The following is a 46443-nucleotide window of genomic DNA, read 5'->3' on the forward strand; positions in this document are numbered from 1 at the left end:
GATCGATCCGGGCGGGCAGCGCCGACCACACCGCGTCCGCGGCCACCACCATGTCCAGCGAGGCCGCGTACAGCTCGTTCATCCGGTCGACGAGGGTCACCAGCGAGTAGCGCTCGCTGAGCCTGCCGGGGAGGCCGCCGTGCGGGGTGGGCGCGTGCGCCGTCGCCGACGCGCCGCCGGCCACCGTCACCGACTCGCCGCGCAGCAGCTCCGTCAGCTCCACCAGGTCCTCCCGGCTGGACCAGCGGCGGCGGGAGCGGATGTCCCGCGCGGTGCGCAACGCGCCCGTGTACGCGTCGAAGTAGGTCCACAGCAGCGTGATCGACGCCTCCGTGGCCGCCCAGCGTTCGGCGGTCACGCCGGTGAGCTCCGCGCCCTCCAGGAGTCTTCGGCCCGCGTGGTCCTGCAGGGCGAGGAGCGAGGTCTCGATCGCCTCGTGCTCCGCGCCCAGCCGCGCCAGCGCACGGTCCACCTCGTCCCGGTCCAGTACCGGCCCGGTGGGATCCGTGTCGGCCATCGATCACCTTTCGCTGCGGGGGTGTTGAGTGTTGGGTGTTGGGTGGTTTGTGGTTTGTGGTTTGTCGGTTGTGGTCCGGGGGTGGGGCGGGTGGTCAGCTTGTGCGCAGGTACTGGGGGGCCGGGGGCTTCGAGGCGGTGGGGTCCTGGCCCAGTGTGGCCGAGAGCCAGTCCGCGTACGAGGACTCCCAGCCGCCGGCGGTGTCCTCACGGAAGTCCACGAGGATCTGGTTGACCCGGCGGACCAAATCGTCCGCGTCCTTCTTCATCGCCACGCCGTAGTACTCGGTCGTGAAGGCGCCGCCCTTGAGTTCCACCGTCGGATCCTGCGCGGCCTGGCTGGCCGCGAGCGCGCCGTCCGTGACCACCGCGTCCACCTCACCGAGCTGCAGCCGCACCAGGCAGTCCAGCTGGTTGGGGACCGTCGTGCGGATGTCGGCCGACTCCGGGAGCCGGCCCGCCTCCTTGTCCGCCTCCAGCGTCGAGTACGCCGTGGAGCCCGCCGCCGTGCATATCTCCTGGCCCGCCAGGGACTTGTCGTACCCCGTGATCGGCGAGGACTTCGGCGCCAGCACCTGCTGGCCCGTCTTGAAGTACGGCGCGGAGAACGCCACGTCCTGGATGCGCGCGCAGTTGATCGTCATCGTGCGGACGACCATGTCGACCCGGCCGGCCTGGATCGCCGGGATACGCTGGTCGGTGGGGATCGCCTTGAACTGGACCGCGTTCCGGTCACCGAGTATCTCCTCGGCGATGCGGTGCACCAAGTCGATGTCGAAACCCTCGAGTTTGCCGCTCACGCCGCTGTTGGGGTCCCGATAGCCCCAGCGGTAGCTGTTCTGGTCCACCCCGACGATCAGCTTGCGCTTCTCCCCCTGCCGGCTCTTGATCGCCTCGATCGTGGGACCGTCGGCGCCTGCGGGGGGCAAGGTCTGCTTCTCCGGAGCCGTGCACTCCTCGTCCGCCTCCGCCCGTTCGGCGTGCGAGACGGACTCGCCGGTGGTCTTCGCCGGGCCGCGCCCCTGCGATCCGGTGCAGGTCAGGACGAGGGCGAAGACCAGTGCCAGGGCGCATGCCGTCGCCATCGCGCCCACTCCGCCCCAGCCCCTCAGGCGGGCCCGCAGACGTGCTGCGGTCATCCTTGTCGCCTCCTTCGGGTCCGGCATGCGCGTCCTCATCGGTACTCCGACAGCCTGCGGCCGATGCCCAGCACCGCGCCGGCCGCGCCCAGCACCGCGAGGACCGCCGCGCCGAGCGGCAGGCCCGTCAGCGCGTCCCTGCCGTCGCCGGCCGCCTGCCTGAACTCCGTCTCCTCGTGCGCCAGCGCCGTGGCCAGGTTCTCGTCGACGCCGTCGAAGCACTCGCCCGTCGCGCCCTCGGCGCCGATCACCATGTCCAGCGCCTGCTGGTAGTTGCCGTTCTCGTCCTGCTCCCGCGCGGCCGCGTGACGCTTCTTCCACTCGGTCATGTTGCTCACCGCCGACGTGACCGGCTTCGTGCCGCTGTCGTCGTCCGCGAGCCGCTCGGCGCGGGCCAGTCCCTTCGCCAAGGTGTCCATGTCGCGGCCGAAGTCGTAGTCGTACGCGTCGAACGTCTCCTCGCCGACCTTCGTCGTCTCCGCGCCGCGCGCCACCAGGGTGAGGTTCTCGTTGCCCCTCGCCTTCAGCGAGGCGATGCGGGCGTCGTGCAGGACGTTGAGCGAGCGGACGCCGTGGTCGTAGGAGTCGTCGAGGTTCGAGCGGGCGAGGGTGTGGCCGGCCGTCAGCCACAGCAGGACGACGGCGGCCGTCGCCGTCGCCGCCACCAGGCCGTGGTTGAGTACGCGGTTGGTGCGCAGGTAGCTGCGGCGCTGGGCCCAGGCGAGCGCGGCGAGAGCGATGACGCCGAGGGCGATCGCGGGCCAGGGGTAGGGGGTCGCGTCCGCGTAGTCCGAGCGCAGGCGCCGGTTCTCCGAGGTGTAGAGCTCCTCCGCCGCCGGGAGCATCTCCTTCTGCATCTTCTCGTTCGCGTACCGCAGGTAGGCGCCGCCCACGGGGTAGCCCTGGCGGTTGTAGGTGCGGGCGCGCTCCACCAGGCCCTTGTACTCGGGGAGCAGGCGGTTGAGCTCGGCGATCGTCTCCGCCGAGGACGAACCGGGAGCCGAGTTGGCCGCGGCGTTGACGAGTTTGGCGGCGGCGGTGCGGATGTCGTTCTCGTAGCGGTCCCTCGACGCGGCGGTCTCCTGACCGCCCGCCAGGAAGCCGCTGGACGCGGCGGTGTTCGCGTCCGCGAGGGAGCGGTAGATGTCGGCGGCGTCCGAGGTGAGAGGCTGGCTGCGGGTGAGGACGTCGTCCGCGGCGGCGGCACGGTCGGTCATCTGCCAGGCCGTCACCGCGCCGAACGCGAGGACGAGGGCGGCCAGGAGCGCGCCGATGATGCGGAGCCGGCCGGGTTCGGTGGTGGCTGCCTTGCGGAGGCGGTCCACGCCCTCGGCGAAGGCGGTACGGCGTGGCTCCGGGGGTGGTGGTGCGGTGGTCGCGGGGGTGCGCTGCGGTGGGACCGCCGGCAGCGTGGGCACGGCCTTGCCCGGTGGTGCCGTGCTGTGCGGTGTGTGTGTCACCTGACCTCCCCCATGGTCATCCCTCCGCGGCAAGTATCGCCGCCGGGACTGACATATGCACCGGCCTTGGCACGATCTTGATCCGATTGCGGCCCGATTGCCGGAAATTCCGTGCTGGCGGGCCGATCCCTGCCCAGGAACACGCCCGGGAATTCTGTTCGGTTCCGGGGGTGTGTGCGGGTGCGGGTGGGTGGTCGTATGCCTGCGGCGCCGCTGTCCCTTCGGTGGGGGTGCGCGTAGCGCCTGCGGTGGGTGGGTGGGTCGGTGCCGGGTCGGGGGTGGCCGTCCTCGGACTGGCGCGGAATAGGCCGGCTGGATGGGGTTCGGGGCGCGGACGCGCCAGTCGCTGCGGGCGGCCACCCCCGCCCCGTCCCCTTCCCGCCGTACGCGCCTGCGGGCAGCCCGCCGCTCTCCGCGGGCAGTCGTGCCGCAGGGCGGCACGGGTGGGCGCGACGGCACCCCGCTCGCGCCGGGCTGCGCGGACACCCCCCGGCCCACACCCACGCCGGGCACCGTGCAAGTACCGGGTTGCGCAACCCGCGCCAACGCCGGGGCACCGTGCAAGTGCCGGGTTGCACAACCCGCCCCCGGCCCACCCGGGCGATCCCGAACAGTTAACCCTCGTAATGCGAGCGCAGGCGTTCGTGTGCCGGCGCCGGTGCTGCCAAAGCGTCCAGGCCCAACAGCCCCGCCCCCAGCACAGGACTCACCGCGACCACCCGAGGCACCGCCTTCGGCGCCCGCTCCGCGAGCAACGCGTGGATGCGGTCGTTCAGCAGGGCGTGCCCCGCCGCCAGCACCCCCCCACCCAGCACCACCGGTGTCTCCTCGTCCAGCAGGGACAGCCGCGTCAGCGCGACCACCGCCATCGTCACGATCTCCTCCGCCTGCCGGCCGACGATCGCCCGCGCGACCCCGTCACCTGCCGCCGCCGTGGCGAACAGGACCGGGGTCAACTCGTGCCGCCGGGCGGGCGGTACGTGTTCCAGGTGCAGCGCCTCGATCAGTTCGGGCATGCCGGACAGCCCGAAGTGCGCCGGCAGCGTGACGGTCAGCGTCGTCGGCTGCCCGCGCCCGTCCCACGCCCGGGCGGCATGCCACAGCGCCTCCTCCGCCAGCGCCCAACCCCCGCCCCAGTCCCCGGAGATGCGCCCGATCGCCGAGAAGCGCGCCGTGCGTCCGTCGGGGCGCATGCCCACGCAGTTGATGCCCGCGCCGCAGACGACGGCCACCCCCCGCGGCTCGTCCACTCCCGCGCGCAGGATCGCGAACGTGTCGTTGCGCACCTCGACGGTCCCGCCCCAGCCGCACGCGGTCAGTGCCGCCGCCAGCTGTTCCTCCTCCACCGGGAGGTCGGCGTTGGCCAGGCAGGCCGAGACGTGGGCGACGGTGGGTGTTCCGGCGGTGGTCAGGGCCTGCGCGACGGTCGTCCTGAGCGTGCTCATCGCCGTGTCCAGGCCCACCGCCGGCGGGCGGAAGCCCTCCCCTCGGGCCGCCGCCAGCACCGTTCCGTCGTGCGCGACCACCGCCACGTCCGTCTTGCTGTTGCCCGCGTCGATGGCGAGGACGCCTGCGGTCAGGCCCACGTGAGGTGCTCCCGGTTGTGTGCGACGAGGTCGTCGGTGAGGCGTTCGGCGTACTCGTACTGGCCGATGAGGGGATGGGCGAGCAGGGCGCGGAAGACCCGGTCCCGGGTGCCGTGCAGGGCCGCCTCCAGTGCCAGGTCCTCGTAGGCCGTGACGCCTGCCATGAGGCCCGCGAAGAGGGGGTCGACGGGGGGTACGGGGAGGGGTGCCGCGCCCTTGGGGCCCACCGCCGCCTGGACCTCGATGACCGCGTCGTCGGGGAGGAAGGGGAGCGTGCCGTGGTTGTACGTGTTGACCACCTGGTAGGGGGATCCGGCGCCCCGGAGCAGGGACGCCGCCAGGTCCACCGCCGCCTCGGAGTAGTAGGCGCCGCCGCGCTGGGACAGCAGGGCCGGCTTCTCGTCGAGGGCCGGGTCGGCGTACAGGGTCAGGAGGCGGCGTTCCATGTCGGCCACCTCGGCGGCCCGGGAGGGCTTGGTGCGCTGTTCCCGTACGACCTCGTCGTGCGCGTAGAAGTAGCGCAGGTAGTAGGACGGGATGACGCCCAGGCGGTCCAGGAGGGGGCGGGGGAGGCGGAGGTCGGCGGCGATCGTCTCCCCGTGGGCGGAGAGGAGGTGGGGGAGGACGTCCTCGCCCTCCGGGCCGCCGCCCCGGCGTACCGCCGTCTCCCAGGTGAGGTGGTTGAGCCCCACGTGGTCCAGGTGGACGTCGGCCGGGTCGGTGTCCAGCAGCGCCGCGAACTTGCGTTGGAGGCCGATGGCCACGTTGCACAGGCCCAGTGCCTTGTGGCCCGCCTGGAGCAGGGCCCGGGTGACGATGCCGACCGGGTTGGTGAAGTCGATGATCCAGGCGTCGGGGCTGGCCCGGCGGACGCGGTCGGCGATGTCCAGCACCACCGGCACCGTGCGCAGGGCCTTGGCGAGACCGCCGGCGCCGGTGGTCTCCTGGCCGACGCAGCCGCAGTCCAGGGGCCAGGTCTCGTCCTGTTGGCGGGCCGCCTGGCCGCCCACCCGCAGCTGGAGCAGGACCGCGTCCGCGCCGGCCACCGCCGCGTCGAGGTCGGTGGTGGTGGTGATGGTGCCGGGGTGGCCCTGGCGGGCGAAGATGCGGCGGGACAACGCGCCGATCAGGTCGAGGCGTTCGGTCGCCGGGTCGGTGAGGACCAGTTCGGTGAGGGGCAGGGTGTCCCTCAACCGGGCGAAGCCGTCGATGAGTTCGGGGGTGTAGGTCGAACCTCCGCCGACCACGGTGAGTTTCATAGTCATCCCTTTACTCCGGTGAGGGTGACGCCCTCGACGAACGCCTTCTGGGCGAAGAAGAACACGAGGATCACGGGTGCCATGACGAGCACCGTCGCCGCCATGGTCAGGTTCCAGTCGGTGTGGTGGGCGCCCTTGAAGGACTCCAGGCCGTAGGAGAGGGTCCATGCGCCCGGGTTCTCCGAAGCGTAGATCTGCGGGCCGAAGTAGTCGTTCCAGGCGTAGAAGAACTGGAAGAGGGCGACGGCCGCTATGCCGGGTCTGGCCATGGGGAGTACGACCCTGAGGAGGGTGCGGAGTTCGCCGCAGCCGTCGACGCGGGCCGCGTCCAGGTACTCGTCGGGGATGGTGAGGAGGAACTGGCGCAGCAGGAAGATGGAGAAGGCGTCGCCGAACGCCATCGGGATGATGAGGGGCCAGAGGGTGCCGGAGAGGTCCAGCTGCTTCGCCCAGAACAGGTACATCGGGATGATGACGACCTGCGGGGGCAGCATCATCATCGAGATCACCAGCATCACCGAGACGTTCCGGCCCCGGAAGCGGAACTTGGCGAGCGCGTAGGCGACGGGCAGTGAGGACACCACCGTGAGGACGGTGCCGAGTCCCGCGTACAGCAGAGTGTTGCGCCACCAGGTGAGGAAGCCGGGGGTGTCCCACACCCTGCGGTAGTTGTCCCACACCCAGGTGTCCGGGACCAGGTCGCGGGTGAGTGCCTGCTGGTCGCTCATGAGCGAGGTGAGCAGCACGAAGAGGAACGGCAGGGTGAAGAACAGCGCGGCCGCCACACCGAGGGCGTGGACGCCGATCCATTCCAGTACCGCCCTGCGGCGGGCCGTACGGTGTGCCGGTGGCGGTGCCGTCCGGGACGGTACGGGCTTGTCCAGAAGCCGGGTCATCGGTCACCTGCCTGGATCAGCCCGCCGCGACGGCGCATCAGCAGGGCTGTGAAGGCCATCGAGAGGGCGAACAGGACCAGGGCCACCACGCAGGCCGCGCCGTAGTCGAAGCGCTGGAAGCCGAGGTTGTAGACGAGTTGGGGGAGGGTGAGGGTCGACTTGTCCGGGTAGCCCGGTTCGAACTGCTGGCCGGAGCCGCCGATGACTCCTGAGGCGACCTTTCCGGCCACCAGGGGCTGGGTGTAGTACTGCATCGTCTGGATCACGCCCGTGACCACGGCGAACAGCACGATGGGGGAGATGTTGGGGAGGGTGACGAAGCGGAAGCGCTGCCAGGGGGACGCCCCGTCCAGTGCGGCCGCCTCGTACTGCTCCTTCGGCACGTCCAGCAGGGCCGCCATGAAGATGACCATCAGGTCGCCGACGCCCCAGAGGGCGAGCGCCGTCAGGGCCGGCTTGGACCAGGTGGCGTCGGTGAACCAGCCGGGGGCCGGCAGGCCCAGTCCCTCCAGTACGGAGTTGACCGGGCCCGTGCCGGGGTTGAGGAGGAAGACGAAGGCCAGGGTCGCGGCCACCGGTGGGGCCAGGTAGGGGAGGTAGAAGAGGGTGCGGAAGGCGCCCGTGGCCGTTCTGATCCTGGTGATGAGGAGGCCGACGCCGAGGCCGAACACGACCCGGCAGGTCACCATCACCAGGACCAGCCAGAGGGTGTTGCGCAGGGCCGGCCAGAACATCGGGTAGTCCTGGAAGACGTACGTCCAGTTGCCGGGTCCCCGGAACTCCGGGACGCCGAAACCGTCGTACTTCATGAAGGAGAAGTACACGGTGGAGATCAGCGGGTAGGCGAAGAAGACGCCGAAGCCGATGAGCCACGGGGAGAGGAAGGCGAGCGTCCGGAGCGCCGAGGCGCGGTGCTTCGTACGGAGCGTGGCCGTGGACATGGACCGCTACTTCGCCTGCTCGATGTCCCGGTCGATCTGCTCGGCGGTCTTCTCCAGGCCCGCCTTCAGGTCCTTCGCCTTCCCCGACTCGTACTGGTAGCCGAAGTCCTGGAGCGTCAGCTGGTACGTCGAGCCGTTGACGGAGGCCGGCGGGGTGTTGGACCCGGGGTGCTGGGCGATGTCCAGGAACGTCTTGAAGGCCGGGTCCGTCTTCAGGTCGGGTGACTTCAGGGCCGCGAAGGTGGAGGGCACGTTGCGGATGCCGTTGGCGAAGGAGACGACGGCCTCGGTGTCGGTCGTCATGTACTTCACCAGTTCCCACGCGGCGTTCTGCTTCTCGCTCTGCGGGGCGATGCCCATGATCGTGCCGGAGAGGAAGCCCTTGCCGTACTCGTCGGCCTCGTCGTCGGCGACCGGCAGGGGCGCGGTGCCGATCTCGAAGTCCACGCCGGCGTCCTTCGCCATGCCCAGGCGCCACTCGCCGTCGAGCTGCATGGCCACCTGACCGGTGTGGAAGGGGTGCTTGGCGCCCCACTCGTCGCCGAAGGTGTTGCGGTACTTCTCCAGCTTGGCGAAGCCGCCGAGGTCGTCGACGAGCTTCTTCTGGTACGTGAACATCTCGGCGAACGCGGGGTCCTTGGCGATGTTCGACTTGCCGTCGGCGTCGAAGTAGGCGTGGTCCCACTGGGACATGTAGTGGCCGACGACCGTCTCGTAGCCGTGGTAGTTCGGCATGAAGCCGAGCTGGTCGTAGGTGTCGCCCTTCGGCTTGGTGAGCTTCTTGGCCGTCTCGGCGAACTCCGTCCAGGTCTTGGGGGGTTGTGTGATGCCCGCCGCCTCGAAGGCGTCCTTGTTGTAGTAGAGGCCGTAGGCGTCGCCGAGCAGGGGGAGGGCGCAGCGGGTGCCCTCGAACTGGGTGTAGTCCAGCATCGGTTTCGGGATCATCGCCTCCAGGTCGAGCTTCGACTTCTCGATGAAGGGCTTCAGGTCGAGGAAGGCGCCCGAGGAGCAGAACTTGCCGATGTTGGACGTGGTGAAGGAGGAGACCACGTCGGGGCCCTTCGAACCGCCCGCGCGCAGGGCCTGGTTGAGCTTGTCGTCGTTGATGTTGCCGACGACCTCGACCTTGATGTTGGGGTGGGCCTTCTCGAAGCGGTCCACGTTCTCCTGGACCGCCTTCACCTCGGCCGGCGCGCTCCAGCCGTGCCAGAAGGTGATGGTCGTCCGGGCGTTCGGGTCGTCCGTGGCACCGGATCCGGACTGGCCGGTGCAGGCCGTGGTGAGCAGGGCGAGGGAGGCGGTGGTGGCCAGCGCGAGCGTCGCTTTTCTGGATATTCCGGGCATGACGGTGCTCCCTGGGGCAAGGGGGTGGGAGGGGAAGGGGGAACGGAAGGGTCAGCGGGAGGTGTCGAAGACCTCGTCGCGGGTGGTCGCCAGCGCGCTCTCCAGCGCGCCGCGCAGCACCGGGTGTTCACGGACGTCGCCCACGACGAGCCGGGGGCGGGGGGCGGCCAGTTCTTCCAGTTCGGCCTGGATCAGGGCGCGCAGCACCTCGCCGCCGGAGGTGAGGCCGGTGCCGCTGAGGACGACGAGTTCGGGGTCGAGGACGGAGACGAGGGAGGCCAGACCGGTGGCCAGCCGGGTGGCGTAGGTCTTCAGGAGGCGGTGGTGGGGGCCGTCGTCGGCCGGGGACGCCGCCGCGCGTGCGAGGAGGGCGGCCGCCTGTTCGGTGTACGGGACCTGCGGGATGTCCTCGATGCCCAGCTCCCGGGCGAGTCCCGGGACGGCCTGGGAGCCGGCCAGTTCCTGGAAGCCGCCGCTGTTGGCCCGGGTGACCTGGCGGACCAGGGGGGTGCCCGGCACCGGGAGGAAGCCGACCTCGCCCGCGCCGCCGGTCCAGCCCCGGTGCAGCCGCCCGCCGAGCACCAGGGCGGCGCCCAGACCCTCCTGGTTCCACAGCAGCACGAAGTCGGTGTGGTCGCGGGCCGCGCCGAGCCGCTGCTCGGCCAGGGCGACCAGGTTGACGTCGTTCTCGTACTCGAACGGCATCGGCAGCGCGGCGGCCAGTTCGTCGAGCAGGGCCGGGGAGTGCCAGCCGGGGAGGTGGGAGGCGTAGCGCAGCCGGCCGGTGTTCGGGTCGAAGGCGCCCGGTGTCCCTATGACCAGGCGGTGGATGTCGGAGCGGGACAGTCCCGCCGCCTTCACCGCGCCGTCCAGGGCGTCGGTGACCTGCTGGACGACGGGGACCGCGGGGCGGCGGCCGGGGGTGGGCAGTTCGTACCGGCCGACCGTGCGGCCGGTGATGTCGGCGACGGCGGCGCGGATCCGTTCGGGAGTGACGTCGAGCCCGGCCGCGTGCGCGGCGGCCGGGTTGACCTCGTACAGCTGGGCGTTGGGGCCGGGGCGGCCCTCGGTGGTGCCGGTGGCGAGGACCAGTCCGGCCGCTTCCAGACGGGCCAGGAGCTGGGAGGCGGTCGGCTTGGACAGGCCGGTGAGCTTGCCGATCCGGGTGCGGGACAGCGGGCCGTGCGCCAGCAGGAGGTCCAGGGCGGTGCGGTCGTTCATGGCGCGCAGCACACGCGGGGTGCCCGGCGTACCGGCGGTTCCTGCCATGACGTGCGACACCTGCCCTTCTTCGGCTGCCCAGCTTCTCAGCGGCCGGCGGGAGACGTCCATCCGGGCCGCCTCGCCGATCACTGTTAGGAAAGTTTCCTGTCGGACGCTGGGAACGTAAGCCCGGTGCGGAGGGGGCGTCAAGGGGAGGCACGGAAAAGGGCGGCACCCGGGGAGTTCCGGGTACCGCCCTGGGGGGCCGGTGAGGAGGGCCTACTTCGTGATGGTCGGCGGGGGCAGCGGGGACGCGGCGATCGACTGCGGGGAGACCGTGCTCGCGTAGGCGGACGGGGCCGCCATACCGGCCGTCGGATCGGCGGCCGGCGCGTCCTCCAGGGCCGTGGCACCGCCGACGATACGGATCCCCGTCGCGTCGAAGGCGCGCTTGATCCGCCAGCGCAGCTCCCGCTCCACGGTCAGGGACTTGCCCGGCATGGTCTTCGCCGAGACCCGGACCACCATCGAGTCCAGCAGCACCGAGTCCAGGCCGAGCACCTCGATCGGGCTCCACAGGAGCTCGTTCCAGGGCTCCTCCTTGCCCATCTTCTCGGCGACCTCGCTCAGCGTGGCCTTCACCCGGTCCAGGTCCTCGTCGGACCGGACCGAGACGTCCACACCCGCGGTCGCCCAGCCCTGGGACAGGTTGCCTATGCGCTTGACCTCGCCGTTGCGGACGTACCAGATCTCCCCGTTCTCACCGCGCAGCTTCGTCACCCGCAGCCCGACCTCGATCACCTCACCGGACGCCACGCCCGCGTCGACCGTGTCGCCGACGCCGTACTGGTCCTCCAGGATCATGAAGACGCCGGAGAGGAAGTCCGTCACCAGGTTGCGCGCGCCGAAGCCGATCGCCACGCCCGCGACACCCGCCGAGGCCAGCAGCGGGGCGAGGTTGATCTGGAAGGTGCCGAGGACCATCAGCGCCGCCGTGCCCAGGATCACGAAGGACGCCACCGACCGCAGCACCGAGCCGATCGCCTGCGAGCGCTGCCGGCGCCGCTCGGCGTTGACCAGCAGACCGCCGAGCGCCGTGCCGTCCACCGCCTGGCCGGTGCGGGACATACGGTCCACCAGCTTGGTGATCGCCCGCCGCACCACCACTCTCAGTACGACCGCGATCACCACGATCAGCAGGACCCTGAGCCCGATCGCCAGCCACGTCGACCAGTTCTCCTCGACCCAGCCGGCGGCGTTGGTGGCGCTCTCCTGGGCGTCCTGGAGCGTGGGAACCCTCGGTGTCCCGGACTCCGAGGGCGTCGGCGACGGATCGGCCGACAGGACGGCGGACAAGGACACGGCAGGTACCTCCAGGTGCACGATCTGCCCCCGGTGCGGCGGTCAAGTCCGGCAAGGTCACGATCGGATCACCGCACGGGCGGAACCACCACACTAACGGGGCATTGTGCGGGGATCGGGCCGATGTGTGAAGAAGAGACCGTGCTCACCCGTGCTTGAACAGGCCGTGAAACCGGGGATGCATCGGAGTGTGGTCGAAAACACTCCCAGCCCGTTACCGGGACATGGTGGCGCTCGCGCCAGGCATGAGGAGAAACTGACTACGGATCGTCCCGGCGCGAGCCACGCGCCGCCGGCGTACAAGGAGGCCGTCCGTGCCGCATGTCCTGGTCCTCAACGCGTCGTACGAGCCGCTCGGCGTCGTACCGCTCCGCCGCGCGCTCGTGCTCGTCCTCGAGAACAAGGCAGTCTGCCTCGAGGAGACCGGCGCCTATCTGCACAGCGCGACCGTCACAGTCCCCGCACCCAGCGTGGTCCGGCTCAAGCGTTTCGTACGGGTTCCCTACCGGGGGCCCGTTCCGCTCACCCGCCGGGCGCTGTTCGCCCGCGACGGGGGCCGGTGCATGTACTGCGGTGGCGTCGCAACCAGCGTCGACCACGTCATCCCGCGCAGCCGAGGGGGCAAGCACGTCTGGGACAACGTCGTGGCCTCCTGTCGCCGCTGCAACCACGTGAAGGCCGACCGCCACCTGATCGAGCTGGGCTGGCGCCTGCGCCACAAACCCGCCCCGCCCACCGGTCTGGCCTGGCGCATCATCGGCACCGGCCACCGCGACCCGCGCTGGCTGCCGTACCTCCAGCCGTACGGCGCGGACGACGCGATGGCCCGGATCGACGGCATGGCCCGCGCCGACGGCATCTCCGCGTGACGCCGCCCCGCTCGGTCAGCCCGGCCCCGGCCGTGCGGTGGTGCGTCCCTCCGCCGGACGCCCGGTCGTGTAGGAGCGTGTCAGCCATTTCTGCAGGTGGGGAGCCTGGGCGAGCAGGTTCCGGTAGACGCGGACGGCATGGTGGTGCAGAGCCTCGGCCACGGGCGCGTCCACCCCGTCGGGACGCCAGACGAGCAGGTGCCGCTGCCACAGCGGGTCTCCGGCCAGCGGCCTGACCAGTACCCCGTCGATGGGACGCACGGTGGGCTGGACCACAGCCACTCCCAGCCCCTTGGCGATCATCGACTGCAACTGGTCCAGTACGTGGAACTCGTGCGTACCGGCAGGTGTGAAGCCCGCGCTCCGGCAGGCGTCGTAGAAGGCGCCGGGCCACCCCACGCCGTCGTCGGAGGCGACGAACCAGGTGTCCTCGGACAGTTCCTCCAGCGGTACCTCCAGGCGGTGCGCCAGCGGATGACCGGCGTGCAGCGCCACGAAGATCGGGACGGTGTTGATGACCCGGTGCGCCAGGGACGAGGCGTACGTCACCGGCAGCCCGGGGTAGGCGACACCGAGCGCCGCGTCGAGTTCACCGGCTTCGAGCAGCCGGAGCAGGTCACCGGTGGCGTACACGCTGCAGACGGAGACCGGGAGATCCGGGAGGGCGTCGCGGAGGCTGTCCAGCAGCGCCGGCACCACCGGCGTGTTGGTCACGCCGAGCCGGAGCGTACCGGCCGCCGGGGCCGGGCAGCCCGCGGGCCGCCGGCCGAGCGCGTCGGCCCGGACCAGGATGTCGCGGGCCCGGCTCACCACCTCCGCGCCGTACGCGGTCAGCTCCACACCCGTGCTGCTGCGCACGAACAGCCCCTCACCGAGCAGTCGCTCGATGCGGCGGAGCTGTGTGCTCATCGCCGGCTGGGTGAACCCGAGCGCGGACGCCGCGCGGCCGACGCTCCCGGAATCCGCGATCGCGCACAGCACACGCAGATGACGCAGCTCCAGTTCCATCGGTACACCTCGCTGTGTGACGGGAACGAGGCCCATTATGCGCGGGGTCCCGGCGGTCGCGACCCCCGGCGATCCGGGGCCGCGGAGGCACGGTGATCCGCGGCCTCGGAGGCACGGTGATCCGCGGCCTCGGAGGCACGGTGATCCGCGGCCTCGGAGGCACGGTGATCCGCGGCCTCGGAGGCACGGCGATCCACGCCGCGGAGGCACGGCCCGGCCGCCGTTCCGCGCCCGGCGGCCGGTGTTATGCCCGCCCCGCTCCTTCTCCTATGCCCGCGACCGTTGTTCCGGCGGACCCGTCGTGGAAGTCTCCACTCCGCGTCCGGCACCGCCGCGGAACGCCGGGACCGCGTCCCGTGGTCCACCGCTTCCCGGTGGTCCCCTGCCCGCCACCAGGGGCCCCCGCCCGCCGCCTCAGGGGCAGGGCGCGGCGTCTCACCACCCAGGAGCGACACCATGCCCCACGCCCAGGCCCGCTTCGTGGTCGAAGCCACCCCCGCCGCGGTCCACCGCGCCCGCCGCCGCATCGCCGCGACGGTACGGTCCTGGGCCGGGCCGTACGACGACGACCTGCCCTTCCGTGTGGGACTGGTGGCGTCGGAACTGCTCACCAACGGTCTCCGGCACGCGACCGGTCCCCTGACCGTCGAGGTGTCCCTGGAGGGCGCGTTCACCGTGCTCCAGGTCCACGACGCCAGCCCGGTCCTGCCGAAACCCCGTGTGGCCCGGGCCGACGAGGAGCGCGGACGCGGCCTTGTCCTCGTCGACTCCCTCTGTCTGTTACGGGGCGCCGAACGCACCGCCCACGGCAAGCGCTGCTGGGCGGTCCTCGCCGTGGCGGCCGCGTCCGGACCGGCGGCCGGGGAGACGCCGGACAGCGCCGGCGACGACGGCGGCGGCCCGTCGGGTTCCGGCGGCTGGGCCCTGACCCCCGCCGGGGAAGCGTTGCTGTCGAGCCTGTCGCCGGCGGCGTCCCGCCCCGGAACCCGCTGACGGGCCCGGGAACGCGCGCCGGCCGCACGGGGCGGGCGCGACGCAGAAGGTACGTGCACCACAGGTACGTACACGACCGTTCGAACCCGACACATGGAGGAACTCCCGATGACGGAGCAGGACAGCCCGAGCGGTACGGGCACGCGTACCGGCCGTCGCGCGGTACCGGTCACGGAAAGGGGCCCCTTCCACGGAGGATGGGCGGACACCAACCGCAGGCTGCCGCTCCTGTCGGGAGCGGCGTACGCGTCCAAGCGGCGCTCGGTGCTGTCGGAGCGCTTCCCCGGCGAACGCGTCGTCGTCCCGTCGGGCGGCCTGAAGGTCAGGAGCAACGACTTCGACTACACCTTCCGGCCGCACTCCGCGTTCGTCCACCTCACCGCCGAACTCGGCACGCAGGCGGTCCCCGACAGCGTCCTCGTCCTCGAACCCACCGGAACCGGGCACGTGGTGACCCTGTTCACGCGGCCCCGCTCCCCGCGGGACGGCGGACCGAACGGCACGGAGTTCCACAGCGACCGGCGGTACGGCGAGTTCTGGACCGGGCGTCGCCGGACCCTCGCCGAGACGTCGGCCGCACTCGGCATCGAGGCCGCCGCACGCGAGGACCTGGAGCGGGCCCTCGGCGGAAACGTGCCGACCCGTGTCCTGCGGGGCGTGGACGCGCACGTCGACGCCCTGATCGCGCCGGACGTCCGGGCCGACGCCGAACTCGGCGCGTTCCTCTCGGAGTTGCGGCTGGTCAAGGACGAGTGGGAGATCGGGCAGCTGCGGGCGGCCGTGGACTGGACGGTCGCCGGATTCCACGACGTCGTCGGTGAACTGCGCCAGGCCACCGCCCTCGCCCGAGGGGAACGGTGGATCGAGGGCACCTTCAACCGGCGTGCCCGGCTGGGGGGTTACGGGCTGGGCTTCGAGACCATCGCGGCAGCCGGGCCGCATGCCTGCGTCCTGCACTGGACGCGCAACAACGGCCCGGTGCGGGACGGGGACCTGCTCCTGCTGGACGCGGGTGTCGAGGCGGACTCCTTCTACACCGGTGACGTCACCCGGACCCTGCCGGTCAGCGGCCGCTTCAGCAAACCCCAGCGACGCGTCCACGACCTGGTGTTCGCCGCCCAGACGGCGGGCATCGCGGCGCTGCGGCCGGGCGCCCGGTACGGCGACTTCCACGAGGCCGCGATGCGGGTCATCGCCGAAGGGCTCGACGCATGGGGCCTGCGGCCGTACGGCAGTACGGCGGCGACGCCCGTGGCCGACCTGTACCACCGGTACACCCTCTGCGGTTCGGGCCACATGCTGGGTCTGGACTGCCACGACTGCGGCAGTGCCCGCAGGGAGACCTACATGGACGGGGTGCTCGAGGCCGGTCACGTCCTCACCGTCGAGCCGGGCCTGTACTTCCAGCCCGACGATCTGACGGTGCCCGGCGAACTGCGCGGCATCGGCGTGCGGATCGAGGACGACTTCGTCATCACGGACGACGGCGCGGAATGCCTGTCGTCCGGCCTGCCGCGCGGCGCCGACGAGATCGAGACCTGGATGGCCTCCCTGCGCTGACCGCAGCCCCGGCCGCGACCCGGCCAAGCCCCCCTTGCGTCCGGCTGACGCCCGAAACCGTCACAGCAACGTGACATTGTATAGTGACGGGATTGGGCTGGACGGAGGAGCGATCATGGGGTACCTCAAACCGCAGGTGATCTCCGTCCAGGCGCACCTGCGCGACCAGGTCGCCACCGCGCTGCGGGCCGCGCTCATCGTGGGCGAACTGCGCCCGGGCGCCGTCTACTCGGCCCCCACCCTGGCCGCGGAACTCGGCGTTTCGGCGACTCCGGTGCGCGAGGCCATGCTGGACCTGGCCCGGGAGGGCCTGGTCGAGGCGGTGCGCAACAAGGGCTTCCGCGTCACGGAGATGACCGAACAGGACCTCGACGAGTTCACCGAGATCCGGACGCTGATCGAGGTGCCCACCGTGGGGCGCGTGGCCGCGACGGCGGACACCGGGCAACTGGAGCGTCTGCGCCCCATGGCGGAGGCGATCGTCACGGCGGCCCGCGAGCACGATGTCCTCCAGTACCTGGAGGCCGATCACCGCTTCCATCTCGAACTGCTCGCGCTCGCCGGGAACCGGCACCTCGTGGAGGTCGTGGGTGACCTGCGCAAGCGGTCACGTCTGTTCGGGCTGAGCAGCCTGAACGAGACGGGGCGCCTGGTGGCCTCCGCCGAGGAACACGTCGAGCTTCTCGAACTGATGCTGGCCGGCCGGGTCCAGGAGGCGGAGGAGTGCATGCGCCGCCATCTCGCCCACGTACGCACCCTGTGGGCGGACGGCCAGGCGGTCGGCCAGTCGGACGGCCGATCGGGCGGCCGGACGGCCGCCGAAGGCCGGGACCGCGAGCCGGCCGGCCGAACCGCCGGGCGCTCCGCCTGATCCCGCGTCCCGGATCCCGGGATTCCCGGACGCGCCGTGCCGGCGCACGGCCGTGCGCGTCGGCCGCGCTCCCCGCGCAGGGGTACGCCCCGCGGGTGAAGCGGACGGCGAGGCGCGCTTCCTCCGTCGTCCGGCGGGAACCCGCCCCCGCGCCGCGCACCGTCCTCGTCGCCGGAACGCCCTCGTCCGGGGCGTGATCCGGACATCCGGGGTGAGTCGTTCCGGTCCTTCCCGGTCCGTCGCGGGCCTTCCGCACGGTCCCGAGCCGGCATCCGCGGACGCCGGGTCTGTCAACCCCCGCGGGACGGCCTGAAGCGGACGTGATTCTTCCATTCGCCGTCTCACGGGGATGACCTGGGACTTCCTCAACTCCCGTGCCGCTGCCGGGACTTCGTACGCCGACCGGCAACCTCGGATTTCGTTGAATGTCTTCCTTGAGACATGTGACCTGTGCAATGGTACACCTCACAAAGCGTGGCCATGTCAATCAGGACATGCGTCGTGTTTCCGCCATACCGGAACACGGCCCTCCCCGAGCCACGGCCTTTCCATCCCCTCACAGGCCGCGCCCCGCGTGGCCTGAACCCTCATGGAGGCGTAGTGAGAAAGTCACTGGTCCGGCGAAGTCTGGGCGCGGCGCTGCCGCTCGCCCTGACCGTCGCCATGAGCGCGGGCCTGTTGGCGCAGCCCGCGGGCGCACTGCCCGGCAGCGGGAGCACGGCAGCCGTACCGGCCGCGGCCGGAGACGAGAAGCACTCGGGCCCCCCGCCCGCGGGGCGGACCGGCACCGGGAGCGAGCACGTCCACGAGGGGCGCGCGAAGGTCTCCGAACTCCCGCCGCTGGCAGCGGACAAGGACGCACTCAAGGAGACGTACGGGGAGCACGGCAAACCCCCGGTTCCCGCGAAGTCGATCGACTCGGCGGCCAAGGGCAAGGCCGCGAGGAACACGGCCGCCGAGGCCGCCGCGTGCAACACCTCCGACTTCACCGGCCGTTCCGGCAGCGCCCTGGTGCAGCAGATCAAGGCGTCCACGACCGACTGCGTCAACACCCTGTTCAGCCTGACCGGAAGCGACGCCCGCTCCGCCTTCCGTGAAGCGCAGATGACCACGGTCGCCTACGCCCTGCGCGACGGTTCGGCGTCCTATCCCGGGAACGGCAGCACCGGGATGCCGCAGCTCGTCCTCTATCTGCGCGCCGGCTACTACGTCCAGTACTACAACCCCGACACGGTGGGCTCGTACGGCAGCGGCCTGGAGACCGCCATCCGTGCCGGGCTCGACGCCTTCTTCGCCGGCCCGCGCTCCCGCGACGTCGGCGACGCCAACGGTGAGACCCTCGCCGAGGCCGTCACCCTCATCGACAGCGCCGAGCAGAACGCCCGCTACATCCACGTCCTCAAGCGGCTCCTGGCGGACTACGACTCCTCCTGGAACTCCTCCCGGTGGATGCTCACCGCGGTCAACAACGTCTACACCGTCACCTTCCGCGGTCATCAGGTGCCCGCGTTCGTGTCGGCCGTCCAGTCGGACCGCAGTCTGCTCGACGCCCTGTACGGCTTCGCGTCCCGTCACATGGCGCTGCTGGGCACGGACCAGTCGTACCTCACGTCCAACGCCGGCCGTGAACTCGGCCGCTTCCTGCAGCACTCCGCTCTGCGGAGCTCGGTCCGTCCGCTGGCCGCCGGTCTGCTGAACGCGAGCTCGATCACCGGCACCACCGCCCCGCTCTGGATCGGCGTGGCCGAGATGACCGACTACTACGACAAGTCCAACTGCTCGTACTACGACACCTGCGACCTGCAGTCGCGGCTGGCCGCGGCGGTGCTGCCGGTGACCCACCGCTGCAGCCCCGGCATCACCGTCAGGGCCCAGCGGATGACCTCGGCCCAACTGGCGTCCGCCTGCACCAGCATGCTCGATCAGGACGCCTACTTCCACGACGTCGTCAGGGACAGCGGCCCGGTCCGGGGTGACAACAACTCCACGATCGAGGTCGTGGTGTTCGATTCCAGCACCGACTACCAGACGTACGCCGGTGCCCTGTACGGGATCGACACCAACAACGGCGGCATGTACCTGGAGGGCGACCCCTCCGCCGCCGGCAACCAGCCCCGGTTCATCGCCTACGAGGCGGAGTGGCTGCGCCCGGACTTCCAGATCTGGAACCTCAACCACGAGTACACCCACTACCTCGACGGCCGCTACAACCTGTACGGCGACTTCACCGCCAACATCGCCACCCCGACCATCTGGTGGATCGAGGGCTTCGCCGAGTACGTCTCCTACTCCTACCGCGGTGTCCCCTACACGGCGGCGATGACCGAGGCCGGCAACCGTACGTACGCGCTGAGCACGCTGTTCGACACCACGTACAGTCACGACACCACCCGCGTCTACCGCTGGGGCTACCTCGCCGTGCGGTACATGCTGGAGAAGCACCCGTCCGACATGAACACGGTGCTCGGCCACTACCGTGCCGGCGACTGGAACGCCGCCCGGACCCACCTGACCACCACCATCGGCACCCGTTACGACAGCGACTGGTACGCCTGGCTGGCGGGCTGCGCGGCCGGCGACTGCGGCGGGGGCACCAACCCGCCCGGCAACCAGGCCCCCACCGCCGCCTTCTCCACCACGGTGCAGGACCTGAAGGTGACCTTCACGGACCGCTCGACGGACTCCGACGGCACCATCGCCTCCCGGTCCTGGGACTTCGGCGACGGCACCACCTCCACCGCCATCAACCCCGGCAAGACGTACAGCGCCGCCGGCACGTACACGGTGCGGCTGACCGTCACCGACGACGACGGGGCGAGCGCCACCGTCACCAGGCCGGTCACCGTCAGCAGCGGTGGCTCCGGCGCCGAATGCACGGGCACCGACACCAGGGAGCTGGGCCAGGGCTGCCGGCGCGGCAACCAGTCCGCCACCACGGGGAACTACAGCTACCTCTACCTCTACGTGCCCGCCGGCACCACCCAGTTGAGGATCACCACCTCCGGCGGCACCGGCGACGCGGACCTGTACTACAGCGGCAGTGGCTGGGCCACCACCGGCAACCACACCCGGCGGGCCACGGGTTCGGGCAACAGCCACACCCTGACCGTCAACAACCCGCCGGCCGGCGCGAACTACATCAGCCTGCACGCCGCGAGCGGCTTCAGCGGGGTCACGGTGAGCACCGACTACTGACGAGCGGGGACCGCGAGCACCACAGAGCAAGAGCAGCCCGGGGCGGAAGGATCCGCCCCGGGCTCGTGCCGTACGGCCGCTCAGAGGGTGAAGCCCGCCGGATACGGGTCCGAGGGGTCGAGCAGGTACTGGGCGGTGCCGGTGATCCAGGCGCGGCCGGTGACGGACGGCAGGACGGCCGGCCGGTCCCCGACCGTCGTCTCACCGAGGACGCGGCCGGTGAAACGGGAGCCGATGAACGACTCGTTGACGAAGTCCCGGCCGACCGGCAGCAGTCCGCGCGCGTGCAGTTGCGCCATCCGGGCGCTGGTTCCCGTGCCGCAGGGCGACCTGTCGAACCATCCCGGATGGATCGCCATGGCGTGGCGCGAGTGCTCCGCGGTCGATCCCGGCGCTTCGAGATAGACGTGGTGGCACACGTCGATCTCCGGGTTCTCCGGGTGGGACACCGGGTTCTGCTTGTTGATCGCGTCCATGACGGCCAGTCCCGCGTCGAGCAGCCGCTGCTTCTCCGCCCGGTCGAAGGGGATGCCGAGGTCCTCGGTCCGCACGAAGGCGTAGAAGTTGCCGCCGTAGGCGATGTCGTAGCGCACCGCCCCGTGTCCCGGCACGTCGACGACCTGGTCGAGGGCGTGGCAGTACGACGCGACGTTCTCCAGGGTCACCGCCAGGGCGCGGCCGTCGCGCACCCGCACCCGGGCCGTGACCAGTCCCGCCGGTGTGTCGAGCCGGACCAGGGTCTCCGGCTCGACCGCCTCGACCATTCCGGTCTCGACGAGGACCGTCGCCACGCCGATCGTCCCGTGCCCGCACATGGGCAGGCAGCCGGAGACCTCGATGAAGAGCACGCCGTAGTCGGCGTCCGGCCGGGTCGGGGGCTGGAGGATGGCCCCGGACATCGACGCGTGGCCGCGCGGCTCGCACATGAGCAGGGTGCGCAGGTGGTCGCGTTCCGCGACGAACCGCTGCCGTCGCTCGAACATCGTCGCCCCGGGGAGGACGCCGACACCGCCCGTGATCACACGGGTCGGCATCCCCTCGGTGTGCGAGTCGACGGCGTGGAAACACACGGTCGAGCGCACGGTCAGCGCACCCCGGCGTCGATCAGGGCCTGCGTGGCGGTGCGTACGGCGGACTCGGTCTCGGGGGAGAGCGGCTGCCGCGGCGGGCGGCAGGCACCGCCCCGCCGGCCGATCATGTCCTGGCCGAGCTTGATCGCCTGGACGAACTCCGTCCTGCTGTCCCAGCGCAGGACGGGGTGCAGTTGACGGTAGAGCGGCAGCGCGGTCTCCAGGTCACCCGCGACGGACGCCTCGTACAGGGCGAGGCAGGCCCGGGGGAAGACCTGGGGGTAGCCGGCGACCCAGCCCTTGGCGCCGGCGATGCCGACCTCCAGCACGGTGTCGTCGGTGCCGATCATGAGGTCGAGGCCGGGTGCCAGTTCGGAGATCTCGTAGCAGCGCCGGACGTCGCCGGAGAACTCCTTGACGCCGACGATGAGGCCCTCGGCGTGCAGTTTGGCCAGCAGCTCCGGGCGCAGATCCACCTTGGTGTCGATGGGGTTGTTGTACGCGGTGACGGGCAGGCCGGCCGAGGCCACCCGCTCGAAGTGCTGGAGGACCGCGCGGTCGTCGGCACGGTAGGCGTTGGGCGGCAGGCACATCACGGCCCCGCAGCCCGCGTCCTTGGCGAACTCGGCGTGCCGCCTGGCCTCTTCGGCGCCGTAGGCACCGACACCCGGCATGACGGTGAAGCCCTCGGGGGCGTTGGCGACGGCCGTCTCGACGACACGGTCGCGCTCCTCGTACGTCAGGGTCTGGTACTCGCCGAGGGAACCGTTCGGCGCGACGCCGTGCATCCCCTGCTCGGCGAGCCACGCGACGTTCTCCCCGTAGGCGCCGAAGTCGACCGCGAGGCCGTCGCCGAACGGCAGGCTGGTGGCGACGATGATGCCGTGCCAGGGCAAGCGGTTCTCGGTCATGGGTCCTCCTGGTGTGGTGTCAGTGCTGTTCATCGAGGTCGGCGAGCGCACCGAGGGTGACGGGTGCCGCCACGAGCCGTTCCGCGGGCGTGTAGGCCCGCTGCCGTGCCGTGAGACAGTGCACGGCGGGGCCGCACATCCGCCCCTGGCACCAGCCCATACCGGCCCGGGTCAGCTGCTTGACCTGCCGGTGGTCGTGTGCGCCGTCGGCGCAGGCGCCGCGGACGGTGCCCGCGGTCACCTCCTCGCAGCGGCACACGACGGTGTCGTCGCTCAGCCACACCGGCCATGCCGCGGGGACCGGGTGGGCCAGGGCCATCGCCCGCGCGAAGGCGCGCTGCCGGGCGATCCGGGCGCGCACCGCGGCCAGGCGCTTCCTCCCCGGCCCGGCGGCGGTGGTTCCGGAGTCGGCGAGCACCGACTCCGCGGCCAGCCGCCCCTCGTCCACCGCGAGAGGCGCTCCGCCGATCCCGCACACCTCACCCGCGGCGTAGAGTCCCGGAACGGTGGTGCGCTGGCCGTCGTCGACGGCGACGACCGCGTTGCCGTCCGCCGAGTCCGTGAGGGCGCAGCCGAGCGGCACCAGCAGGTCGAGCTGCGGTGCGAAACCCCAGCCGACACCGACGGCGTCGACGTCGATCCGTCGCTCGGTCCCGGGGCGGGGGCTGCCGTCGGGCGCCAGCGAGGCGATCCGCACCGACGTCACCCTGTCCTCTCCCTCGGCGCCGACGATCGCCGTGCGCGGGCGGACCGGCACGCGGTGGCGTGCGAGCGCGGCGGCGTATCCGGCCCCCTCGGCCCATTTGGCCGGGTTGCGCAGCAGGGGCCCGGGGTGCCGCAGCCAGGCCGACGGACGGGCGGCCTCGCAGACCACGACGACCTCGACCCCGCGTGCGGCCAGCCCCGCGGCGACCGGCAGCAGGAAGGGGCCGGTGCCCCCCAGCGCCACGCGGCGGCCCGCCGCGACCCCGCCGCCCTTGAGGAGGGCCTGGAGACCGCCGATGGTGAGTACGCCCGGGAGGTCCCAGCCCGGGAAGGGCAGTTGGCGGTCGTAGGCCCCGGTCGCCACCAGCAGGCGGGGTGCGCGCAGGACCACGGCGGTCTCCTCGGGCGCCCGGCGCCGGTCGACGGCGTGGACCGTGAATCCGCCGTCCCGGCGGACCGCGGACCACACGTGGTGCGCCGGGCGCAGGTCGAGCCGGCCCGCCGCCGCATGCGCCGTCAGCGTCTCGCACAGGGCGCGGTACTCGCGCAGTCCGTGGTGCAGGTCCCCGGTCGGGATGGCCGCGCGGGCGTGCTCCGGCGGGTGGCGCCAGAACTGGCCGCCGACGGTGGTGCCCGCGTCGACGAGTACGACGCGCAGCCCGCCCGCCAGCGCGCCGGCCGCCGCGGCCATGCCGGCCGGGCCCGCGCCCACGACCACCAGATCGGCCTGCTCAGTCATCGTCGCCCTCCACGGTCGTGACGCTCATGCCCGCACGTGCCGGGACGAGGCAGGCGCGCTGCCCGCCGGCCCCGTCGATCGTCACCAGGCAGTCGAAGCAGACACCGATCCCGCAGAAGACACCGCGAGGACGGCGCCCGACGCGGCTGGTGCGCCAGGACAGCCGGCCCGCGGCGACGAGCGCCGCGGCGACGGTCTGCCCCTCGATGAACGGCAGTGGCTCGCCGTCGATCATGAGCTCGCTCACTCCGGCGCACCTCCCGAGGTGAGGAAACGGTCGGGCAGAAGTCCGGTGTGCGCCGCCGGATCGGCGCCGCGCCAGGGACGGCCGAGCAGGTGGGCCGTCACCAGCGCGCCGGTGGCGGGCGCGAGGCCGATGCCCGCGCCCTCGTGCCCGCATGCGTGGACGACGCCCGGGGCCCGTGGGTCGGGGCCGATGACCGGCAGATGGTCCGGGCAGTACGGCCGGAAGCCGCGATAGCCGCGCATCAGGTGGACGGTGCGCAGGAAGGGGAACAGCCGGCAGGCCTGCGCGGCGAGCCGGGTGATCACGGCGGGGTTCATCGTGGTGTCGAAGCCGACGCGCTCCCGGCTGGCGCCGATCAGGATCGTGCCGCCGCGCGTGCCCTCCACGACGCACGAGGTCTCCAGTCCCGCGTCGGACGAGGCCACGTTGGCGACGTAGTCGGCCGAGTAGACCTTGTGCCGGACCATCGGCGGCAGCGGTTCGGTGACCAGGACGAAACCCCGGCGGGGAAGTACCTCGACGGGCGCACCGAGCCGGCGGCCGACCTCACCGCCCCAGGTCCCGGCCGCGTTCACGACGGCGTCGGCGGGCAGGACGTCACCGGCCGCCGTCCGCACACCGGTGACCCGGCCTCCCGGGCCGGTCACCGCGCCGGCGACCTCACCGGAGTGGAAGCGGGCGCCGCGTGCCACGGCGGCTCGCAGCAGCGCGGCCGCCGCGAGCACGGGCTGCACCTGCGCGTCCTGCGGGTAGCGGATGCCGCCGGGGAGTCCGGGGGCCAGGTGGGGTTCGACGTCCCGCACCTCGCCGACCGGCTCGACGCGGACACCGGCCGCCTCCTGCCGCGCGGCGAACTCCGTGAGCGCCGTGAGGCCTTCGGCGGTGCTCGCGACGACCAGGCCGCCCTTGGGCTCGAGTTCGAAGGAGTCCCGCCCCAGTTCCTCACCGGCCTCGTCCCACAGGGTGCGGCTCAGCCGGGCCAGGTCCAGTTCGGGGCCCGGCTCCTTGTCGGAGAGGAGGACGTTCCCCTCCCCGCGGCTCGTCGTCCCGGCACCGACCGGCCCGCGGTCGACGACCGTGACGTCCACACCCGCCGAGGCGGCGTGGAAGGCACACGCGGCGCCGATGACACCCGCCCCCACGACGACGACCTTCAACGCCACCGACGACACCCCGCGCTCTGTGCAATGTCACATGCCATCACTCAGGCTATACACCCGATCGACCCGAAGACAATGCCGCCGCACGCGTGACGAGACCGTCACGCGTGCGGCGGGGTCAGTGAACGGGCGTCCAGTGCGGCAACGCGTCGTCCAGCAGCGGGGCTTCCCGGTTCTCCCAGACCAGGCACCCCCACACCACGCCCGGCACATCCGGGCCCATCGCGTCGGCCGGACCGTCGGTGAGGGTCCGGTGCACCGCGTCCAGATAGGCGGCGATCGACGGGTACGCGGCCTCCCGGCCCACGCCGGCCAGGCTGTCCAGGGACCACCGGCCCACGCCAGCGCCACCCGCCCAGTGCCCGGACTCGGGCCCCGCCTCGTCCCCGGTCAGCCACGGCACCACCGGAGCCCCGCCCCACCAGTCGGTACCGGTGAGGTCGGGCAGCCGGGACCGCAGCGCGTCCACGGGGGACATGATCACCCCGCCGGGCAGGAAGGCCCCCGAACCGACCTCGCCCTCTTCCTCGTTGGCCTCGATGTACTGGTGCTCCACCCCACCGCACAGCCGCCACAGCTCGGCCAGCTCCCCAGGAAGCCCGAAGCCCAGGTGCTGCCTCAGCTGCGCGTCCGCGGCCTCGACGGCCTGCTCCGGGACAGGCGGAAGCAACGAGGCGTACGAGACCGGGGCATTCACCTCCAGCCACCCGACGAGCCGGCTCCAGGCAGCATCCAGTTCCCGTCGACCACTCACCTGGCCAACCTAGTACGAGGCTGGGACAGAGCCACCCGGCCAGGGACGAACGCCGCGCTCGCGCACGCACTCCGGTGGCTCCACGTCCCCCTGACCGCACCTGGCGCGCGACCACGCCGGCCGCGTACACCGCCCGACTCCCGCTGCCGGACCGCCGCCACCGCGGGGTGGCGCCCTCGGCGGACGGATCTCACGCGTACCGCAGTTCCGCCGGGCGGATGGTGCGGCGCAGCAGGGGGAGGGCGGTGGCCGCCGCCAACAGGCAGGTCGCGTAGACCGCGAGAGGGACCAGCAGGGCCGCCCACGGCCAGGAACCCGCCCCGGTGAGTGCGGAGTACCCGGTGCCGACCGCCATGCCACCGACGCCCGCCAGCAGCAGGGCCGGTGCGAGCGGCAGCGCGGTCTCCAGCAGCAGCGCCCGGTTCAGCACCGCGCGCGGCACCCCCGCGGCGACCTGCGCGGCCAGCCCCCTGCGGCGGGTGGAGAGCGACTCGGCGGTACCGACGGCGAGGGCGACCAGGGTGATCACCAGGCCCACCGCGATGGCGGCGGCGGTCAGGCCCAGCCCCGTCGTGTAGTACGTGATGGGCTCCCCGAGCTGCCGGCTCTCGTGCAGGCCCTCGAGGAACGCCTGCCGTACGCCCACGAACCCGGTGCCCACCACCGTCACCAGCAGCACCGCCGCATGCGTACGGGCCGCCGCCCACGGGTCGTCGCGCAGCCGTTCCGCCGCGATCAGCGTCGCCGCCGAGCGGGCCCGGAGCGCCGGCGTCCGCCCCACGACACGGCACGTCGCCCCGGACAGCCACACCGAGCCCGCGCCGACCGCGAGCAGCGCGCCGAGCACCGTCATCTGCGTCCGCCACTGCGACGGGCCACGGGGTCCGGCCGAGGTGGTGACCGCCGCGAGCAGCGCCAGGGCCGCCACCAGCAGCAGAGACAGCAGGAACAGCCATCCCGGCCCGCGCCCCGAGCGCACCGGACCGACCCGGCGCACCCAGCCGAGCGGTGAGGCCACCACGCGGCGCAGCGCCAGCCCGCCCGCCGCCGCGCCCAGCACCGGCACGGCGACGGCGACCAGCCCGAGCGCCACCCAGGTGAGCACCGCCGGACGCTCCCAGAGCCGCAGCAGGACCGGCACCGAGACGACGGTCGCGACCGCCGACCCGAGCAGACAGGCCAGCCCGGTCTCCAGCGCGGCGATCCGCCGCACCTGGCCCGGGGCCGCCCCGGCCAGCCGCAGCGCGGCCAGCCGCCGGTCGCGGTGCAGCGCCCCGATCCGGGCGCACTGGCCGAGGAACCCGAGCACCGGGACGAGGAGCAGCAGCAGCGCGAAGATCACCCCGGAGCGGGTACCGGGCTCGCTGAGCAGGCCCTCGGCGAGGGACACGGCGACGTTGCCGCCCCGCAGTGAGGCCAGGGCGGCGGCCACCAGCGCCAGTCCGGTCGCGAGCGCCGCCCCGGCCGCGGTGAGCCCGATCCGCCACCACTCGCGCCGGTCGGAACCACGGGTGAGCTGCCATGCCAGCCGCAGATCGGGGCCCAGGGACGTCATGCCGCCACCTCCTGCGGGGCCACGGCCCCGTCCCGCAACTGCACTTCCCGGTCCGCGTACGCCGCCACCTTCGCGTCGTGCGTGATCAGCAGCACCGCCGTACCGGCCTCGCGGGCCGTGTGCACCAGGGCCGTCATCACCTGCTCGCCCGCCAGTGAGTCCAGCGCGCCGGTCGGCTCGTCCGCGAAGACCACCTTCGGCCCGGTGACCAGGGCGCGGGCCAGAGCGGTCCGCTGCGCCTGACCGCCGCTCATCTCGCCGGGCCGCGACTCCGCCTGCCCGCGCACCCCGAACCGCTCCAGCCACTCCCCGGCCGCCGCGTGCGCCGTGGCCCGGTCGGTACCGGCCAGCATCAGCGGCAGCGCCACGTTGTCGAGCGCGGTCAGCTCCGGGATCAGCTGCCCGAACTGGAACACCACCCCGAACTCGGTGCGGCGCAGTTCGCTCAGCTTCTTCTCCGGCAGCTCCTCCAGCCGCGCACCGGCGTACGTCACCGACCCCTCGTCGGGGCGCACGATGCCGGACAGGCAGTGCAGCAGCGTCGACTTGCCGCTGCCACTGGCGCCGGTCACCGCGAGGATCTCGCCGGCGCCCAGCTCCACGGTGGCCCCCCGCAGCGCCTCGGTCCTGCCGTGCGCCTTGACCAGTCCGCGGCCCGCGAGCAGCGGACCCGCCGTGTTGTCCCCGTTGTTCATGCCGTGTCGACCTCCGCGGTCAGGGTGGTGAGCCGGGCCGCCGTCGTGGTCATCCAACGGAGGTCGGCGTCCAGGTGGTTGAGGGCGAAGTCCGCCGAGAGCACGGTCGCCGGATCGGCGCCGCCCGCCGTCTTCACCGCGGTGAGCTCCCGCATCCGTTCCATGTGGGCGGCGCGTTGGGCGCGCAGATACCCGGCGGGGTCGCCGCCGGACAGGATCGACACCACGACCTTGGCGAAGATCTCGTTCGTCACGAACGGTGCCGGTGGAGCGATCTCCCCGGCCCACTGGCCGAGTTCACGCGTTCCCGCGTCCGTGGCGCGGTACATCGTCCGTTCCGGCCCGCCGTCCGAGTCGGTTCCCTCGACCTCCGCGAGACCGTCCCGGACCAGGCGTTGCAGGGTGGTGTAGACCTGCCCGTAGGCCAGTGGGCGGGCCTGCGGGAAGCGTGCGTCGTGGCGTCGCTTGAGGTCGTAGCCATGGCTCGGCCCCGAGGCGAGCAGGCCCAGCAGGATGTGACGGGTGCTCATGGCTGCCAGTATGCACCGAGTACATGTACTGAGTGAATAGCCGTGCGTGCGAACAACCGGGCTTCCCGCGAGGGGACTTGGTCAGTCCGCGACCGCGTACGCCTCGACCGACCACAGGGAATAGCCGTACCGCGTCGCGCGCTTCTCGCCCTGGACGCGGATGTGGCGGACGCCGGGCTCGTCCATGCGGACGGTCTCACGGCCGCCCCGGCTGCCCCGGACCTCCGCCGCCGTGCGCCAGGTGCGGCCGTCCGGCGACACCTCCACGCGGTACGCCGACGGGTGCGCGTCCTGCCAGTGCAGCGCCACCTTGCCCAGCCGCACCGGGCGTTCCAGCTCGACCTGCCACCAGGCGTCGTCCTCCACGGGGGAGGACCAACGGGTCTCCGGGTCACCGTCGTTCGCCGCCGGGGCGGGGAAGTCGGGCGTCTCGTCGGCCGAGGAGCTCGCCCGGCCGCCGCGGGCCAGGTCGGGGCCGCCGACGCGGGGGACGGCGTGCACCGTCAGCGTGCGGGTCGCGCCGCCGAAACCGAGCCGGACGGCGTACGACCGGACGGGCGTGCCCGGCTTCACGCTCACCTCGACCGGCACCTGCACCGGCGTCCCGCGCGGAACGGTCAGCGTCTCCTTCGGCACCCGGACCTCGAGCTCCTCCGGCGCCTCGACGGTCAGCCTGCCGCGCACCTCCTCGGGGCGCAGCGAGCCGAGCGTGGCCGTCAGCCGGCGGGTGCCGCCGATGTCGGCGTCCGCGCGGGTCTCGGGCAGTTCCACCGAGGCGGCGGGCACGTCCGCGAACCACGGGACCAGGTGCCGCACCCGGGCGGGATCGGCGCCGGTGACGCGGACGGCGTCGACCGGTGCGCCGCCGGTGGGCAGCTCCGTGGCGCCCTGCGCGTTCAGCGCCCCGAGACGGCGCCACCCCCCGCCCGGCGCCCGCACCTCCACGGTCCCCCGCGTGCCCGGCTCGGTGAGCACCGTCACGGCCTCCAGCGCGCGGGCCCGCGGGAGGTCGAGCGTGTGCTTGCCGCCGGGCCGCGCGGGCGGCTCGTGGTCGAGCCCGGCCCAGCTCCGGTAGGCCTTCTGCGCCCGGCTCAGGAACGGCTCCAGCACCCCCTCGCCGACCGTCACCCGCGCGGCCCCGGCCGCGTCCCGCTGCCCGCCCAGCTTCCGGTACGCCGTCCAGGCGGCGGCCGCGTCCCCGGCCTGCTGGGCACGGAGCATGTCCAGGGCCGTCGTACCGGCCTCGCCGTACCGGGCCAGCCGGTCCGACCACGGGGCGACCTCGGCGGCGAGCGCGGTGCCGGACAGCCGCCCCGGCAGTTCCCGCAGCCCGGTGAAGGCCGCGCGCAGCCGGACGGCCGCCCCGGTCTCGTCCGTGCCGCGCGCGGTCTGCCTGCTCCGCCAGAACTCCTCCAGCAGCGGGCGCAGATACGCCGACTCCGTGCCGCCCAGCACCGACGACGCGACGTTCCCGGCCAGCGCGGTCAGCGCCTTCTCCCGCCGGGCGTCACCGCCGGCCAGGTCGGCGACCGCGGCCCGCCAGGACTCCTGGGGGCGGTAACCGCGCGGATTCCAGGCGAAGTCGGCGGCCATGAACAGCGGGACGCGGGACGCCTCGGGCTGCTCCATCGCGTTGGCGAGCAGCGCGGCCGAACCGGCGGCGACGGCCGGCTCCCGTCCCTGGTAGGGGCCGAGGAAGATCCGGCCGGGGGCGTAGTCGTTCACCGGGTAGTTGTCCATGGTGACCAGCGGGTGCCCGAACGCCTCACGCGCCTCGGCCAGTTGCCCGCCCGTGATGGTGCGCGGCACCACCCCGACCCCGGTCCACGCGACCTCGACGCCCGCGTCCAGGGCGTGGGCGAGAGCCCGCCGGTACGCGGTCGACCCGTCCTCGTAGTACTCGGTGGGCATCAAGGACAGGGCGGCGGAGTCCGGGTGGCGGCCCGCCAGGTGCCGGGCCACCGCGTTCGCCACATGGGCCTGGGCGCGGGCCGCGGCCTCGGGGCCCGACCCGAACCGTTCGGCGTCCGCCCCGCAGTGCCACTCGCTGTAGCTGACGTCCTGGAACTGGAGCTGGAAGGCGCGGAAGCCCAGCGCCCACATCGCGTCCAGCTTGCCGGTCAGCGCCCGCAGATCGTCGTCCGAGGCGAAGCACAGCGCCTGCCCCGGCGCCACCGCCCAGCCGAGCGTGACATGGTTGCTCCTCGCCCGCTCCGCCAGCTCCCGGAACTCCGCGCGCCGCTGCGCCGGGTACGGCTCCCGCCAGCGGGCCTGGCGCAGCAGGTCCTCGCCGGGCGCGTAGAGGTACCGGTTCTGCTTGGTGCGGCCCATGAAGTCCAGCTGGCCCAGCCGCTGCCGGTGCGTCCACGGGGTGCCGTAGAAGCCCTCGGTGATGCCGCGCACGGCGGTGCCCGGCCAGTCGCGTACGACGACGGCGCCGATCGTGCCGTCCGGGCGCAGGAGCTGCCGCAGCGTCTGCACGGCGTGGAACTGTCCGGCACCGTCGGCGCCCATGAGCGAGACGGTGCCCTTGCCGATGGTCAGCGCGTAGCCGCCGGCGGGAAGGGCGTGGTGGCGGTCGTCCGGGGCACGTTCCCTGCCCACGCGCACCACGAGCGCCCCCTCGGGCCTCGATGCGCCGGGGGCGGTGAACCGGCGCGCCCCGGCCTCCCGCAGCAGCTCCCGCACCGCCTCGACGGCGTACGGATCGGCCGCCTCGTCCGCGACCAGGGCGACCTCCCCGGTCACCTCGACCGGGGCGCCGTTCGCGCGCAGGGAATGGGGCCGCGGCCACACGGACGGTGGCGTGGCCCCCACCGGGTCGGCGGCGGGCGACGCGGCCGTCCCGGGCGCGGGCGGCGCCGCCACGGCGGCCGGCGCGGTCCCCAGGGTCCCGGCGAGGACGGCGAAGGCGAGAGCGGCCCTCCTGGCGTTCGCCGTCCTCCCACGCCGCAGCTGCACGGGCCCCTCCTGGTCGCTCGGGCGGTCCGGACGGCCCACGGCCGAACGGCCGTGTCCATTCCGTTACCGAGAAACCCCGAGCCCACCACTTCCGCGGTGAACGTGTCAATGAGAGTGGACGTTGTGGCGCGTTTGTCCCACCGAGGGGGCAGGGGGCGGGGCGAGAATGTGAGCAGGAGCACGTCGGGAGACTTTGTGCGTCTGGCATCGCGCCCGCTGGGTAGGGCTGCGGGATAACCCGCACGACCCGCACCACCCGCATCCGCACGCCCGCGTGATCCGCGCACCGTGCTCGACGAGGAGACCATCTGTGGCTGCACCGGCGTACGTTCCTTCCCCGGCCCTGTCCAAACCCGCGGCGGAGCCCTCCGCCGACGACCTCCACCTCTGCGTCCTCAGCGCGGAGGGCCCCTGCACCGAACTCCCGCTGACCAGCGAACCCCCGCTGCCGGACGCCGAACCGCTCACCAGCGAACCGCCGCTCGCCGAGGCCACCCCCCTGACCAGCGAGTCCGACGCCTTCATGGACTCCTCCGACGCCTCCGGACTCGACTCCTTCCCGGCCCAGTACCGCCCGGAGCCCTAGGGTGAGCGCGCCACGGCCGGCCGAGCCCCCTTCCGAGGACCTGTCCCGGCTCGCCGCCCTGCACGGCGTCGCCACCTCCTACCGGCCCGCACCGGACCGCACGGTCGCGGCCTCGGCCACCGCCGTCACCCTCGCGCTGGCCGCCCTCGGCGTGGACGCGGCGACCCCGGACGCCGTCCACGCCGCCCTCACCGCCCGCGAACGGGAACTCGGCGCCCGGCTGCTGCCCCCCACCGTGGTCGGCTGGGGCACCGACACCCCGGCCGCCCTCGCCGCCCTCCCCGACGGCACCCGGCTGAGCGTCCGCACCGAACAGGGCGAGACCCGGGCGACCGCCGAACACCTCCCGCCCGGCGTGCACGAGCTGACCGCCACCGCCCCCGACGGCCGCACCGCCCGCACCCACCTCATCGTCGCCCCGCCCCGCCTGCCCGCGCCGCCCGACCGCTCCCACGGCCTGCTGGTCCAGCTGTACTCCCTCCTCTCCCGCCGCTCCTGGGGCATGGGCGACCTCGCCGACCTCGGCGAACTCGCCGGCTGGGCGGGGCGCACCCTCGGCGCGGGCTTCGTCCAGGTCAACCCGCTGCACGCGGCCGTCCCCGGCCCGCCGACCGATCCCTCCCCCTACCGCCCCTCCTCCCGCCGCTTCCCCGACCCCGTCCACCTGCGCGTCGAGGACGTCCCCGAGTTCGCCTACGTCGAGGACCGCGACCGGGTGCGCGCCGTGCGGGAGCGGGCGGGCCGGCTGCGCGAGGCGGTACTGGAGAAGGGCGCGCTGATCGACCGGGACGCGGTCTGGGAGGCCAAACGGGAGGCTCTGGAACTGGTCGCCGAGGTCCCGCTCGGCCCCGGCCGGCACGCCGCCTACGCCGGCTTCCGTGCCGCGCAGGGCCAGGCCCTGGCGGACCACGCCACCTGGTACGCCCTCGCCGAGGTCCACGGCGCCGACTGGCACCGCTGGCCCGCCGGACTGCGCGACCCGCGCTCACCGGAGACCGCCCGCGCCCGCCGCGAACTGGCGGACCGCGTCGACTTCCACTCCCGTCTCGTCTGGCTCACCGACGCCCAGCTCACCGCCGCCCAGCGCACCGCGCGCGAGGCCGGGATGCCGGTCGGGATCGTCCACGACCTCGCCGTCGGCGTCCACCCCGCGGGCGCCGACGCCTGGGCACAGCAGGACCACTTCGCGGCCGGCATGTCCGTCGGCGCGCCCCCGGACGCGTTCAACGCGCGCGGCCAGGACTGGGGCCTGCCGCCCTGGCGCCCCGACCGCCTCGCCGACTCCGGCTACGCCCCCTTCCGCGCCCTGCTCCGGGCCCTCTTCCGGTACGCGGGAGCCCTGCGCATCGACCACGTGATGGGCCTGTTCCGGCTCTGGTGGGTCCCCGAGGGCCACCCGCCCACGGAGGGCACGTACGTCCGCTACGACGCCGAGGCCATGCTCGCCGTACTGGTCCTGGAGGCGTCCCGCGCCGGGTCGGTCGTGATCGGCGAGGACCTCGGGACCGTCGAGCCGGGCGTGCGGGAGGCGCTGCGGGAACGCGGGGTGTACGGCACCTCGGTGCTCTGGTTCGAACGGGACTGGGAGGGCGACCGCCGCCCCCTGCCGCCGGACACCTGGCGCGCGGACTGCCTGGCGACGGCCACCACCCACGACCTGCCGCCCACGGCCGCCCGGCTGAGCGGCGAGCACGTGGAGCTCCGCGACAGCCTGGGACTGCTCACCCGGCCCCTGGCGGAGGAGCGGGCGGAGGCGGCGGCGGACGTGGGGGAGTGGCGTGAGCTGCTGCGGCGGCTCGGGCTGCTCCGCGACTCCTCGGAGGAGGCGGAGATCCGGGCCGTCCACCGGTACCTGCTGCGGACCCCGGCCCGGATGATCGGCGTATGGCTCCCGGACGGGGTGGGCGACCGCCGCCCGCAGAACCTGCCGGGCACGTGGGACCAGTACCCCAACTGGCGCCTGCCGATCGCGGACGCGGAGGGGCGTCCGGTGACACTGGAGGCCCTGACGGGCTCGGGGCGGCTGCGGGCGCTGATGGAGGTGCTGAGGGAGTGATGAGGTGGGCGGTGTGAGGCCTGGGCGGAGGGCATCGCGCGGCCCGGTGCCGACGGGTGCCGTCGCGCGCCCGCCCTCCCCCACTCTCGCCTTTGCCCGAGCGGGGGGATCTCCATCGCCCTGCGGCACGACTGCCCGCGGACGGGCGACACCTTTACGACCCCCCGGCCGCGCGCAGCCGACCCGCGTTCGATACTTTGGGGACCGTGGACAAGAAGAACGCCCTGCGCGCCGGCGCCCTGGCAGCCGGTACGACGCTGATGATGCTGCTCATGACGTCCCCCGCGCTCGCGCTCACCCGCGACGACGGCGACGACCCCGGCACGGGCCTGAGCGTCGTCGAGACGCTCGGCCTCTTCGTCCTGGCCCCGATCGCGCTGTTCGCGATCATCGCCGGGCTGGTGATGATCGGCGACAAGTCGCACAAGAAGAAGGACGTCACCAGCTCCAACATCAGCACCAAGGCCGAAGCCAAGGCCTGACCCGGAGCGACTCCCCCACACTTCCGAGGCGCCGGCACCGCGACACGCGGCCGCCGGCGCCTTCTCGTGCTGCCGGCGGCCCTACGGACACCCGGCCCGCCGCCCTACCGTTCGCTCGCGAGCAACAGCTCCCGCAGCAACCCCGACAGCTGCGCCGCCCGCTCCCCGTCGAGCGCGGCCAGCGCCTCCGTCTGCTCGGCGAATCCCGCGCCGACCGCCCGGTCGATCAGCCCCAGCCCCTCCTCGGTGAGCGTGACCTGGAGTCCGCGCCGGTCGTGCGGGTCGGGGGAGCGGCGCAGCAGCCCCGCCCGCTCCAGTTTGTCGAGGCGGCCCGTCATCCCGCCGGTGGTCAGCATCAGCGTGCCGGAGAGCTGCCGGGGGGAGAGGGTGTAGGGCTCCCCGGCCCGCCGCAGGGTCGCCAGCACATCGAACTCCCCGCGTGAGATGCCGTACCGGGCGTACGCCTTCTCCATCCGGTCGCCCATGGCGCGCGCGAGCAGGAAGACGCGCCCGAAGACCTCCATGCCGGCCGTGTCGAGATCGGGGCGTACCCGGGCCCACTGCTCGATGATCGCGTCGACGGGGTCCTTGGGGCGCTGCCGGCGCTGCTCCGGGGATGTGCTCATGACCAGGAGTATCGGCAGGGCACGGGGTTGCCCGCAAGGAAGTGGGCCGGTACCGAGTGGATCGCAGCGTGCGCATCCTGTCCCCTCGCCGGAAAATACTTGACGCAATGGAAAGTGCCAGGTTACTTTCCGTTGCGTCAAGTAGTTGACGAGGAAGCAGGTAACTCCCGCATGGACGCGACGCCGAACCCCGCCGACGCCCTCTCCGAGATCGAGCGGATCCAGCAGAAGGCCTACGCCGATCAGCGGCTCCCGCTCTGGTACCTGCCGGGCGTGATCGCCCTGGTGACCGGTTCCGCGATCGCCGCGGAGGAGGACGGGACCGTTCGGATCGTCCTCACGGTGGCGGTCGTCGCTGGCCTGGCGCTTCTCACCGGCACGCTGGCCGCCCGTATGCGCGTCCGGTGGAGGCCGCGCACCTGGACCGTGAACGCCGGTGTCCGCATGGCGCTGTGGTTCCTCTCGATCTTCGCCGTCTGGGGACTGGTCCTGGTCGTCGCCGACCCCTTCGCCGACTCCGTCGTCTGGCGGAAGGCCGTCGCCGGAGTCGTCACCGCCGCCTACGCGGCGGCCACCACCCGCTGGGCGGAGAACCAGGTGCTGGCCCACTCGACGGGGCGGGTGGTCCGGTGAACCTCGATCCGGTGATCCACGCCCCCGCCCGACTGCAGATCGTCTCGCTCCTGGCCGCGGCGACCGAGGCCGAGTTCGCCTTCGTCCGTGACAGCCTGGACATCAGCGACTCGGTGCTGTCCAAACACGCCGCCGCCCTGGAGAAGGCCGGCTACGTCGAGATCCGCAAGGGCTATGTCGGCAAGCGCCCCCGTACCTGGCTCAAGCTCAGCCCCGAGGGCCGCAGGGCCTTCGCCGCGTACGTCGACGCCCTCCGGCGGATCGTCGGCCGCCCGCTCGCCGATGACCCCCAGGACCCCTGACGGGTGCGGGGACCGTGTGGTTCAGCCGCGGACGATGGACCGCTCGATGAGGGCGACGGTGGCGCGGGGGTCGTCGACCTCGATGACGAGGCGGTCGTAGGTCTCGGCGTCGGCCAGTTCGACGACGACCGCCTTGTCCGGGTTCTTCACGTCCCAGAACAGACGCTCCCCGTGACGCCGGAACCGGCCGGCGGTGATGACGCCGGGGAAGTGGGTGCCGGCGACCCGTATCCCCTTCGGCTCGCGCGCCATCCCGGGGTCGTGGGTGGCGCCGCGGACATGGGCGAGGGGAATCTCCAGGCGGCTCTTGAACGTCCAGAGCTTGTCGAGACCCTGGAACTCGACGGTCAGCAGGCCGCGTTCGCGGTCGACGGAGATCAGGGCCATGGTCAGTGCTCCTTGGGTGCGGGCGGCTGTGCGGCGCGCAGCCGCAGGCGGGCGCCGAGGACGGTGGAGGCGAACCGGGGGGCCGCGTCGCCGTGGGAGGGACGCAGGGCGTCCTCCAGTGCGGCGATGCCCTCCGCGACGAGGGCGGCGACGTCGGCGTCGAGCGGTGCGCGCTCGGCGGCGGCGAGCAGCAGCAGCCCGGCGGCCGGCCCGTTGTCGTACGAGGCGATGGCCGTGGTCAGCGCCTGCTCGGGGTCGGTGAGGGCGGCGATGGCGGCGGTGCTCGGGTGGATCTCGTGGTCGAGGTGGTGACGGAGAACCGTCAGATGCAGACTCCGCTTCGACCCGAACACCTTGTAGAGGCTGCCCCGGTGCACACCGGTGGCGGTGACCAGGTCGTCGACCGAGGTGCCCTCATAGCCATGGGTGGCGAAGAGGGCGGCCGCGGACTCGACGGCCCGGCCGGTGTCGAAGGCGCGTGGTCGTCCCATGCCGATGACCCTACGGGGTTTGAGAACGCCCAGTCAAGAACGACCGTTCTCGTATCCTGTCCCCCGGCGGCGCCACCCGGTCGGCGCTCGGGCGTGGTGGGAAGCCGAGCGGGGTCAGGAGCGTCGGGGTGCCGCCTGGGTGACGTCGGTGCAGTGGACGTCCTGGTCCGGCAGGTGACCCGTGGTCAGGAAGTCGACGGCGGCCTTGTCGGCGCAGGCCGAGCCCGCGCCGTAGACGGAATGCCCGCCGTTGTCGACGCCGACGAAGGCGGAACCGTCGCCGAGGGACTTGTGCAGTCCGACGCCGCCTTCCCACGGGGTGGCGTTGTCCCGGCGGTTCTGCAGGATCAGGGTGTTGCGCGGGCCGCCCTCCACCACCTTGACGGTCGCCTCAGCCGGCTTGTCCCAGAAGGCGCATGCCCAGATGTTAGCCGGCATGCCCGCGGTGAGCGGCCACTTCTCGCGGTCGGCGGTGGTGCGGGCGGCATAGCCGTCGACGTCGTGCGGCCATTCGGCGTCACCGCAGGTGAGCGCCATGAACATGGTGGCCTGGTTGTCCGCGGGGATGCCCGGGGACGCCGGTGCGGCGGCGAACACCTCCTTGAGCACCGCGATGTCGGCGGCCGTGGTGCTGCCTCGGGCCAGGCTGTCGGCGGCCTTCCAGAACTTGGCGAGCACGGGCAGGGTGCTGTTGTCCAGAAGCAGGGCGTAGGTCATGTTCCGCAGCAGCGCCCCGTCCAGCGACACCGACGCGCCGGGAATCGCCGCGGGCGCGCGGTCGAGCCGATCGGCGAGGGCGAGATAGGTGTCGGTCACCTGCGCGACGTTCGTGCCCAGCCCGAGGGTGTCGGCCTGCGCCGCGGCGACGCGGGCGGCATCGGGGAACCGGTCGGCCATGCCCTTGCCCCAGGTGTCCGCCACCTGGTCGGCCCATACCTTGGTGGGGTCGACGTTGCCTTCCAGGACCATCCGGTCGGTGTGGTTCCGGAAGAGGGAACGGTAGACGGCGCCGAGGTAGGTGCCGTAGGACTGGCCCCAGTAGGAGATCTTCTTCTCACCGAGCGCCCGGCGGATGAGGTCCATGTCGCGGGCGGTGTTGGCGGTGTTGTAGTACCGCAGGTCCTTGCCCGCCGTGTCGGCGCACTGCTTGGCGTCGGCTTCGGCGCGGGCCACGTTCTCGGTGATCGAGCCGTCCGCGGCGGGATAGGGGAAGAGCGCGGGCACGCCGGGGTCCTGCAGACCGCAACTCTGTGGGGTGCTGTGGGCGACGCCGCGCGGATCGAAACCGATCAGGTCGTAGCGGTCCAGCACGGACTTCGGCAGGGTGGACGCCATGGTTTCGGGCATGCCGAGACCGCCCAGGGCCGGCCCGCCGGGGTTCAGCAGCAGAACGCCACGTCGCTTCCCGGGCTTCGCGGTGGACAGCCGGGAGACCGCCACGTCGATCGTCGTGCCGTTCGGGTTCCGGTGGTCGAGCGGCACCTCCAGCGTTCCGCAGGCCAGGTGGGGGTCGCGGGTCTGCCCTTCGGCCGGGGCCGGGCACTCGCCCCAGGTGATCTCGGCGTCGCCCGCGGTCTCGCCGCCGCTCTTGCCGGAGACCTTGGCCGGTTGCGAGCCCTCGGTGTCGGCGGTGCACGAGACCAGTGCGGTTCCTGCCAGCGTGGAAACCAGCAGAGCTGCGGCGATCCGGCGGCCCCTGGGGAGACCGTGCTGAACGGGACTGCGTGTCGTGATCATGGTGCCGTCCTCGGCTACTGGGCTGAACGGCCTTGCCCGGCCGTTGTGTTGACGATGCGAGTCAACAAGAGACCACCGGTGGGGACGTCACCCCGGAGATGACAGGCCAGGTAGCTCGCTCGGGGGATGGGCCCTGGGCCGCCCGAGGCCCTGCCCAGCGGGAGTACCTGCCCAGGGAGCCGGGCCTCTTCGCCCATTCAGGAGACCGGACGGAGCGTTCTCGTCGAAGATGCCGGGATGACTCCGAAGTGGGACTTCTTCATCAGCCACGCCAGTGAGGACAAGCTCCTCGTGGCCGGGCCGCTGGCCCACTACCTGCAATCAGTCGGTTTCTCAGTCTGGTACGACGAGTTCTCGCTACGGGTGGGCGACTCGGTGCTGCGCGAGATCGACCGTGGGCTCGGGGCGTCCCGGTACGGCGTCGTCGTCCTCAGCGAGTCGTTCTTCGCGAAGCAGTGGCCCCAGCGCGAGCTGGCAGGCCTGTTCGCCATCGCCGCCGCCGGTGAGCGCCCGGTCCTGCCGGTCTGGCACGGCGTTGACGCCGCCGCGGTCGCTGCGCACTCGCCGCTGCTGGCCGACATCAAGGCGGTGGACACCGGCCGGGGGCTGCACGTCGTGGCCGAGGAGATCGTGCGCGCGGCCTTCCCCGAGCGGGTTGCGACCCTGCCGTTGTCGAATGGGCCGAAGGAGCGTGCCGCCGACCGGGATACCGCCCGGAGGACCTTGCAGGCGGTGCTGGCAGCGGGCGGGAGCCGGGAGGACGTGCTGTTGGTGCTCTCGGCCTACCAAAGCCTGCTGATCACGCTGACACGCTATGTCGCGCAGGTGGTGTGTCCTGCTTCGCGCTTCCCCGAGCTGCCGTGCGACTTCATTCTGTACGAACCGCACGGCGTCACCGGGCCGATCCAGGTGACGTTCGTCGTCCTCGGCCCGACCGGGACCGGCGGTGCCGACTCGCTGGCCGCCACGGATCTGGCCTTCGGAGAGGAGATCCCGTTCGCCGGCCGCCCCTACAACGACTATCTGCCGGGACGGCGCGCCGGGGAGTTCCCCAGCGTGCTGTCAGCGGTCCGACGGCTTGCCGATCACGTCACGTCGGACAACGTCCACCACGAACGTCCGGAGCTGTGGAACTTCTCGGTGCTCTTCGTCCACGGCAGGCGGGGCGCGCAGGATCCCACGCCGACCGCCCCGACGAGGCTCCACTTCGAGACCGCCTCCTACGACCGGCTGACGGACTGGGGAAGCACCAGGGAAGGCGGGGTACGGACGTCCTGAAGGACCTCCGGACCCCACCTCACCCTCCTCCGCGTACGGGCCTACGCCTCCGCGTCCGCCGCCTGTGCCCGCAGGGCGCGTTCCACTCCCGCGCGGGATTCCGAGACCAGGCGGCGCAGGGCCGCGCCGGGGTCGGTGGCGGTCAGCCAGGTGTCGGTCCTGTCGAGGGTTTCGCCGGAGACCTGGATGCCCGGGTAGAGGCCGACCGCGATCTGCTGGGCCATCTCGTGCGAGCGGGAGGCCCAGACGTCCGCCAGTGCCTCGAAGTAGCGGTCCGTGTACGGGGCCAGCAGCTCGCGCTGGTCGGTCTGGACGAAGCCGGCGATGACCGCCTCCTGGACGGCGTTCGGCAGCTTGTCGGACTCCACGACCGAGGCCCACGCCTCCGCCTTGGCCTCCTCCGTCGGGCGGGCCGCGCGGGCGGTGGCGGCGTGGCGCTCACCGGCCGCCGTCCTGTCCCGCTCGTACTCGGCCGCGATCTCCGCCTCGTCGAAACGGCCCACCGCCGCCAGCCGCTGCACGAACGCCCAGCGCAGCTCCGTGTCGACGGCCAGGCCCTCGACGGTCTGCGTGCCGACCAGCAGCGCCTCCAGCAGGTCCAGCTGCTCCGGGGTGCGGGCGGTCGCCGCGAAGGCGCGCGCCCACGCCAGCTGGTGGTCGCTCGCCGGCTCGGCGGACCGCAGATGGGCCAGCGTGGCGTCGGTCCAGCGGGCCAGCAGCGCCTCGCGGGCGGCCGGGGCGGTGTACAGGTCGATGGCCAGCTTCACCTGGCGGTGCAGCGACTGCACCACGCCGATGTCGGACTCCTTGCCGATGCCCGACAGGACGAGGGAGAGGTAGTCGCGGGCGGGGAGTTCCGCGTCCCGGGTCATGTCCCAGGCGGAGGCCCAGCACAGGGCGCGCGGGAGCGAGGACTCGAAGTCGCCCAGGTGCTCGGTGACGAAGGCCAGGGACTGCTCGTCCAGGCGGACCTTGGCGTACGACAGGTCGTCGTCGTTGAGCAGGACGACCGCCGGACGGCGCTTGCCGGCCAGCTGCGGTACGGCGGTCAGCTCGCCGTCGACGTCCAGTTCGACACGGTCGCCGCGCACCAGCTTGCCGGACGCCTCGTCGAGGTCGTACAGGCCGATCGCGATGCGGTGCGGGCGGAGGGTCGGCTCGCCCTTCGCGCCGGCCGGGAGCGCGGGGGCCTCCTGGCGGATGGCGAAGGAGGTGATGACACCGTTGCCGTCCGTCTCGATCTCCGGGCGCAGGACGTTGATGCCGGCCGTCTCCAGCCACTGCTTCGACCACGTCTTCAGGTCGCGGCCGGAGGTCTCCTCCAGCGCGCCCAGCAGGTCGGAGAGGCGGGTGTTGCCGTACGCGTGGCGCTTGAAGTACGCCTGCACGCCCCGGAAGAACTCGTCCTCACCGACGTACGCGACGAGCTGCTTCAGCACCGACGCGCCCTTGGCGTACGTGATCCCGTCGAAGTTGACGAGCACGTCGTCCAGGTCGCGGATGTCGGCCATGATCGGGTGCGTGGACGGCAGCTGGTCCTGGCGGTAGGCCCAGGTCTTCATGGAGTTCGCGAACGTCGTCCAGGAGTGCGGCCACTTGGATCCGGGCGCGTCGGCCTGGCAGGCGGCCTCCGCGTAGGTGGCGAACGACTCGTTCAGCCACAGGTCGTTCCACCACTCCATGGTGACCAGGTCGCCGAACCACATGTGGGCCAGCTCGTGCAGGATCGTGGCCGCCCGCACCTCGTACGCGGCGTCCGTCACCTTCGACCGGAACACGTACTGGTCGCGGATCGTCACCGCGCCCGCGTTCTCCATCGCGCCGGCGTTGAACTCCGGTACGAACAGCTGGTCGTACTTGGCGAACGGGTACGCGTAGTCGAACTTCTCCTGGAACCACTCGAAGCCCTGCCGCGTGACGTCGAAGATCGCGTCCGCGTCGAGGAACTCGGCGAGCGAGGGCCGGCAGTAGATGCCGAGCGGGACCGACTGGCCGTCCTTCTCGTACACGCTGTGCACGGAGTGGTACGGGCCGACGATCAGCGCCGTGATGTACGACGAGATCCGCGGGGTCGGCTCGAACTCCCAGACGTTCTCCCGGGGTTCGGGCGTCGGCGAGTTGGAGACGACGGTCCAGCCCTCCGGCGCCTTCACGGTGAACCGGAAGGTCGCCTTGAGGTCCGGCTGCTCGAAGCTCGCGAAGACACGGCGGGCGTCCGGCACCTCGAACTGGGTGTAGAGGTACGCCTGGTCGTCCACCGGGTCGACGAAGCGGTGCAGGCCCTCGCCCGTGTTGGTGTACGCGCAGTCGGCCTCCACCCGGAGGATGTTGCGGCCCTTCAGCAGGCCGGGCAGGGCGATGCGGGAGTCCGCGAAGACCTCGGCGGGGTCCAGGGAGTCGCCGTTGAGGGTCACCTCGTGCACGGCCGGAGCGACCAGGTCGATGAACGACTCCGCGCCGTCGCCGTCCTCGGCGACATCGAAGCGCACCGTGGTCACGGACCGGTAGGTGCCGCCCTCCTGCGCGCCGGAGAGATCGAGATCGATCTCGTACGAGTCAACGGTCAGCAGCTTCGCCCGCTGCTGCGCCTCTTCGCGGGTCAGGTTTGTGCCAGGCACGCGGTCATCTCCTCGTTTTGTGTGGGTTGCGCCATCCTTCCACGCGAGATCGGGATCGGGGGGCGACGGAGCCGGACCATGGGGATACCCCTGTGTCGGGCCCGACCGAAGGGGGTGTGCTACGACGTCCGAATCCCGCCGGCGGGGCGGTTCGGCGGGAGTGCGCCTGGAGCCATGACGATCCAGACGCACCAGAGCCACGCCGCGCGTCCCATTCCCGCGCCGACCGTGAAGGAACTGCTGACCGCCGACGACGCCGGCCGTCCGGCCGTCCCGCACACCGACGACGAGGGCGGCGCCCCACTCCGCTGCTGTCTGCGGCGCAGCCGCCCCGGCGAGCGGATCGCCCTCGTCTCCTACGCGCCCCTGCGCCGCTGGGCGGCGGAGACGGGCGCCGACCCGGGCGCGTACGACGAACAGGGACCGGTCTTCGTCCACGCGGAGGAGTGCGCGGGTCCGACGGGCGGGGACCTCCCGTTCACCCACGCCCACCGCACCCTGCGCCGCTACTCCGCCGACGGGCGCATCCTGGGCGGGCGGCTGGTGGAGGCACCGGAGGACTTCGCACCGGCGTTCGGCGAGGCGTTCGCCGACCCCGAGGTGGCGCTCGTGCACGTACGGGCCGTGGAGTACGGCTGCTTCCTGTACGAGGTGCGCAGGGGCTGACCGGCGGCCGGCAGTACCGGCGGCGACGACGAAGAGGCGGACGCCCCCCCGGAGACGAAGAGGCGGACGCCCCCCGGATCGGGGGCGTCCGCCTCTCGCACGAACAGCGCGCCCAGCGCGCAGACCGGCGTCAGCCGCGCAGTTCCCGCGCCACCAGCTCCGCGATCTGCACCGCGTTCAGCGCGGCGCCCTTGCGGAGGTTGTCGTTGGAGACGAACAGGGCCAGGCCGTGGTCCACCGTCTCGTCGGTGCGGATACGGCCCACGTACGACGGGTCCTGGCCGGCCGCCTGCAGCGGGGTGGGGATGTCGGTGAGGACGACACCGGGGGCGTCCGCCAGCAGCTCGGTCGCGCGCTCCACGCTGATCGGGCGGGCGAAACGGGCGTTGATCTGCAGCGAGTGGCCGGAGAAGACCGGGACGCGGACACAGGTGCCGGAGACCTTGAGTTCCGGGATGCCCAGGATCTTGCGGGACTCGTTGCGCAGCTTCTGCTCCTCGTCGGTCTCGTACCGACCGTCGTCGACGAGGTTGCCGGCCAGCGGCAGCACGTTGAAGGCGATGGGGCGCTGGTAGACCTCCGGCTCGGGGAAGTCGGCCGCCGAACCGTCGTGGGTCAGCTTGTCGGCCTCGTCGATCACCTTCTGCGCCTGCCCGTGCAGCTCCGCGACGCCCGCGAGACCCGAACCGGACACCGCCTGGTAGGTGGCGACGACCAGTGCTTCCAGGCCCGCCTCCTCGTGCAGCGGACGCAGCACCGGCATCGCGGCCATCGTGGTGCAGTTCGGGTTGGCGATGATGCCCTTGGGGCGGTCGGCGACGGCCTGCGGGTTGACCTCGGAGACGACGAGGGGGACCTCGGGGTCCTTGCGCCAGGCGGAGGAGTTGTCGATCACGACGGGGCCCTGTGCGGCGACCTTCTCGGCCAGCGCCTTCGAGGTCGCGCCGCCCGCGGAGAACATCACGATGTCCAGGCCGCTGTAGTCGGCGGTGGACGCGTCCTCCACCGTCACGCCGTCCAGCTCCGTGCCGGCCGAGCGGGCCGAGGCGAACAGGCGCAGCTCCGTGACCGGGAAGTTCCGTTCCTTGAGGATGCTGCGCATGACCGTGCCCACCTGACCGGTGGCTCCGACGATTCCGACCCTCACGGTGACTCCCTACTGCGTCCTGATACGTACCTGATGTGCCTGGCCGAGGCTCTTCCATGATGCGGCCGACCACGGCCCGCCTGTCCAATTCTTTGCCGCTTTGCCCGCCCACTGGGACGGCGGGGCGGTGCGCGCGGGCTGCCGGACCTTCGGTTGCTACCCCGCTGAGCTGCAGAAATTCAGCCACCGGGGGCCATGGACCGCAAGGTCCCCTGCCCGGTACGCCCCCGCCCACACGGAGATGTGATGTACGCCTCGGCCGGATCCGGAGAACCCGCGCGAACGTTCCGGGCCGGTACGGCGTCGTAGGGGAAACAGGGTGAGGGGGGTGGCCAGTGCTGCGCGGAAGGACCCGGCGCGCCCGGGGGGCGTACGCCGACGACGACCCGCTGGACGCGGTTCAGGAACGCCGGGTGCGGGCGGTGCTCGCACTGGGCGGGGTGCAGCAGGCGGACCTGCCGGACGGGGTGCAGCAGGTCCGCCTGCGGCTGCTGGAACGCGCCGCGAGCGGGCGGGAGGCGCCGCGGGACGTCTCGGCGTGGGCCGCGGTGGTCGCCTCCAACCTCGCCATGGACTGGCACCGGGCCAAGCGCCGTCAGGAGCGGCTCGGGGAGCGGCTGGCGGCGCTGCGGCCGGCCGAGGCGGCCTCCGGTGAGGAGGACAGCGTGCTCTCCCTGGCCGTGGCCCGGGGCCTGGACCGGCTGCCCGACGCGCAGCGCCAGGTGGTCGTGCTGCGCTTCTACGCCGATCTGCCGGTGCGCTCGATCGCCGAGCAGCTCGGGGTTCCCGAGGGCACGGTCAAGAGCCGGCTGCACACCGCTGTACGGGCCCTGCGCGCCCGCCTGCACGAGGACGAGGTGGTGTGACATGACCGCCCACGACGAGGCCCGCGACCCGTCCCGCGAAGGACCGGAGCGACCGGATCCGCCGGAGCGGGAGCCCGCGTACGACGGTATGGACGCCCTGATGGCCGCCCTCCTCGACGAGCCGCTCCCGGAGCCGGCCCGGAGGGACCCGGCGTTCGTCGCGGCGCGGGACGCCGCCGTCGCCGACCTCGCGGTCCTGCGCGAGCAGCTGACGCTGATCGCAGACACGCTGGCCGGCGGCCCGGCGGGGCGAGAGGCAGTCGCTCGGACCGGCAGGCGGCCTGCCCCCGACTCCGGCCCGAAACACGACGCGGCGCCCCCCTCCCCGACCGACCCGGAGCCCGGGCACACGCCGACGACACCCACCCCGCTGACGGACGCACCGTCACCCGGCCCGGAGCACGGAACCCCGGCGGAGAGCCTGCCCTCCCGTCCCGGTCCCCGACGCGTCCCGGCGGCCGGGAACCGGACCGGCACGTCCCCCGACACGGAGCCCGAGCGCACGTCGGAGGCACCCGCCCCGCTGAGGGACGCACCGCCCCCCGACGCGCGGGACGGGATGCCGCCGGCTCCGGCCCGGCTGGGGGACGTACCGTCCCCCGGCCCGGAGTCCGGGCGTACGTCGGAGGCACCCGCCTCGCTGGGGGACGTACCGTCGTCCGGCCCGGAGCACGGAACCCCGGCGGAGAGCCTGCCCTCCCGTCCCGGTCCCCGACGCGTCCCGGCGGCCGGGAACCGGACCGGCACGTCCCCCGACGCGGAGCCCGAGCGCACGTCGGAGGCACCCGCCCCGCTGAGGGACGCACCGCCCCCCGACGCGCAGGACGGGATGCCGGCGGCTCCGGCCCGGCTGGGGGACGTACCGGCCTCCGGCCCGGAGTCCGGGAGCACGTTGGCGGCATCCGCCCGGCTGGGGGACGTACCGTCGTCCGGCGCGGAGGACGGGATGCCGGCGGCTCCGGCCCGGCTGGGGGACGTACCGGCCTCCGGCCCGGAGTCCGGGAGCACGTTGGCGGCATCCGCCCGGCTGGGGACGTAC

Annotated in this window: 40 protein-coding genes and 1 pseudogene (1 of these 41 cut by a window edge); 14 read left to right on the forward strand and 27 right to left on the reverse strand. The window is 72.6% G+C overall.

Annotated features, from left to right (window positions below):
* The 10 genes from ACZ434_RS01585 to ACZ434_RS01630 all read right to left on the reverse strand — a co-directional run.
* Positions 1–517, reverse strand: the 5' portion of a protein-coding gene (locus tag ACZ434_RS01585) for a coiled-coil domain-containing protein (RefSeq protein WP_468450627.1). It extends 830 nt beyond the left edge of the window; 517 of the gene's 1347 nt are visible here — the first part of the coding sequence; the start codon lies at positions 515–517; the stop codon falls past the left edge of the window.
* A 94-nt stretch (positions 518–611) separates the two neighbouring features.
* Positions 612–1655: a glutamate ABC transporter substrate-binding protein gene (locus ACZ434_RS01590; RefSeq protein ID WP_468450629.1), complete on the reverse strand. Its 1044-nt coding sequence runs from the start codon at positions 1653–1655 to the stop codon at positions 612–614.
* A gap of 35 nt (positions 1656–1690) precedes the next feature.
* Positions 1691–3115, reverse strand: a complete 1425-nt coding sequence (locus ACZ434_RS01595; protein ID WP_468450631.1) for a hypothetical protein — start codon at positions 3113–3115, stop codon at positions 1691–1693.
* A 614-nt stretch (positions 3116–3729) separates the two neighbouring features.
* On the reverse strand, positions 3730–4701 hold the full coding sequence (locus ACZ434_RS01600) for an N-acetylglucosamine kinase (RefSeq protein ID WP_468450633.1): 972 nt from the start codon (positions 4699–4701) through the stop codon (positions 3730–3732).
* Complete coding sequence (locus ACZ434_RS01605) at positions 4692–5960, reverse strand: 6-phospho-beta-glucosidase (protein WP_468451765.1); 1269 nt, start codon at positions 5958–5960, stop codon at positions 4692–4694. Before ACZ434_RS01605 ends, ACZ434_RS01600 begins: the two co-directional genes overlap by 10 nt.
* A 2-nt stretch (positions 5961–5962) precedes the next feature.
* Positions 5963–6856, reverse strand: a complete 894-nt coding sequence (locus ACZ434_RS01610) for a carbohydrate ABC transporter permease (RefSeq protein ID WP_468450635.1) — start codon at positions 6854–6856, stop codon at positions 5963–5965.
* On the reverse strand, positions 6853–7797 hold the full coding sequence (locus ACZ434_RS01615; protein ID WP_468450638.1) for a carbohydrate ABC transporter permease: 945 nt from the start codon (positions 7795–7797) through the stop codon (positions 6853–6855). The genes ACZ434_RS01610 and ACZ434_RS01615 overlap by 4 nt, the downstream gene beginning before the upstream one ends.
* Positions 7798–7803: 6 nt before the next feature.
* Positions 7804–9141 carry an ABC transporter substrate-binding protein gene (locus ACZ434_RS01620; RefSeq protein WP_468450640.1) on the reverse strand — a complete coding sequence of 446 codons (1338 nt, stop codon included), beginning with the start codon at positions 9139–9141 and terminating at the stop codon, positions 7804–7806.
* Between the two features lie 51 nt (positions 9142–9192).
* Positions 9193–10410: an ROK family transcriptional regulator gene (locus tag ACZ434_RS01625; RefSeq protein ID WP_468450641.1), complete on the reverse strand. Its 1218-nt coding sequence runs from the start codon at positions 10408–10410 to the stop codon at positions 9193–9195.
* A gap of 213 nt (positions 10411–10623) precedes the next feature.
* Complete coding sequence (locus tag ACZ434_RS01630) at positions 10624–11706, reverse strand: mechanosensitive ion channel family protein (protein WP_468450643.1); 1083 nt, start codon at positions 11704–11706, stop codon at positions 10624–10626.
* A gap of 314 nt (positions 11707–12020) precedes the next feature.
* Here ACZ434_RS01630 and ACZ434_RS01635 point away from each other — a divergent pair, with 314 nt between their 5' ends.
* Entirely contained in the window at positions 12021–12575 is a 555-nt protein-coding gene (locus ACZ434_RS01635; protein ID WP_468450645.1) for an HNH endonuclease, read from the forward strand.
* Positions 12576–12590: 15 nt separating this feature from the next.
* Here ACZ434_RS01635 and ACZ434_RS01640 read toward each other — a convergent pair whose 3' ends face one another.
* The gene (locus ACZ434_RS01640) at positions 12591–13583 is read right to left on the reverse strand and encodes a LysR family transcriptional regulator (RefSeq protein WP_468450647.1); all 993 of its coding nucleotides are present in this window, start codon (positions 13581–13583) and stop codon (positions 12591–12593) included.
* A 456-nt stretch (positions 13584–14039) separates the two neighbouring features.
* Here ACZ434_RS01640 and ACZ434_RS01645 point away from each other — a divergent pair, with 456 nt between their 5' ends.
* From ACZ434_RS01645 to ACZ434_RS01660, 4 genes are all read left to right on the forward strand, one after another.
* Complete coding sequence (locus tag ACZ434_RS01645; protein ID WP_468450649.1) at positions 14040–14576, forward strand: ATP-binding protein; 537 nt, start codon at positions 14040–14042, stop codon at positions 14574–14576.
* Between the two features lie 108 nt (positions 14577–14684).
* The gene (locus ACZ434_RS01650; RefSeq protein WP_468450651.1) at positions 14685–16136 is read left to right on the forward strand and encodes an aminopeptidase P family protein; all 1452 of its coding nucleotides are present in this window, start codon (positions 14685–14687) and stop codon (positions 16134–16136) included.
* Between the two features lie 115 nt (positions 16137–16251).
* On the forward strand, positions 16252–17007 hold the full coding sequence (locus ACZ434_RS01655; protein ID WP_468450653.1) for a GntR family transcriptional regulator: 756 nt from the start codon (positions 16252–16254) through the stop codon (positions 17005–17007).
* Between the two features lie 600 nt (positions 17008–17607).
* Positions 17608–20202 carry a collagenase gene (locus tag ACZ434_RS01660; RefSeq protein ID WP_468450655.1) on the forward strand — a complete coding sequence of 865 codons (2595 nt, stop codon included), beginning with the start codon at positions 17608–17610 and terminating at the stop codon, positions 20200–20202.
* A gap of 80 nt (positions 20203–20282) precedes the next feature.
* Here ACZ434_RS01660 and ACZ434_RS01665 read toward each other — a convergent pair whose 3' ends face one another.
* The 10 genes from ACZ434_RS01665 to ACZ434_RS01710 form a co-directional block, all read right to left on the reverse strand.
* Positions 20283–21284 carry a proline racemase family protein gene (locus ACZ434_RS01665; RefSeq protein WP_468450657.1) on the reverse strand — a complete coding sequence of 334 codons (1002 nt, stop codon included), beginning with the start codon at positions 21282–21284 and terminating at the stop codon, positions 20283–20285.
* A gap of 2 nt (positions 21285–21286) precedes the next feature.
* On the reverse strand, positions 21287–22183 hold the full coding sequence (locus ACZ434_RS01670) for a dihydrodipicolinate synthase family protein (protein ID WP_468450659.1): 897 nt from the start codon (positions 22181–22183) through the stop codon (positions 21287–21289).
* A 19-nt stretch (positions 22184–22202) separates the two neighbouring features.
* Positions 22203–23627: an FAD/NAD(P)-dependent oxidoreductase gene (locus ACZ434_RS01675; protein WP_468450661.1), complete on the reverse strand. Its 1425-nt coding sequence runs from the start codon at positions 23625–23627 to the stop codon at positions 22203–22205.
* Positions 23620–23862: a (2Fe-2S)-binding protein gene (locus tag ACZ434_RS01680; protein WP_468451767.1), complete on the reverse strand. Its 243-nt coding sequence runs from the start codon at positions 23860–23862 to the stop codon at positions 23620–23622. The genes ACZ434_RS01675 and ACZ434_RS01680 overlap by 8 nt, the downstream gene beginning before the upstream one ends.
* Before the next feature lie 8 nt (positions 23863–23870).
* The gene (locus tag ACZ434_RS01685) at positions 23871–25031 is read right to left on the reverse strand and encodes an NAD(P)/FAD-dependent oxidoreductase (RefSeq protein ID WP_468451769.1); all 1161 of its coding nucleotides are present in this window, start codon (positions 25029–25031) and stop codon (positions 23871–23873) included.
* 121 nt (positions 25032–25152) lie between these two features.
* Entirely contained in the window at positions 25153–25788 is a 636-nt protein-coding gene (locus ACZ434_RS01690; RefSeq protein WP_468450663.1) for an SMI1/KNR4 family protein, read from the reverse strand.
* Positions 25789–25978: 190 nt separating this feature from the next.
* The gene (locus tag ACZ434_RS01695; protein ID WP_468450665.1) at positions 25979–27343 is read right to left on the reverse strand and encodes an FtsX-like permease family protein; all 1365 of its coding nucleotides are present in this window, start codon (positions 27341–27343) and stop codon (positions 25979–25981) included.
* The gene (locus ACZ434_RS01700) at positions 27340–28038 is read right to left on the reverse strand and encodes an ABC transporter ATP-binding protein (RefSeq protein ID WP_468450667.1); all 699 of its coding nucleotides are present in this window, start codon (positions 28036–28038) and stop codon (positions 27340–27342) included. Before ACZ434_RS01700 ends, ACZ434_RS01695 begins: the two co-directional genes overlap by 4 nt.
* Positions 28035–28568, reverse strand: a complete 534-nt coding sequence (locus ACZ434_RS01705; protein ID WP_468450669.1) for a PadR family transcriptional regulator — start codon at positions 28566–28568, stop codon at positions 28035–28037. The genes ACZ434_RS01700 and ACZ434_RS01705 overlap by 4 nt, the downstream gene beginning before the upstream one ends.
* Positions 28569–28649: 81 nt before the next feature.
* Positions 28650–31529, reverse strand: coding sequence for a beta-N-acetylglucosaminidase domain-containing protein (locus ACZ434_RS01710; RefSeq protein ID WP_468450671.1), 2880 nt, complete (start codon positions 31527–31529; stop codon positions 28650–28652).
* A gap of 310 nt (positions 31530–31839) precedes the next feature.
* Between ACZ434_RS01710 and ACZ434_RS01715 the strand changes: the two genes are divergently transcribed.
* The 3 genes from ACZ434_RS01715 to ACZ434_RS01725 all read left to right on the forward strand — a co-directional run bounded on the left by ACZ434_RS01715 (position 31840) and on the right by ACZ434_RS01725 (position 34653).
* Positions 31840–32115: a hypothetical protein gene (locus ACZ434_RS01715; RefSeq protein WP_468450673.1), complete on the forward strand. Its 276-nt coding sequence runs from the start codon at positions 31840–31842 to the stop codon at positions 32113–32115.
* A 1-nt stretch (position 32116) separates the two neighbouring features.
* Complete coding sequence (gene malQ / locus ACZ434_RS01720; RefSeq protein ID WP_468450675.1) at positions 32117–34171, forward strand: 4-alpha-glucanotransferase; 2055 nt, start codon at positions 32117–32119, stop codon at positions 34169–34171.
* A 206-nt stretch (positions 34172–34377) separates the two neighbouring features.
* Positions 34378–34653: a hypothetical protein gene (locus tag ACZ434_RS01725; protein WP_468450677.1), complete on the forward strand. Its 276-nt coding sequence runs from the start codon at positions 34378–34380 to the stop codon at positions 34651–34653.
* Positions 34654–34757: 104 nt separating this feature from the next.
* On the opposite strand, the gene ACZ434_RS01730 is transcribed toward ACZ434_RS01725, so the two are convergent.
* Positions 34758–35279 carry a MarR family winged helix-turn-helix transcriptional regulator gene (locus ACZ434_RS01730; protein WP_468450679.1) on the reverse strand — a complete coding sequence of 174 codons (522 nt, stop codon included), beginning with the start codon at positions 35277–35279 and terminating at the stop codon, positions 34758–34760.
* Positions 35280–35450: 171 nt separating this feature from the next.
* Between ACZ434_RS01730 and ACZ434_RS01735 the strand changes: the two genes are divergently transcribed.
* Positions 35451–35912: a hypothetical protein gene (locus ACZ434_RS01735; protein WP_468450681.1), complete on the forward strand. Its 462-nt coding sequence runs from the start codon at positions 35451–35453 to the stop codon at positions 35910–35912.
* Positions 35909–36214, forward strand: a complete 306-nt coding sequence (locus ACZ434_RS01740) for a winged helix-turn-helix domain-containing protein (RefSeq protein WP_468450682.1) — start codon at positions 35909–35911, stop codon at positions 36212–36214. Before ACZ434_RS01735 ends, ACZ434_RS01740 begins: the two co-directional genes overlap by 4 nt.
* 21 nt (positions 36215–36235) lie before the next feature.
* Here the strand turns inward: ACZ434_RS01740 and ACZ434_RS01745 are convergent, their stop codons facing one another.
* The 3 genes from ACZ434_RS01745 to ACZ434_RS01755 all read right to left on the reverse strand — a co-directional run bounded on the left by ACZ434_RS01745 (position 36236) and on the right by ACZ434_RS01755 (position 38829).
* The gene (locus tag ACZ434_RS01745) at positions 36236–36601 is read right to left on the reverse strand and encodes a hypothetical protein (protein ID WP_468450684.1); all 366 of its coding nucleotides are present in this window, start codon (positions 36599–36601) and stop codon (positions 36236–36238) included.
* Positions 36602–36603: 2 nt separating this feature from the next.
* Positions 36604–37092, reverse strand: a complete 489-nt coding sequence (locus ACZ434_RS01750; protein WP_468450686.1) for a TetR/AcrR family transcriptional regulator — start codon at positions 37090–37092, stop codon at positions 36604–36606.
* Positions 37093–37206: 114 nt separating this feature from the next.
* Positions 37207–38829, reverse strand: a complete 1623-nt coding sequence (locus ACZ434_RS01755; protein WP_468450687.1) for an alpha/beta hydrolase — start codon at positions 38827–38829, stop codon at positions 37207–37209.
* Between the two features lie 237 nt (positions 38830–39066).
* Here ACZ434_RS01755 and ACZ434_RS01760 point away from each other — a divergent pair, with 237 nt between their 5' ends.
* Positions 39067–40107, forward strand: coding sequence for a toll/interleukin-1 receptor domain-containing protein (locus ACZ434_RS01760; protein WP_468450689.1), 1041 nt, complete (start codon positions 39067–39069; stop codon positions 40105–40107).
* A gap of 41 nt (positions 40108–40148) precedes the next feature.
* On the opposite strand, the gene pepN is transcribed toward ACZ434_RS01760, so the two are convergent.
* Positions 40149–42725, reverse strand: coding sequence for an aminopeptidase N (pepN, locus tag ACZ434_RS01765; RefSeq protein WP_468450691.1), 2577 nt, complete (start codon positions 42723–42725; stop codon positions 40149–40151).
* 174 nt (positions 42726–42899) lie between these two features.
* Between pepN and ACZ434_RS01770 the strand changes: the two genes are divergently transcribed.
* Complete coding sequence (locus tag ACZ434_RS01770) at positions 42900–43391, forward strand: DUF1203 domain-containing protein (RefSeq protein WP_468450693.1); 492 nt, start codon at positions 42900–42902, stop codon at positions 43389–43391.
* 130 nt (positions 43392–43521) lie between these two features.
* Here ACZ434_RS01770 and ACZ434_RS01775 read toward each other — a convergent pair whose 3' ends face one another.
* A complete protein-coding gene (locus ACZ434_RS01775; protein WP_468450695.1) occupies positions 43522–44538 on the reverse strand; it encodes an aspartate-semialdehyde dehydrogenase in 1017 nt (338 codons plus the stop codon).
* Positions 44539–44873: 335 nt separating this feature from the next.
* On the opposite strand from ACZ434_RS01775, the gene ACZ434_RS01780 reads away from it, so the two are divergent.
* Both ACZ434_RS01780 and ACZ434_RS01785 read left to right on the forward strand, forming a co-directional pair.
* Positions 44874–45404, forward strand: a complete 531-nt coding sequence (locus ACZ434_RS01780; protein ID WP_468450697.1) for an RNA polymerase sigma factor — start codon at positions 44874–44876, stop codon at positions 45402–45404.
* A 1-nt stretch (position 45405) separates the two neighbouring features.
* Positions 45406–46443, forward strand: a pseudogene (locus ACZ434_RS01785) (hypothetical protein); the annotation flags it as partial.

The organism is Streptomyces sp. NPDC030893 (genome assembly GCF_055571535.1).

Excerpts from the sequence above, each read along its gene's own strand:
- ACZ434_RS01605 (WP_468451765.1), bottom strand. The coding sequence starts at position 5,960 with ATGAAACTCACCGTGGTCGGCGGAGGTTCGACCTACACCCCCGAACTC.
- ACZ434_RS01760 (WP_468450689.1), top strand. The coding sequence starts at position 39,067 with ATGACTCCGAAGTGGGACTTCTTCATCAGCCACGCCAGTGAGGACAAG.
- ACZ434_RS01730 (WP_468450679.1), bottom strand. The coding sequence starts at position 35,279 with ATGAGCACATCCCCGGAGCAGCGCCGGCAGCGCCCCAAGGACCCCGTC.
- ACZ434_RS01755 (WP_468450687.1), bottom strand. The coding sequence starts at position 38,829 with ATGATCACGACACGCAGTCCCGTTCAGCACGGTCTCCCCAGGGGCCGC.
- ACZ434_RS01750 (WP_468450686.1), bottom strand. The coding sequence starts at position 37,092 with ATGGGACGACCACGCGCCTTCGACACCGGCCGGGCCGTCGAGTCCGCG.
- ACZ434_RS01650 (WP_468450651.1), top strand. The coding sequence starts at position 14,685 with ATGACGGAGCAGGACAGCCCGAGCGGTACGGGCACGCGTACCGGCCGT.
- ACZ434_RS01620 (WP_468450640.1), bottom strand. The coding sequence starts at position 9,141 with ATGCCCGGAATATCCAGAAAAGCGACGCTCGCGCTGGCCACCACCGCC.
- ACZ434_RS01735 (WP_468450681.1), top strand. The coding sequence starts at position 35,451 with ATGGACGCGACGCCGAACCCCGCCGACGCCCTCTCCGAGATCGAGCGG.
- ACZ434_RS01615 (WP_468450638.1), bottom strand. The coding sequence starts at position 7,797 with ATGTCCACGGCCACGCTCCGTACGAAGCACCGCGCCTCGGCGCTCCGG.
- ACZ434_RS01655 (WP_468450653.1), top strand. The coding sequence starts at position 16,252 with ATGGGGTACCTCAAACCGCAGGTGATCTCCGTCCAGGCGCACCTGCGC.
- ACZ434_RS01670 (WP_468450659.1), bottom strand. The coding sequence starts at position 22,183 with ATGACCGAGAACCGCTTGCCCTGGCACGGCATCATCGTCGCCACCAGC.
- ACZ434_RS01680 (WP_468451767.1), bottom strand. The coding sequence starts at position 23,862 with ATGATCGACGGCGAGCCACTGCCGTTCATCGAGGGGCAGACCGTCGCC.
- ACZ434_RS01770 (WP_468450693.1), top strand. The coding sequence starts at position 42,900 with ATGACGATCCAGACGCACCAGAGCCACGCCGCGCGTCCCATTCCCGCG.
- ACZ434_RS01675 (WP_468450661.1), bottom strand. The coding sequence starts at position 23,627 with ATGACTGAGCAGGCCGATCTGGTGGTCGTGGGCGCGGGCCCGGCCGGC.
- ACZ434_RS01745 (WP_468450684.1), bottom strand. The coding sequence starts at position 36,601 with ATGGCCCTGATCTCCGTCGACCGCGAACGCGGCCTGCTGACCGTCGAG.
- ACZ434_RS01640 (WP_468450647.1), bottom strand. The coding sequence starts at position 13,583 with ATGGAACTGGAGCTGCGTCATCTGCGTGTGCTGTGCGCGATCGCGGAT.
- ACZ434_RS01700 (WP_468450667.1), bottom strand. The coding sequence starts at position 28,038 with ATGAACAACGGGGACAACACGGCGGGTCCGCTGCTCGCGGGCCGCGGA.
- ACZ434_RS01625 (WP_468450641.1), bottom strand. The coding sequence starts at position 10,410 with ATGGCAGGAACCGCCGGTACGCCGGGCACCCCGCGTGTGCTGCGCGCC.
- ACZ434_RS01645 (WP_468450649.1), top strand. The coding sequence starts at position 14,040 with ATGCCCCACGCCCAGGCCCGCTTCGTGGTCGAAGCCACCCCCGCCGCG.
- ACZ434_RS01590 (WP_468450629.1), bottom strand. The coding sequence starts at position 1,655 with ATGACCGCAGCACGTCTGCGGGCCCGCCTGAGGGGCTGGGGCGGAGTG.
- ACZ434_RS01705 (WP_468450669.1), bottom strand. The coding sequence starts at position 28,568 with ATGAGCACCCGTCACATCCTGCTGGGCCTGCTCGCCTCGGGGCCGAGC.
- ACZ434_RS01610 (WP_468450635.1), bottom strand. The coding sequence starts at position 6,856 with ATGACCCGGCTTCTGGACAAGCCCGTACCGTCCCGGACGGCACCGCCA.
- ACZ434_RS01695 (WP_468450665.1), bottom strand. The coding sequence starts at position 27,343 with ATGACGTCCCTGGGCCCCGATCTGCGGCTGGCATGGCAGCTCACCCGT.